At 71.5% G+C, this 57,671-nt stretch carries 45 protein-coding genes and 1 riboswitch (1 of these 46 running past the window's edge); of the genes, 14 read left to right on the forward strand and 31 right to left on the reverse strand.

Going from position 1 to position 57,671, the window contains the following annotated elements; genetic code table 11:
• Positions 1 to 622: sensor histidine kinase (locus FCH28_RS36280; RefSeq protein WP_136744687.1), on the reverse strand; the 622-nt coding region annotated here is incomplete at its 3' end.
• Between the two features lie 6 nt (positions 623 to 628).
• On the reverse strand, positions 629 to 1,282 hold the full coding sequence (locus FCH28_RS36285; protein WP_136744688.1) for a response regulator transcription factor: 654 nt from the start codon (positions 1,280 to 1,282) through the stop codon (positions 629 to 631).
• A gap of 317 nt (positions 1,283 to 1,599) precedes the next feature.
• Here FCH28_RS36285 and FCH28_RS38445 point away from each other — a divergent pair, with 317 nt between their 5' ends.
• On the forward strand, positions 1,600 to 1,773 hold the full coding sequence (locus tag FCH28_RS38445; protein WP_169314347.1) for a hypothetical protein: 174 nt from the start codon (positions 1,600 to 1,602) through the stop codon (positions 1,771 to 1,773).
• A gap of 82 nt (positions 1,774 to 1,855) precedes the next feature.
• On the opposite strand, the gene FCH28_RS36290 is transcribed toward FCH28_RS38445, so the two are convergent.
• Together FCH28_RS36290 and FCH28_RS36295 are read right to left on the reverse strand one after the other, a co-directional pair.
• A complete protein-coding gene (locus FCH28_RS36290; RefSeq protein WP_136744689.1) occupies positions 1,856 to 2,689 on the reverse strand; it encodes an inositol monophosphatase family protein in 834 nt (277 codons plus the stop codon).
• Between the two features lie 45 nt (positions 2,690 to 2,734).
• A complete protein-coding gene (locus tag FCH28_RS36295; protein ID WP_136744690.1) occupies positions 2,735 to 3,922 on the reverse strand; it encodes a ferrochelatase in 1,188 nt (395 codons plus the stop codon).
• A gap of 170 nt (positions 3,923 to 4,092) precedes the next feature.
• On the opposite strand from FCH28_RS36295, the gene FCH28_RS36300 reads away from it, so the two are divergent.
• On the forward strand, positions 4,093 to 5,349 hold the full coding sequence (locus FCH28_RS36300) for an MFS transporter (protein ID WP_136744691.1): 1,257 nt from the start codon (positions 4,093 to 4,095) through the stop codon (positions 5,347 to 5,349).
• Positions 5,350 to 5,549: 200 nt separating this feature from the next.
• Positions 5,550 to 6,911 carry a D-arabinono-1,4-lactone oxidase gene (locus tag FCH28_RS36305; RefSeq protein WP_136744692.1) on the forward strand — a complete coding sequence of 454 codons (1,362 nt, stop codon included), beginning with the start codon at positions 5,550 to 5,552 and terminating at the stop codon, positions 6,909 to 6,911.
• Positions 6,912 to 7,001: 90 nt separating this feature from the next.
• Here the strand turns inward: FCH28_RS36305 and FCH28_RS36310 are convergent, their stop codons facing one another.
• Positions 7,002 to 8,042 carry a hypothetical protein gene (locus FCH28_RS36310; RefSeq protein WP_136744693.1) on the reverse strand — a complete coding sequence of 347 codons (1,041 nt, stop codon included), beginning with the start codon at positions 8,040 to 8,042 and terminating at the stop codon, positions 7,002 to 7,004.
• Between the two features lie 496 nt (positions 8,043 to 8,538).
• Here FCH28_RS36310 and sepH point away from each other — a divergent pair, with 496 nt between their 5' ends.
• Positions 8,539 to 9,603, forward strand: coding sequence for a septation protein SepH (sepH, locus tag FCH28_RS36315; RefSeq protein WP_136744694.1), 1,065 nt, complete (start codon positions 8,539 to 8,541; stop codon positions 9,601 to 9,603).
• Between the two features lie 114 nt (positions 9,604 to 9,717).
• Here sepH and FCH28_RS36320 read toward each other — a convergent pair whose 3' ends face one another.
• Complete coding sequence (locus tag FCH28_RS36320; RefSeq protein WP_136744695.1) at positions 9,718 to 10,566, reverse strand: sulfurtransferase; 849 nt, start codon at positions 10,564 to 10,566, stop codon at positions 9,718 to 9,720.
• A gap of 250 nt (positions 10,567 to 10,816) precedes the next feature.
• Here FCH28_RS36320 and FCH28_RS36325 point away from each other — a divergent pair, with 250 nt between their 5' ends.
• Positions 10,817 to 11,599: a VOC family protein gene (locus FCH28_RS36325; RefSeq protein ID WP_136744696.1), complete on the forward strand. Its 783-nt coding sequence runs from the start codon at positions 10,817 to 10,819 to the stop codon at positions 11,597 to 11,599.
• 22 nt (positions 11,600 to 11,621) lie between these two features.
• Here the strand turns inward: FCH28_RS36325 and FCH28_RS36330 are convergent, their stop codons facing one another.
• The 4 genes from FCH28_RS36330 to FCH28_RS36345 form a co-directional block, all read right to left on the reverse strand.
• Positions 11,622 to 12,287 (reverse strand): thymidine kinase, encoded by a 666-nt coding sequence (locus tag FCH28_RS36330; protein WP_136744697.1) that lies wholly within the window; start codon positions 12,285 to 12,287, stop codon positions 11,622 to 11,624.
• A gap of 62 nt (positions 12,288 to 12,349) precedes the next feature.
• Positions 12,350 to 13,540, reverse strand: coding sequence for an alkaline phosphatase family protein (locus tag FCH28_RS36335; protein WP_136744698.1), 1,191 nt, complete (start codon positions 13,538 to 13,540; stop codon positions 12,350 to 12,352).
• Positions 13,540 to 14,133, reverse strand: a complete 594-nt coding sequence (locus tag FCH28_RS36340; protein ID WP_136744699.1) for a DUF5998 family protein — start codon at positions 14,131 to 14,133, stop codon at positions 13,540 to 13,542. The genes FCH28_RS36335 and FCH28_RS36340 overlap by 1 nt, the downstream gene beginning before the upstream one ends.
• Before the next feature lie 96 nt (positions 14,134 to 14,229).
• Positions 14,230 to 17,382: a bifunctional acetate--CoA ligase family protein/GNAT family N-acetyltransferase gene (locus tag FCH28_RS36345; protein ID WP_136744700.1), complete on the reverse strand. Its 3,153-nt coding sequence runs from the start codon at positions 17,380 to 17,382 to the stop codon at positions 14,230 to 14,232.
• Positions 17,383 to 17,551: 169 nt separating this feature from the next.
• Between FCH28_RS36345 and FCH28_RS36350 the strand changes: the two genes are divergently transcribed.
• Complete coding sequence (locus FCH28_RS36350; RefSeq protein WP_136744701.1) at positions 17,552 to 17,833, forward strand: HPr family phosphocarrier protein; 282 nt, start codon at positions 17,552 to 17,554, stop codon at positions 17,831 to 17,833.
• A 468-nt stretch (positions 17,834 to 18,301) separates the two neighbouring features.
• Here the strand turns inward: FCH28_RS36350 and FCH28_RS36355 are convergent, their stop codons facing one another.
• The 4 genes from FCH28_RS36355 to FCH28_RS36370 all read right to left on the reverse strand — a co-directional run bounded on the left by FCH28_RS36355 (position 18,302) and on the right by FCH28_RS36370 (position 23,193).
• A complete protein-coding gene (locus FCH28_RS36355) occupies positions 18,302 to 18,991 on the reverse strand; it encodes a GntR family transcriptional regulator (RefSeq protein ID WP_169314348.1) in 690 nt (229 codons plus the stop codon).
• Positions 18,992 to 19,249: 258 nt separating this feature from the next.
• Positions 19,250 to 20,050 (reverse strand): M23 family metallopeptidase, encoded by an 801-nt coding sequence (locus tag FCH28_RS36360; RefSeq protein WP_136744702.1) that lies wholly within the window; start codon positions 20,048 to 20,050, stop codon positions 19,250 to 19,252.
• Positions 20,051 to 20,062: 12 nt separating this feature from the next.
• Positions 20,063 to 20,220: riboswitch (cyclic di-AMP (ydaO/yuaA leader) on the reverse strand.
• Between the two features lie 214 nt (positions 20,221 to 20,434).
• The gene (locus tag FCH28_RS36365; protein WP_425472071.1) at positions 20,435 to 21,844 is read right to left on the reverse strand and encodes a M16 family metallopeptidase; all 1,410 of its coding nucleotides are present in this window, start codon (positions 21,842 to 21,844) and stop codon (positions 20,435 to 20,437) included.
• On the reverse strand, positions 21,841 to 23,193 hold the full coding sequence (locus FCH28_RS36370) for a M16 family metallopeptidase (protein WP_136744788.1): 1,353 nt from the start codon (positions 23,191 to 23,193) through the stop codon (positions 21,841 to 21,843). Before FCH28_RS36370 ends, FCH28_RS36365 begins: the two co-directional genes overlap by 4 nt.
• Before the next feature lie 281 nt (positions 23,194 to 23,474).
• Here FCH28_RS36370 and FCH28_RS36375 point away from each other — a divergent pair, with 281 nt between their 5' ends.
• Positions 23,475 to 25,922 (forward strand): DNA gyrase/topoisomerase IV subunit A, encoded by a 2,448-nt coding sequence (locus FCH28_RS36375; protein ID WP_136744703.1) that lies wholly within the window; start codon positions 23,475 to 23,477, stop codon positions 25,920 to 25,922.
• A 203-nt stretch (positions 25,923 to 26,125) separates the two neighbouring features.
• On the opposite strand, the gene FCH28_RS36380 is transcribed toward FCH28_RS36375, so the two are convergent.
• Both FCH28_RS36380 and FCH28_RS36385 read right to left on the reverse strand, forming a co-directional pair.
• Positions 26,126 to 27,286 (reverse strand): CobW family GTP-binding protein, encoded by a 1,161-nt coding sequence (locus FCH28_RS36380; protein WP_136744704.1) that lies wholly within the window; start codon positions 27,284 to 27,286, stop codon positions 26,126 to 26,128.
• Positions 27,287 to 27,401: 115 nt separating this feature from the next.
• Positions 27,402 to 28,571, reverse strand: a complete 1,170-nt coding sequence (locus tag FCH28_RS36385; RefSeq protein ID WP_136744705.1) for a citrate synthase/methylcitrate synthase — start codon at positions 28,569 to 28,571, stop codon at positions 27,402 to 27,404.
• 111 nt (positions 28,572 to 28,682) lie between these two features.
• Here FCH28_RS36385 and FCH28_RS36390 point away from each other — a divergent pair, with 111 nt between their 5' ends.
• From FCH28_RS36390 to FCH28_RS36405, 4 genes are all read left to right on the forward strand, one after another.
• Entirely contained in the window at positions 28,683 to 29,939 is a 1,257-nt protein-coding gene (locus FCH28_RS36390; protein WP_136744706.1) for a citrate synthase, read from the forward strand.
• A gap of 295 nt (positions 29,940 to 30,234) precedes the next feature.
• Complete coding sequence (locus FCH28_RS36395) at positions 30,235 to 31,245, forward strand: ferredoxin family protein (RefSeq protein WP_136744707.1); 1,011 nt, start codon at positions 30,235 to 30,237, stop codon at positions 31,243 to 31,245.
• Between the two features lie 849 nt (positions 31,246 to 32,094).
• Positions 32,095 to 33,756 (forward strand): ATP-binding protein, encoded by a 1,662-nt coding sequence (locus tag FCH28_RS36400; RefSeq protein ID WP_136744708.1) that lies wholly within the window; start codon positions 32,095 to 32,097, stop codon positions 33,754 to 33,756.
• On the forward strand, positions 33,753 to 34,427 hold the full coding sequence (locus FCH28_RS36405) for a DUF7342 family protein (protein ID WP_136744709.1): 675 nt from the start codon (positions 33,753 to 33,755) through the stop codon (positions 34,425 to 34,427). The genes FCH28_RS36400 and FCH28_RS36405 overlap by 4 nt, the downstream gene beginning before the upstream one ends.
• 41 nt (positions 34,428 to 34,468) lie before the next feature.
• Here FCH28_RS36405 and FCH28_RS36410 read toward each other — a convergent pair whose 3' ends face one another.
• The 6 genes from FCH28_RS36410 to FCH28_RS36435 form a co-directional block, all read right to left on the reverse strand.
• Positions 34,469 to 36,085, reverse strand: coding sequence for a solute symporter family protein (locus FCH28_RS36410; RefSeq protein WP_136744710.1), 1,617 nt, complete (start codon positions 36,083 to 36,085; stop codon positions 34,469 to 34,471).
• A complete protein-coding gene (locus tag FCH28_RS36415; RefSeq protein ID WP_136744711.1) occupies positions 36,082 to 36,588 on the reverse strand; it encodes a DUF485 domain-containing protein in 507 nt (168 codons plus the stop codon). Before FCH28_RS36415 ends, FCH28_RS36410 begins: the two co-directional genes overlap by 4 nt.
• A gap of 116 nt (positions 36,589 to 36,704) precedes the next feature.
• Positions 36,705 to 37,379 (reverse strand): response regulator transcription factor, encoded by a 675-nt coding sequence (locus tag FCH28_RS36420; RefSeq protein ID WP_136744712.1) that lies wholly within the window; start codon positions 37,377 to 37,379, stop codon positions 36,705 to 36,707.
• Positions 37,376 to 38,542 carry a sensor histidine kinase gene (locus tag FCH28_RS36425; protein ID WP_136744713.1) on the reverse strand — a complete coding sequence of 389 codons (1,167 nt, stop codon included), beginning with the start codon at positions 38,540 to 38,542 and terminating at the stop codon, positions 37,376 to 37,378. Before FCH28_RS36425 ends, FCH28_RS36420 begins: the two co-directional genes overlap by 4 nt.
• A 32-nt stretch (positions 38,543 to 38,574) precedes the next feature.
• A complete protein-coding gene (locus FCH28_RS36430; RefSeq protein WP_136744714.1) occupies positions 38,575 to 39,063 on the reverse strand; it encodes a DUF1453 family protein in 489 nt (162 codons plus the stop codon).
• Between the two features lie 153 nt (positions 39,064 to 39,216).
• Positions 39,217 to 41,337: a DNA gyrase/topoisomerase IV subunit B gene (locus tag FCH28_RS36435; RefSeq protein WP_136744715.1), complete on the reverse strand. Its 2,121-nt coding sequence runs from the start codon at positions 41,335 to 41,337 to the stop codon at positions 39,217 to 39,219.
• Positions 41,338 to 41,781: 444 nt separating this feature from the next.
• On the opposite strand from FCH28_RS36435, the gene FCH28_RS36440 reads away from it, so the two are divergent.
• A complete protein-coding gene (locus tag FCH28_RS36440) occupies positions 41,782 to 42,012 on the forward strand; it encodes a DUF7455 domain-containing protein (protein ID WP_136744716.1) in 231 nt (76 codons plus the stop codon).
• A gap of 140 nt (positions 42,013 to 42,152) precedes the next feature.
• Here the strand turns inward: FCH28_RS36440 and FCH28_RS36445 are convergent, their stop codons facing one another.
• The 7 genes from FCH28_RS36445 to FCH28_RS36475 form a co-directional block, all read right to left on the reverse strand.
• Positions 42,153 to 42,962, reverse strand: coding sequence for a S1 family peptidase (locus tag FCH28_RS36445; RefSeq protein WP_136744717.1), 810 nt, complete (start codon positions 42,960 to 42,962; stop codon positions 42,153 to 42,155).
• Between the two features lie 135 nt (positions 42,963 to 43,097).
• Positions 43,098 to 44,645: an RNA polymerase sigma factor gene (locus FCH28_RS36450; protein ID WP_281289785.1), complete on the reverse strand. Its 1,548-nt coding sequence runs from the start codon at positions 44,643 to 44,645 to the stop codon at positions 43,098 to 43,100.
• Positions 44,646 to 45,049: 404 nt separating this feature from the next.
• Positions 45,050 to 46,042 carry a FadR/GntR family transcriptional regulator gene (locus FCH28_RS36455; RefSeq protein WP_136744719.1) on the reverse strand — a complete coding sequence of 331 codons (993 nt, stop codon included), beginning with the start codon at positions 46,040 to 46,042 and terminating at the stop codon, positions 45,050 to 45,052.
• A 121-nt stretch (positions 46,043 to 46,163) separates the two neighbouring features.
• Complete coding sequence (locus tag FCH28_RS36460; protein WP_136744720.1) at positions 46,164 to 48,107, reverse strand: ATP-binding cassette domain-containing protein; 1,944 nt, start codon at positions 48,105 to 48,107, stop codon at positions 46,164 to 46,166.
• Between the two features lie 177 nt (positions 48,108 to 48,284).
• Positions 48,285 to 49,049, reverse strand: a complete 765-nt coding sequence (locus FCH28_RS36465; protein WP_136744721.1) for an NUDIX hydrolase — start codon at positions 49,047 to 49,049, stop codon at positions 48,285 to 48,287.
• 48 nt (positions 49,050 to 49,097) lie between these two features.
• Complete coding sequence (locus FCH28_RS36470) at positions 49,098 to 51,101, reverse strand: glycogen debranching N-terminal domain-containing protein (protein WP_136744789.1); 2,004 nt, start codon at positions 51,099 to 51,101, stop codon at positions 49,098 to 49,100.
• Positions 51,102 to 51,316: 215 nt separating this feature from the next.
• Positions 51,317 to 52,894 (reverse strand): DUF4192 domain-containing protein, encoded by a 1,578-nt coding sequence (locus FCH28_RS36475; protein ID WP_136744722.1) that lies wholly within the window; start codon positions 52,892 to 52,894, stop codon positions 51,317 to 51,319.
• Positions 52,895 to 53,019: 125 nt separating this feature from the next.
• Between FCH28_RS36475 and FCH28_RS36480 the strand changes: the two genes are divergently transcribed.
• Both FCH28_RS36480 and FCH28_RS36485 read left to right on the forward strand, forming a co-directional pair.
• Complete coding sequence (locus FCH28_RS36480) at positions 53,020 to 55,182, forward strand: RecQ family ATP-dependent DNA helicase (RefSeq protein ID WP_136744723.1); 2,163 nt, start codon at positions 53,020 to 53,022, stop codon at positions 55,180 to 55,182.
• 250 nt (positions 55,183 to 55,432) lie between these two features.
• Positions 55,433 to 56,155: a hypothetical protein gene (locus tag FCH28_RS36485; RefSeq protein WP_136744724.1), complete on the forward strand. Its 723-nt coding sequence runs from the start codon at positions 55,433 to 55,435 to the stop codon at positions 56,153 to 56,155.
• A gap of 154 nt (positions 56,156 to 56,309) precedes the next feature.
• On the opposite strand, the gene FCH28_RS36490 is transcribed toward FCH28_RS36485, so the two are convergent.
• Both FCH28_RS36490 and FCH28_RS36495 read right to left on the reverse strand, forming a co-directional pair.
• Positions 56,310 to 56,960 carry a hypothetical protein gene (locus FCH28_RS36490; protein WP_136744725.1) on the reverse strand — a complete coding sequence of 217 codons (651 nt, stop codon included), beginning with the start codon at positions 56,958 to 56,960 and terminating at the stop codon, positions 56,310 to 56,312.
• Positions 56,961 to 57,026: 66 nt separating this feature from the next.
• Positions 57,027 to 57,671: the 3' portion of a ribonuclease HII gene (locus tag FCH28_RS36495; RefSeq protein ID WP_136744726.1), read on the reverse strand. It continues 57 nt past the right edge of the window; only the last 645 of its 702 coding nucleotides appear in the window; its start codon lies beyond the right edge, outside the window; its stop codon occupies positions 57,027 to 57,029.

Consider the following 57,671-nt stretch of genomic DNA (forward strand, 5'->3'; position numbering starts at 1 on the left):
AGCGACGTTGTGACTCGAAGGCCCGGTCGAGACGGTCCAGCATCTCGTCGAAGGTGTCCGCGAGCTCCTTGAGCTCGTCGTCCGGGCCGCCCAGCTCGATCCGCCGGTGCAGATCCGAGCCGGCCACCCGCTGCGCGGTCCGGGTGATCCGCCCCAGCGGCGACAGCACCCGCCCCGCCATCGCGTACCCGAAGGCGAACGCCACGATCGTCAGACCCATCAACGCCATCAGGGAGCGCTGGAGCAGGATGTCGAGCGCGTCCGCCCGCTGGTGCAGCAGACACTGGCTGACTTCGCTGTTCAGCTGGGGGACGTTGGACACCGAGGACAGCCCCGGGCAGGTGCTGCTGAAGATCTTCAGCTGGTCCGCCTCGATGATCCTGAAGGGCAGCTGGCTGCCGGAGCTCAGGGCGTTCGCGGCCAGCATGTAGATGATCGTGAGCAGCACGATGCCCGCCATCAGGAACATCCCGCCGTACAGCAGGGTGAGCCGTATCCGGATGGTGGGGCGCAGCCAGGGGAAGGGCCGGACGCTGACCGGCTTGGGGTCCCAGGTGGGCTTGGGCGGCGCGGGCGGAGGCTGGCCGGACGCCGCCTTCGAGAACGAGGGCAGGGAGGGCATCGCCGGTCAGATCCGGTATCCCGAGCCGGGGACGGTGACGATCACCGCGGGTTCGCCGAGTTTGCGGCGCAGCGTCATGACCGTGACCCGGACGACGTTGGTGAAGGGGTCGGTGTTCTCGTCCCAGGCCTTCTCCAGGAGCTGCTCGGCCGAGACGACCGTGCCCTCGCTGCGCATCAGGACCTCCAGGACCGCGAACTCCTTCGGCGCGAGCTGGACCTCCTTGCCGTCGCGGAACACCTCGCGGCGGTTGGGGTCGAGCTTGATGCCGGCCCGCTCCAGGACGGGCGGCAGCGCGACCGTCGTACGCCGCCCCAGGGCGCGCACCCGGGCGGTCAGCTCGGTGAAGGCGAACGGCTTGGGCAGGTAGTCGTCCGCGCCGATCTCCAGGCCCTCCACCCGGTCGCTGACGTCGCCGGAGGCGGTGAGCATCAGGACGCGGGTCGGCATCCCCAACTCGACGATCTTGCGGCAGACGTCGTCACCGTGGACGAGCGGGAGGTCGCGGTCGAGGACGATGACGTCGTAGTCATTGACCTCGATCCGCTCCAGGGCGGCCGCGCCGTCGTAGACCACGTCGACGGCCATGGCCTCCCGGCGCAGTCCGGTGGCCACCGCATCGGCGAGCAGCTGCTCGTCCTCGACGACGAGAACACGCACGTCGCTAGTCCTTCCTCAGGGCCCTTTCGGGCAGGCACAACAATCTTGCAGAGCCCTTCCATCCTGCCCCGTTGCGCCATAAACCGGCGGTAAGAGGGGGTGCGGAGGGGTGGAGCCCGATTCGGGCGGCCCGATTGGCGGGATTCCTCCACAGGTTGAGGTTTCCCTGAGGTTACGGGTGGGGAGGACGACTGCACACCCGCGATCACGCCCTGTATGGCGCTACGTCACGACCTGATCCACCGCAGGGACAACGCCGTGATCACCCACCCGTCGGCACACCCCCGTGCCACCGACCCACGACGAGGGGGCGCACCATGGACGCGTTCACCGCAGGCATTCTGCAGCGCATAAAGAGCACCGAAGCCGATCTGGACCGGGCCCGCGCGACGGGCGACGAATTCCTCGCCGAGGTCGAGCAGGGAGAGCTGGACGACCTGCGACGCCTCGCCGACGAGCATGGCGTGAAGGTCGGAGCCAGCACCCGCTGACCTCCCGGCCGCACCCGTCTCGACTGCGCCCCGGCACCGTCCACACGGTGCCGGGGCGCTGTCGTGTCCGCTTCCGGGACGGTCAGTCGTGCCAGGCGCCGAGCTCGTCCAGGAGCGGCTGGAGCTCCTCGAAGACGGCCGGGGAGGCGGCGACGGTCAGCTCGTGGGAGGCCACCTCGCCGGGCCGGCCACCGGTGAGCGCCCCGGCCTCGCGGGCGATCAGCACGCCGGCCGCCAGGTCCCACGGGTTCAGACCGCGCTCGTAGTAGGCGTCGAGCCGGCCGCAGGCCACGTCGCACAGGTCGATCGCGGCCGACCCGGAGCGCCGGATGTCGCGCACCTGGGGGATGAGCGCGCGCACCACGTCGGCCTGGGCAGCGCGGCGGTCGGCGAGGTAGCCGAAGCCGGTACCGACCAGCGCCTGGGAGAGCGGCGGCGCGGGCCGATGGTGGACGCGCTCGCCGTTGTTGAACGCGCCGCGCCCCAGGACGGCCTGGTACGTCTCGCCGCGCATCGGGGCGGCGACGACCCCGACGACCGTCTCGCCGTCCTTCTCCGCCGCGATGGACACGGCCCAGGACGGCAGTCCGTAGAGGTAGTTGACGGTGCCGTCGACCGGGTCGATGACCCAGCGCACGCCGCTGCTGCCCGCGACACTGGCGCCCTCCTCCCCCAGGAAGCCGTCGTCGGGCCGGTGCTCGGCGATGAAGCCGGTGATCAGCTTCTCGGAGGCGATGTCCATCTCGGTGACGACGTCGATGGGGCTGGTCTTGGTGGCGGCCACGCCCAGGTCGGCGGGCCGGCCGTCGCGCAGGAACGCGCCCGAGCGGCGGGCGGCTTCCAGGGCCAGTTCCAGGAGTTCGTCGTGCAGCGGGTTGTCGGGCTGCGGCGGGCCGGGGTTCAGCGGGTCGGGCACGATGCTCCTTGCTCGGGCGAGCGGTGGTCAGGGGGCTTGCGGGACCTACGGGGCGGGTGCCGGGGCCTCGGCGGGCCCCTGCCAGTCCGCGCCGGCGGCGGCCGGGCGCGGGGCGCGTGCGGGGCAGCAGCCGACCGGGCACAGGTCGTGGGAGGCGGCGAGGGCGCCCAGCGCGCAGCGCTCCGGGGAGCGGCCCCGTTCCGTCGCCGCGCGCTCCAGGAGGAGGTCGCGGACGGCCGCGGCGAACCGGGGGTCGGCGCCGACGGTGGCCGACCGGGCGACCGGCAGCCCCAGTTCGGCGGCCTTGGCGGTGGCCTCGGTGTCGAGGTCGTACTTGACCTCCATGTGGTCCGAGACGAAGCCGATGGGGGCCATGACGACGGCGGGGACGCCCGCGCCGTGCGCCTCCTCCAGGTGGTCGCAGATGTCCGGCTCCAGCCAGGGGATGTGCGGGGCGCCGCTGCGGGACTGGTAGACGAGCCGCCACGGGTGCGCCACGCCGGTCTCCGCGTGTACCGCGTCCGCGATCACCCGGGCCACATCCAGGTGCTGGGCGACGTACGCGCCGCCCTCGCCGTCCTGGGTGTGGTCGGCGGGCGCGCCGGAGGTGTCGGCGGCGGCCGTGGGGATCGAGTGGGTGGTGAACGCGATGTGGGCGTCGGCCCGTACGTCCTCGGGCAGTCCGGCGAGCGAGGCCAGCACGCCGTCGATCATCGGTCGGATGAAGCCCGGGTGGTTGAAGTAGTGCCGGAGCTTGTCGACCCGGGGCACCGGCAGGCCCTCGGCGTGGAGGACGGCGAGCGCGTCGGCGAGGTTCTCGCGGTACTGGCGGCAGCCCGAGTACGAGGCGTACGCGCTGGTGGCCAGGACCGCGATACGGCGGTGGCCGTCATTGACCATCGTGCGCAGCGTGTCGGTCAGATACGGCGCCCAGTTGCGGTTGCCCCAGTAGACCGGCAGATCCAGGCCGTGCTCGGCGAAGTCCTTGCGCAGCGCGTCCAGCAGTTCGCGGTTCTGCGCGTTGATCGGACTCACTCCGCCGAACAGGAAGTAGTGCCGGCCCACCTCCTTGAGTCGCTCTCTCGGGATGCCGCGGCCACGGGTGACGTTCTCCAGGAACGGGACGACGTCGTCGGGCCCTTCCGGGCCGCCGAAGGACAGCAGCAGCAGGGCGTCATAGGGGTCGATCCCCCCCGCGGAGTGGCTGAGGGAAGCTTCGCGCTGTTCGGGCATGTCGTCGATCCTGCCACCCTTCCTCCGGATACGGCGGGCAGGCCCCGGCACGCCTCGGCCGGCGAATCGGGCGACGAAATCCGGAGGCGTCCGGCGAGCCGCCACCCGTAAGCTGTATCGGCCCGATTCATTCCTTACCGATCTTCGGTCCTCACCGGCGGAGCACCTCGTTGCCCAGTCCCTACCGCGCCATATTCGGCCGCCCCGGCACCAAGTCGTTCTCCGCCGCCGGACTCCTGGGCCGTATGCCGCTGTCGATGATGAGCATCGGCGTGGTCACGATGGTCTCCCAGCTGACCGGTCGCTACGGCCTGGCGGGGGCGCTGTCCGCGGCGCTCGCGCTGTCCGCCGCGGTCCTCGGCCCGCAGATCTCCCGGCTGGTCGACCGGCACGGCCAGCGCCGGGTGCTGCGCCCCGCCGTGCTCATGTCGGTCACCGCGGTGGCCGGTCTGCTGCTGAGCGCGCAACAGCGCTGGCCGGACTGGACGCTGTTCGTGTTCGCGGCCTGCGCCGGCTGTGTGCCGAGCGTGGGCTCGATGATCCGGGCGCGCTGGGCGGAGCTCTACCGGGGCTCCCCGCGTGTCCTGCACGCCGCGTACTCATGGGAGTCGATCGTCGACGAGGTGTGCTTCATCGTCGGCCCCATCCTGTCCATCGGGCTGTCCACGGCGTGGTTCCCGGAGGCCGGGCCGCTGCTCGCCGCCGGCTTCCTGGCCGTCGGAGTCTTCTGGCTGACCGCGCAGCGCGCCACGGAGCCGGTGCCGCAGCCGCGTGAACAGCACTCCAAGGGCTCCGCGCTGCGCTCCCCCGGCCTCCAGGTGCTGGTCGTGACGTTCGTGGCCATCGGGGCGATCTTCGGGGCGATCGATGTCGTGACGGTCGCGGTCGCCGAGGAGGCGGGCCACAAGGCCGCCGCCAGTCTGGTGCTCGCGGTCTACGCGCTGGGCTCGTGTGTGGCCGGTGCCGTCTTCGGGCTGCTGCACCTCACGGGGCACGCCTCCCGCCGCTGGGTGATCGGTATCTGCGCGATGGCCGTGAGCATGGTGCCGCTCCAGCTGACCGGGTCGCTGCCGGTGCTGGCGGTGGCGCTGTTCGTCGCGGGGCTGTCCATCGCGCCGACGATGGTGACGACCATGGCACTGGTCGAGGAGCATGTGCCGCGGTCGAAGCTGACCGAGGGCATGACGTGGACGAGCACCGGGCTCGCGGTGGGCGTCGCGCTCGGTTCGTCGGCGGCCGGCTGGGTGGTCGATGCCGCGGGCGCCGCCCGTGGCTATCTCGTACCGTGTGCGGCAGGGGCGCTCGCCGCGCTGGTGGCGGCGGCGGGCCACGGCCGGCTGCGGCCGCGGCCCAGGACGGCGGCACCGGTCGCGGAAGGCGGCCCGGCCGCCCAGCAGCGGGACTCGCACACCGGGTCGCCCTGCTGACGGCCGTACCCGGCGCGGGTCTGACGGGCTTCCGTGTTACCGGCGGTACGACATGTCCCGGAGCCGGGCGATTCCGGCCGATTCCTTGATCATGTGATTCCCGTCACCCCACCTGGATGTCGCGTCGGTGACTGACATCATGCGCTCACACCAACGGCCGCCGAACCCGGCGGGCCCGCGCGGAGGGAGGGGACGTCACCATGGCAGCCAGCAACGCCGTCGACGGCTCGGGAGGGCGCAGCGCGACCACGTCACCGACACGGCCGTGGCGCAACTGGGCGGGCAATGTCACCGCCCGCCCCGCACGGACCGTGGCGCCCGCGAGCACCGAGGAGCTGGCGGCCGCCGTCCGCGCCGCCGCCGAGGACGGGCTGACGGTCAAGGCGGCCGGCACCGGGCACTCCTTCACCGCGGTGGCCGCCACCGACGGACTGCTGATCCGCCCCGAGCGGCTCACCGGCGTACGGAAGGTCGACCGCGAGGCGGGGACAGTGACGGTGGCCGCCGGCACCCCGCTCAAGCGCCTCAACGAGACGCTGAGCGCGCACGGACTGTCGCTGACCAACATGGGCGACATCATGGAGCAGACCGTCTCCGGGGCGACCAGCACCGGCACCCACGGCACCGGCCGCGACTCCGCCTCGCTCACCGCCCAGATCACCGGCCTCGAACTGGTCACCGCCGACGGCACGGTCCTCACCTGCTCGGCCGGGGGAAACGAGGAAAACGCTGCCGTCTTCGCGGCGGCACGGCTGGGCCTGGGCGCGCTGGGCGTGATCACCGAACTCACCTTCGCCGTGGAGCCGGAGTTCCTGCTGACGGCCCGCGAGGAGCCGATGACGTTCGACGAGGTGACCGACCGGTTCGACGAACTGGCCGCCGAGAACGAGCACTTCGAGTTCTACTGGTTCCCGCACACCGGCAACTGCAACACCAAGCGCAACAACCGCAGCCAGGGCCCGGCGGCACCGCCGGGAAAGGTCAGCGGCTGGGTCGACGACGAGCTGCTGTCCAACGGCGTCTTCCGGGCGGCCTGCGCCGTGGGCCGGGCCTTCCCGGCCGCGATACCGGGCATCGCCAAGGTCTCCAGCCGCGCGCTGTCGCCCCGTACCTACACCGACATCCCGTACAAGGTCTTCACCTCGCCGCGCCGGGTGCGCTTCCTGGAGATGGAGTACGCGGTGCCCCGTGAGGCCGCCGTCGCGGTGCTGGCCGAGCTGAAGGCGCTGGTCGAACGCTCCGACTTCAAGATCAGTTTCCCGGTGGAGGTGCGCACCGCGCCGGCCGACGACATCCCGCTGTCCACCGCCTCGGGCCGCGACACCGCCTATGTCGCCGTGCACATGTACCGGGGGACGCCGCACCACGCGTACTTCGCGGCCACCGAGCGGATCATGACGGCGCACGGCGGGCGCCCGCACTGGGGGAAGCTGCACACCCGCGACGCCGGCCACCTGGCCGACGCCTATCCGCGGTTCACCGAGTTCACCGCCCTGCGTGACCGGCTGGACCCCGAGCGGCGGTTCGCCAACGACTATCTGCGGCGGGTCCTGGGCGACTGACCGGCGGCCCCCGGCAGTCGCGGCCCGGCGCCCCACCTCCGGGGCACCGGGCCGCTGCCGTCACCGGTCCTCACCGCTCGCCTCCCCGTGTCACGACCCGTTCGGGTCCTGGCTCTGCTGGGAACCGGTGTCCTTCTGTTCCTGCTGAGCACCGGCGCCCTGGCCGTCGTCGGAGTCGTCGCCCGCGCCGGAGCGGCTCGGGGACGGACTGACGGACGGGGACTTCCCCGGGTCCGGCGAGGTCCTGCCGCCGTCGGACGGTGTGGGCGTCGGTGACGGCGTCCCGCGACCGGGATCCGTGGACGGCTCGCGGCTGCCGTCACCCGTGCCGTTGCCGGTGGAGCGGTCGGGGTCGGGCGACTGCGGGGTGCTGGGCCGGTGCCGGCCGGAGTCGCCACCGGTGGTGAGGTGGCCCAGCGTGGTGCCCTTGTCGCCGCTCGGTGTCTCGCCGGTGATCAGCTCGGTGGCGGTGACCGCGCCCATGGCGAGGACGAAGACCGCGAGCGCGGCGAGCGCCGGCCGCTTCCAGCCGCGCAGCCGGGTGCCGTACACCGTGGAGCTGACCTCCGCGGCGTCCGCGGCCCCGTGTGCCACCGCCGTCGCGCCGCCCGGCCGGTGAGCCGCCCGGCCCGCGAACATGGCCGACTCGTCGAGGCGGGGAACCAGCTGCGCTCTGTCGTTGGGCCGACCGCCGCCGGGGTGCTCGCCGCGCGGGATCAGCTGTGTACGGTCCGTGCCGGGACCGGGAGTGCGGGCCGCGACGGACGTCATCTCGTCCGGCGCGCCCTGTTTGTCGAAGGTGGGCAGCACCATCGTGGGGTCGGCGCGTCGCGCGCCCCGTGTTGTGGATCGGGAGTGGGAATCGGAGGAGCGGCGCGGTCTCGGCCGCGTGTTCACGGTGGCTTCCTTGAGCTGCTCGCCGGTGCGCCGGAACAGATGCTGGAAAATCGAACCGCCGGTCGTGGCCACGACACTGACCACACCCGCGCCGATGATGGTTCCGTAGACGCCCAGCCGGCCCGCGAGGAACGCGGCGACGGCCGCCGCGAGCGCACTGCCCGCGACCTGAGCCACGCTCAGGTCGATCCGCTTCTCCTTCTTCTTCGTATCGGTTTCGGTTTCTTCGTCCATCTCCAACCTTTGATTGCCCCTTCGATCCATCTTGCACACAGAAGGGACCATTTGGCGGAGTGAGTAGTTCCGAATCTGGGGCATCTGTGAACCTCGCCACCCGAGCCGCAGGTAGAGAGGTCGACAAGGCGACCCAACTCCACTGGTCCAGCAGAAGTTCAGCGGCGCGGCGGTCCACCTCGGTGGCCCGAATGGAGTACTGTGGCGAGCCCTGGCCCCGGTTCCCGTCGGGCTGCCCGGACCCGGGGGAGGGGCCCTGAAGGCGGCACTCACCCCGCGGCGCCGCCGCTCTGTACGGGTGATCGGTGACAGGGCAAGCGGCATGGTCACTGAGCGTTGCGAACTGGTAACCGTGTCATAACGGCGTTTCTGGGCCAAGCCACGACACGCCGGGTAACTCGGCAATGTTGTGGCAGGCTGCACCCGGGCAGGCCACACTCGACTAGCGGAAGCAGCGACGCACGTGACGTCGGCAGGCACCACCCGGGAGGTCCCCATGCCCGAACTGCGTGTCGTGGCCGTCTCCAACGACGGCACACGGCTGGTGCTCAAAGCTGCGGACAGCACCGAGTACACGCTTCCCATCGACGAACGGCTGCGCGCCGCCGTCCGCAATGACCGCGCGCGGCTGGGCCAGATCGAGATCGAGGTCGAGAGCCACCTCCGACCACGGGACATCCAGGCGCGGATACGAGCCGGTGCCTCCGCTGAGGAGGTCGCACAGCTCGCCGGCATCCCCGTCGACCGGGTACGCCGCTTCGAGGGCCCGGTGCTCGCGGAGCGCGCGTTCATGGCCGAGCGAGCCCGGAAGACGCCCGTGCGACGGCCCGGTGAGAACACCGGCCCGCAGCTCGGAGAGACGGTCGCGGAGCGGCTGCTGCTGCGCGGCGCCGACAAGGAGAGCGTCCAGTGGGACTCCTGGCGCCGCGACGACGGCACCTGGGAGGTCCTGCTGGTCTACCGCGTCGCGACCGAACCGCACTCGGCGAGCTGGACGTACGACCCGCCCCGGCGGCTCGTGCAGGCCGTCGACGACGAGGCGCGGGCGCTCATCGGCGAGAGCGACGACACGCCCGAGCCGAGCTTCCCGTTCGTACCGCGGATCGCGCGGCTGCCGCGTGACCGGCCGCTGGACCGTGCCCTGGACCGGCAGAGCTCGGACCGCGCCGAGCGCACGCCACCGGCCGGCGACGAGAGCGAGCAGCGGGGCGCCGAGGAGGCCACCGGTGAGCGGGAACGCGAGCGGGATTCGCTGACCAGCCTGCTGGAGGCGGTGCCGAGCTTCCGCGGCGACATGGTCGTGCCGGAGAGCACGAAGACGCCGCAGAGCGAGGAGCCGGCCGCCGAGGCCGAGGTCGAGGAGCCGCCCGCGGCGAGCGCCGGGGCCGGTTCCGCGTACGCCGATGTGCTGATGCCCAGGGCCGTGGCCGGCCACCGCGACCGGCTGACCGGGACGACGGACCGGCAGGCCGAGGCGGACGGCGTCCGTCCCGGGCGCCGGGCCGCGGTACCGAGCTGGGACGAGATCGTCTTCGGCACCCGGCGCAAGAAGCCGGAGTAGCGAGCCGGTCGTCCGCCCGGCGGTTCTCTTGGATCGACGTCGTCCGCCCGCCTCCTGCTTTCCAGGGGGCGGGCGGACGTCGTCGTGCGGGCCTTCCGTGGGCCCTGGCGGGGCTCAGCCCGGCTGCGGGCCGGTGGCCACCGGACGGGACGGGTCGCCGGACCATTCGCTCCAGGAGCCGACGTACAGCGCCGCGGGGATGCCCGCCACCGCGAGGGCGAGCACCTGGTGGGCGGCGGAGACCCCGGAGCCGCAGTAGACGCCGACCTCGGCGTCCGGCGTGGCACCGAAGGCCGCGAAGCGCTCGGCCAGCGCGGCCGCGTCGCGGAAGACCGTGCCGCCCTCGGCGACGTTCTCGGTCGTCGGCGCGGACACGGCGCCGGGGATGTGACCGGCGACCCGGTCGATGGGTTCGACCTCGCCGCGGTAGCGCTCGGCGGCCCGTGCGTCCAGGAGGACACCACGGCGGGCCAGCGCGGCCGCGTCGTCCGCCGTCAGCAACGGCAGCGAGCCGGGCACCGGTGTGAAGTCACCCGCTCGCGGAGTCTCTTTGTCGACACTCATGGTTCCACCGGACGCCTGCCAGGCGGCGAGGCCACCGTCGAGGACCCGGACGTCACGGTGACCCGCCCAGCGCAGCAGCCACCAGGCGCGCGCGGCGGCCCAGCCCTGGCCGCCGTCGTAGACGACCACGGGGCGGTCGGCACTGACGCCGGCAGCCCGCATGGCCGCCGTGAAGACGGTGAGGTCGGGGAGCGGATGCCGGCCGGCCTTGCCGGGCGTCCCGGCCAGCTCGGAATCGAGGTCCACGTAGACAGCGCCGGGCAGATGGCCGGCCTCGTACTGGGGGCGGCCGGGCGGACCGCCGAGCTGGTAGCGGACGTCCAGAAGCACCGGGGCTGCTTTTTCCGCGGGACTCGCCAACTCGCTCGCGAGTTCGGTAGCGGTGATGATGGCATTCATGGGACTCATCCTTGCGTAGCGATGGCTACGCACAGAAGGTGGGTGCCCACCCTCCGTATGACGGAGTTGCGAGAGCAGGCAACGCCGCCGAAACGGAAGTGAAACAGCAAAACGGGCATTCTCCCTCGCGAACGTGCCAAAGACGGCGCGGCCGGGGCGCACAGCAGATCAGAGGGTGCGAGCATCTGCTCGGGACCCGCGCCCGTACCCCCCAACATGGCCACCACCCCTGGTCCGAGGAGAACTGACGATGACGACCGAGGCAGCGACTCGGCGGATGCCCGGCGCGCCCTGCTGGGTGAGCCTCCTTGCCCACAGCCTGTCCGCGACGCAGGAGTTCTACGGCGCGCTCTTCGGCTGGGAGTTCCGTCCGGGCCCGCAGCATCTCGGTCCGTACTGCCGCGCCTACCTCGACGGCAGAGAGGTGGCCGGCGTCGGCGAACTGGCCCCGGACCGTCAGCTACCGGTCGCCTGGACCACCTATCTGGCGAGTGACGACGCGGATGTGACCGCCGAGCAGATCCGTTCCTGCGGCGGGACCGTAGGGGTCGGGCCACTCGACGCGGACGACGCGGGGCGGATGGCGATCGCCTCCGACCCGCAGGGTGCGATCTTCGGCGTCTGGCAGGGCAAGTCGATGACCGGCGTGGCGCTCAGCGGCGAGCCGGGCACCCCGGTGTGGAACGAACTGGTCACCCAGGAAACCGAAACCGTCGGGCCGTTCTACGAGCATGTCTTCGGCTTCGAGGCGGAAAACCTGGCCGCGGCCGGCTCAGCCGACGTCGACTATCTGACGTTGCACCTCAAGGGGCGGGCGGTGGCGGGCATCCACGGCGTGGGGAACGACCTGCCGCGCGACCGTGGGCCGCACTGGATGACGTATTTCGGCGTCTCGGACACCGATGCCGCGACCCGCCGGGTCGGTGAACTGGGCGGGCATGTGCTGCGGGCCCCACAGGACTCCGCGCACGGACGGCTGGCGACGGTCGCCGACGGCGACGGCGCCGTCTTCACCATCATCCAGCAGCGATAGGCCCACAGCGGGCCGGCCGGGGCTACTTGGGCGCGTCGACCGGCAGGACGTCCGGCGAGAGCGCGGCGGCGCGGGCGGTCGCGGAGGTCTGCCTGCGGCGGTGGTGGCGCCGGCACAGCACCTCGTAACCCACCTCGGCCGGCGGACCGTCCGCCTCGCCGACGACATCGCCGACCACGACCTGCGCGCCCTCGACGACCATCCGGCCATCGACCGTACGGGCGTTGTGCGTGGCCCGGGCGCCGCACCAGCACAGCGCCTCCACCTGCAGGACCTCTATTCGGTCGGCCAGTTCCACCAGACGCTGGGAGCCGGGGAAGAGCTTGCTGCGGAAGTCGGTGGTGATGCCGAAGGCGAAGACGTCCAGTTCGAGGTCGTCGACGACGCGGGCGAGCTGGTCGATCTGTTCGGGGGCGAGGAACTGCGCCTCGTCGACGATGACGTAGTCGACCCGGCCGCCGGAGGTGAGTTGGCCGACGACATGGGCGTAGAAGTCCATGCCGTCCGCCGCCTCGACGGCTTCGGTGACCAGACCGAGGCGGGAGGAGAGCCTGCCGCTCCCGGCCCGGTCGTTACGGCTGTAGATCACGCCCTGCAGACCGCGGGCCGACCGGTTGTGCTCGATCTGCAGAGCGAGGGTGCTCTTTCCGCAGTCCATCGTTCCGGAGAAGAACACCAGCTCGGGCATGGGAAGTTGCGGGCCTTTCGGGCTCGTGAGGACGGGACGGTGCGGGCGCGGGGCGGAGCGGGTCAGGTGCGGACTTCCAGGAGCGGCACCAGCTGCTCCACCGGGGTCATCGAGCCGTGCATCCCGACCATCTCCGATTCACGGGGCTCCCGTTCGGTCGCGATGATCACCATGTCGGCGTGTGCGGCCGCCACCACATCGCCGATCCGGCCGCGGACCCGGTCATCGACGCGCGGGCCGAACCACCCGGCGGCGATGGCCTCTTCGCGGCTGGCCACCCACATCTGCTCGCCGACCACCTCACGCCATACGGCGAGCACATCGGCGGCCGCCCCCGGATGCGCGTACACATGCCGGGCCCGGCCTTCGCCGCCCAACAGGCGTACGCCGGCGCGCAGTTCCCAGTCCTCGTCGAAGTCGATCCGGGAGTCGGGGTCGAAGGGGATGTCGATCATGCCGTGGTCGGCGGTGATGTAGAGGGCCGAGCGCGGCGGGAGTTGCTCGGCCAGCCGCTGCGCGAGCCGGTCGACGTACATCAACTGGCCGCGCCAGGCGTCGGAGTCGACGCCGTAGCGGTGCCCCTTGCCGTCGACCTCGGCGTAGTACGTGTAGACCAGGGAGCGGTCGCCGGCGGCGAGTTGCTCGGCGGCGAGGTCCATCCGCTCCTCGCCGGAGAGCCGGCCGTGGAAGGTGCCGCCGCTCAGCGCGATCTTGGTGAGCGGGGTCTGCTGGAAGTGCGGTGCGGAGACCTGGCAGGTGTGGATGCCCGCGGCGTCCGCCAGCTGGAACACCGTCGGATAGGGCTGCCACACATGCGGATCGGTCCACGGCTGCCAGCGCAGCTGGTTCATCAGCGCGCCGGTGTCCGGGTCCTGGCAGGTGTATCCGGGCAGACCGTGCGCGCCCGGCGGCAGGCCGGTACCGACCGACGCGAGCGACGTGGCGGTGGTGGAGGGGAAGCCGGCGGTCAGCGGGCGGCCGGTGCCGTTGAACGAGGTGCCCAGGAGTGAGGTGAGAAACGGCGCCTCGTCGGGGTGGGCGCGCAGCAGATCCCAGCCGAGGCCGTCGATCAGGAAGACGCAGGCGCGGTCGGCCGGTGCCAGCTCCATCCCCGTGGCCAGGTCCGTCAGTCCCTGTCCCGCGACGATGGTGGGCAGCAGGTCGGCGAGCGAGCCGGTGCCGTAGCGGGGTACGGGTGCGGTGAGCGGGTCGAGCGGTTCCGGCTCCGGCCAGGCGGGGGCGGCGTGGACCATCAGCGGGTGCTGGTGGTGGCGGCGGTGGCCTCGGAGAGCGCCTGGGCGAAGGCGAGCGTCTCGCGGACCGAGTCCGGTCCGTCGCCGGCCTCGCTGACCCGCAGCGAGAGGTCGTCGGCGGTGGAGGAGCCCGTGTAGCCGTGGTCCGCCTCGCAGTTGGGGTCTCCGCAGCTGGCGGGCTCCAGGTCCAGACGGGCGACGGCGCCCCAGCCGATGGTGAGGACGACCTCGCGGGGCAGCTGCCCCGGCGTGTACGACTCGGGGTTGGCGACCACCCGGCTGAGCACCACGGAGGAGATCCGGCCGAGCTTCACGGACTCGGTCGAGGTGGTGGCGTACGGCGACGGTGAGGTGGCGTCCGCGGCCTGCTCGTCGGTGTGGCTGACGATGAAGCGGGTGCCGGTCAGGACCAGGACCGTGACATGGCGGCGGACCTCGTTGGCGTCGAAGGTCGTCTCCTGGTGCACGAGGTACGACACGACCGGCTCGCCGCCGACGGCGGCCTGCACCGCCTCGGATACGAGGGTCGGGTAATAGCCACTGCGCTCGATCGCCGCGCGCAGCCCCTGGGTCGTCGTACCGGTCTTAGCCATGGAGTCCATCTTACGGGGCGTGCTGGGCCTCAGAGACGCGTGAGTCATCAGTCCCTTCGGGCGGGACAGGCGGACCGGGCGCGGTCTCCTCGTCCCTCAGTAGGCGGGCAGGCGGCGGGGGCCGAGGTCGGTGGTGGCGGGTGGGCGGGCCAGGCGTACGGCGGCCCCCAGGACGGAGAGGCCCTGCGGGGCCACGACGACCGGTTCGAGGTCGACGCCGACGATCTCGGGGTGGTCGTCGACGAGCCGGGAGACACGCAGCAGCAGCTCGGCGAGCGAGGCGGTGTCGACGGGCTGGGAGCCACGCCAGCCGAAGAGGAGCGGCGCCGCCCGGATGGAGCGGATCTGGTCGGCGACCTCGCGGTCGGTGGCCGGGATCAGACGGTGCTCGATGTCGCCGAGCAGTTGGGAGGGGGCGCCGGCCAGGCCGAAGGAGAGGACGGCGCCGGCGGCCGGGTCGATGGCGGCACGGATGACGGTGTCGACGCCGCGCGGCACCATCGACTGGACCACCGGGCACAGCTCTTCGGGGGAGCCGAGGAAATCGGTCAATTCAGCGTATGTGCGACGGAGTTCGGTTTTGTTGGCGATGTCCAGGCGGACACCGCCGAGGTCGGCGCGGTGCCGCAGATGGGGAGCGGTGGTCTTGAGGGCGACCGGATAGCCGAGGCGGGCGGCGGCGCGCACCGCGGAGTCCGTGTCGGGGGCGGGGAGGGTGGGGCGGGTGTGGATGCCGTAGCGGGCGAGCAGGGCCTCGGCGTCACCCTGCGGCAGCGGTACGGAGCGGCCTGCGGCGATGTCGGGGGTGAGGCGGTCGAGCAGCCGCTCGATGTCGGCGCCGGCCGCGGCCTCCTGGATGTCGTCGTACTCGGGGACCCGGCCCGGGGTGGCGGCCTCCCGGCGCCAGGCGGCGTAACGGACGGCCTCGGCGAGCGCGCGCACGGCCCGCTCGGCGGCGGGGTAGGCGGGAATGCGGATGGGCGCGGAGCGGGGGCGGGGAGGGGCGGCGGGCACCGCTTCGGGCCCCTGGACCGGCGTCGGTGCGGAGAGGGCGGGCGGGGGGCCTGGCGGGTACGCCGGTGCCGGGGGGCGCGGTGGTGTCGGCGGGGAGGGCGGCATGGGGGGCCAGGTGGGCGCGGGGGGCCGGGACGGCGGTGCGTCGTCCCGCTTCCCGGGCCGGGCCTCGGTCCCCGCCGCCTCCGGTCGTGCGGGCGCCGTCACCGGCTCCATCGGCTCTACCGGCTCACCCGCCTCCCCCGGTCCTCCGGGCTTCTGCGCCGCTTCCGGCTCCTCCGGCGCGCCCGCCGCCCCCGGCGGCCCCGGCGGCCCCGGTGCTCCCGGTGCTCCCGGTGCTCCCGGTGCTCCCGGTGCCGCGAGTGTCTCGGCCAGGTCGTCCATCGCGAGGTGGACGACGGTCACCGGCTTCGCCGGATTCGCCGCGGCCGCCGTGCGCAGGGCGGCGGCGAGGGCCACTCCCTCGCTCTCCCCCCGCGTCGCCGTCTCCTCCTCCCCCACCCAGGGGATGGCCGTGACGACGACGGCGTCGCAGCCGTCGCCGGCCAGCGTCTCGGCGAGCGCCGCCTGGAAGTCGTCCGGCGTCGCCGCGGATGCAAGCACACGGGGGCGCAGCGGGCGCAGCCCTTCCGTCAGGCACGCGTCGTAGGTGAGCAGCGCGAGCGATTCGGAGTTGCCGAGTATGGCGATGCGGGGGCCGGCCGGCAGCGGCTGGGAGGCCAGCAGCAGCCCGGCGTCGATCAGCTCCGTGATCGTGTCGACGCGGATCACGCCGGCCTGGCGCATCAGAGCGGCGACGGTGCTGTCGGGGATCCGGACGGTGGGCACGGTGTGGCCGGGCGGAGCCGTCCCGGTGTGCCGGGCGCCCTTGGCGACGACGACCGGTTTGGCGGCGGCGGTGCGGCGGGCCAGCCGGGCGAACTTGCGGGGATTGCCGATGGACTCCAGGTAGAGGATCACGACATCGGTGTCCGGGTCCTCGTACCAGTACTGGAGGAGGTCGTTACCGGAGACGTCGGCGCGGTTGCCGGCCGAGACGAAGGCGGAGATGCCGGCGATGCCGCCGTCGCCGGGACCGCGCGCGTGCAGCCCGCTGAGCAGGGCGATTCCGATCGCGCCGGACTGGGTGAACAGGCCGATCCGGCCGGCGCCGGGCATCCGGGGCGCGAGCGAGGCGTTCAGCCTTACGGCCGGGGCGGTGTTGATCAGGCCGAACGCGTTGGGCCCGATGAGCCGCATGCCGTACGAGCGGGCCTGGCGGAGCAGGGCGCGCTGCCGCTCGCGGCCTTCGGGGCCCGACTCCGCGTAACCGGAGGAGAGGATCAGGACGCCCTGGACGCCGTGTTCACCGCAGTCGCGGACCACGTCGGGGACATGGGCGGCGGGCACCGCGATGACCGCGAGATCGACCGGGTCGGGGATCTCGCGCAGCGACCGGACGGCCGGCACGCCTTCGGGCTCCAGCCGGTCCGTGTCCTGGGGGAAGGCGTGGTTGACGGCGTAGGCGCGGCCCGTGAAGCCGGAGTCCAGGATGTTGCGCAGGGTGGTGCGGCCGATGCCGCCGGGCGCGCGGCCCGTTCCGATGACGGCGACCGAGCCCGGGGCGAGCAGCCGCTGGACGGAGCGGGCCTCGGCGCGCTGCTCGCGGCCGCGCATCACGGCCATCGACTGCTCGGTCGGTTCGAGGTCGAATTCCAGCCGGACGACGCCGTCCTCGAAGGTGCGCTTGTGGGTGTAGCCGGCGTCCGTGAACACCTTGATCATCTTGGAGTTGGCGGGCAGCACCTCGGCGGCGAACCGGCGGATGCCGCGCTCGCGGGCCACGGCGGCGATGTGCTCCAGGAGGGCGGAGGCGACGCCGCGGCCCTGGTGGGCGTCCTGCACCAGGAAGGCGACCTCGGCCTGGTCGTCCTCGGGGCTCTTGGCGGGCAGGCCCTGGTCGTTGATCCGGTCGTAGCGGACGGTGGCGATGAACTCGCCACCGACGGTGGCGGCGAGGCCGACGCGGTCGACGTAGTCATGGTGGGTGAAGCGGTGGACGTCGCGGTCGGACAGGCGCGGGTAGGGCGCGAAGAAGCGGTAGTACTTCGACTCGTCCGAGACCTGCTCGTAGAAGGACACCAGCCGTTCGGCGTCGTCGGGGGTGATGGGGCGGATGCGTGCCGTACCTCCGTCGCGCAGCACCACGTCGGCTTCCCAGTGACTCGGGTACGCGTGATCCGGCGGTGTCAGCATGCGGACAGAGTACGACCGGGCACTGACAATCGGCTGGGTTTGCGTACGCTCGGGACAGGCCAGGCCCTGGACGCGGCGCTCCCGGAGCAATCCCGGCAGTGCCCCCCGGAGCACTCTCGACAGCGTGCGAGAATGGTCTAGACAACAGTCGCGACTGAAGGGCAACACCATGGCTGAGCGCCGCGTCAATGTCGGTTGGAACGAGGGTCTGCACGCCCGCCCCGCCTCGATCTTCGTCCGTGCGGCCACCGCGGCCGGCGTCCCCATGACGATCGCCAAGGCCGATGGCAACCCGGTCAACGCGGCCTCCATGCTCGCGGTCCTGGGCCTCGGCGCCCAGGGTGGCGAGGAGATCGTGCTGGCCTCCGACGCCGAGGGCGCCGAGGCCGCACTCGACCGTCTGGCGAAGCTCGTCGCCGAGGGCCTCGAGGAGCTCCCCGAGACCGTCTGAGTCCGCCAGGGCTTCAGTGTCAGCGGCCCCGTCGCGGCGACCGGAAACGGCCGCCGCGACGGGGCCGTTTCGCTGCGCCGGCCGCCACGCACGGCAGCCCCGCAGCCGGCCCCTCCCCACCCCGCGCCCAGCAGCCCCCACCACCAAGGGCATGTGCACCGGACCCGGCGAATTCGGCTTTTCCACCCAGGCCACCGGGCACGCCGGAATCGAATTACCGGCACGAGCACATTGGTGCGCACACATAGGCAGGCATACATGGCCACGCGGGCATAGGCACGCGCGCATCGACTCGGTTACCTCGCGACCCGAATTACCGCCACGAGCGCGACGAATATCCGGGTTCCCGAATACCGGCCTGGGAAATACGAAAAGGGCGCACCGAACAGCCTGGTGCAGCAGAACCGGCAGCCGCCATTAAGTGCCGGCCGAAAAAGATTCCGCGCCTCTTTGTATACGGGGCGATTGTTAACTTCGAGCGCGCGCCGTGTTGACGGGCCGTTTCGAACCGCTCACCTCGGGCGCGGCAGGGCGCCGCAACCGGTGCACCGGGAGGGAGCGTTCGATATGAGCCGCCATCAGGGCGCGGGCCCGTTCGGCGTCCCCCCGGGCCACCGCGTCCAGCACCGCGCCGTGTTCGTCCCACGACTCGGCGGCGCGGGCCGGGAGTTCCACGGTGTACATCCACTCGATCTTGCGCCGCAGCTGGGTCAGCAGCGCCGTCAGGCTGGGGCTGCCGGCCGCCTGGGCCAGCGTTTCGTGGAACCAGCCGTCCAGTTGGCGCAGATCCGAGGGGTGGCCGTGCCGGGCCCGCTCGCGGCCGAGGCGTACCAGGCCGCGCAGCACCTTCACATGCGCCGGGCTGCGGCGGGCGGCGGCGCGGGCGGCACCCAGCGGCTCCAACAGGGCGCGGATGTCCAGGAGATCGGCCGCCTCCTGCTCGGTGGGCTCGGCGACGCAGGCGCCCGCGTGGTGGCGGGTGGTGACGAAGCCCTCGGACTGCAAGGTGCGCAGCGCCTCGCGCACCGGGACCCGGGAGACGCCGTACCGCGCCGCCAGGATGTCCTCGATGAGCCGGCTCCCCGGCGCGAGCGCGCCGGAGACGATGTCATCGCGAATTGCCGTGCACACCGCATGCGCGGAAATATGGCCTCGCATCGTCCGTGCCTCCGCCGTAATCCCCTGGAAACATCGCCGATCGGCGACATTTCCGTAACCCTAGCCGCCGATCGGCGACTTTTCCGCGACTCTATTCGACTGGGTCGGCTTTTCCGACGGACGCCGGGTATTCATGGATATTTTTTGGCCATCGGCACGCATGTGGCGCCGATGGCAGCCGGATACGCCGAAGCCCCGGTCGGGACCGGGGCTTCTCAAAGGCGCTGCGACGCGAAGGCGCCGCGACGGTGCGGGGCGTCAGACGTTGACGTCGTGCGAGCGCAGGTAGGCGATCGGATCGATGTCCGAGCCGTAGTCCGGGCCGGTGCGGGCCTCGAAGTGCAGGTGCGGTCCGGTGGTGTTGCCGGTGGAGCCGGACAGGCCGATCTGCTGGCCGGGGGTGACGGTCTGGCCGACCGAGACCCCGAGGGACGAGAGATGTCCGTACTGGGTGTACGTACCGTCGTTCATCTTGATCACGACGTTGTTGCCGTACGCGCCGCCCCAGCCGGCCTCGACGACGGTGCCCCGGCCGACGGCGTGCACCGAGCTGCCGGAGGCGGCGTGGAAGTCTATGCCGGTGTGGCTCCCGGAGGACCACAGGCCGCTGGAGGCCTTGTACGGGGTGGACACGTACGAGCCGGCGATGGGGGCGACGTAGGCGTTGAGGCGCCTGCGCTCCGCCTCGCGGGCCGCACGCTCCTTTGCCCTGCGCTCCGCCTCGGCCTTCTTCTTGGCCTCCTCGGCGCGCCGCTTGGCCTCTTCGGCCCGCTTCTTGGCCTCGGCCTCGGCCTTCGCCTTCGCGGCGGCGGCCTCGGCGGCGGCCTGTTGGGCGTCGGCCTGGGCCTCGATGCGGTCGGCGAGTTCGCTGCCCAGCACGACGGCCCGGCTCAGACCGGTGTCGTGGGTGGTCGCCTCGTCCGTGGCGGCCAGCGCCGGCGACGCCATGGAGGCGACGACTCCGGTGGCCGCGAGGGTGGCTATGCCGGCGATGTTGCGGGTCGTACGGGCGGTGCGGCTCGTACGACGGTGTTTCCCGGTGGCACGGGTGAACGCCATCTGGTGGCTTGTCCTTTCCTTCCTTCTCGCCTACCGGGTTAGCTGACGGGTTCGGAGCAGGAAGGTCTCCTACGGACTCCTCCGGAGAGAGGTCCGATTCACCCCAGGGGGACATGTGGGTCCCCGGCTCCCCTGGCTCGCGCCGTACGGGGACTCGGCGATGACTGCCCGGCGCCACTGTTGTGGCGGTCTTGTGACGAACAGCCGGACCGACGCTAAACGGGACATCTTTCAATCGGCAAACGGAACCGCCTCTTTGTGCCCTTCGCCACACGGGCATGAAGCAACCAGTCATAACAATCCGGACATACAAGGGATCCCGCGGCGAACTCACGCCACGGGATCCCTTTTGGGTGGAAATGTCCGGAGATCATCCGGCCGGTGCTAGCCGCTGACGACCGTCACCTCACCGATGCCCAGCTCCCGGACGGGCCCGGCGATCTGCGCCGCGTCGCCCACCAGGACCGTCACCAGCCGGTCCACGGGGAACGCGTTCACCGCCGCGGCGGTCGCCTCGACGGTGCCGGTCTCGGCCAGCCGGGCGTACAACTGCGCCTGGAAGTCGTCCGGGAGATGCTGCTCCACCTGGTCGGCGAGGGTGCCCGCGACGGCGGCCGCGGTCTCGTACTTCAGCGGCGCGACCCCGACGAGGTTCTGCACCGCGACATCCCGCTCGGCGTCCGTGAGCCCCTCGTCCGCGAGGGTGCGCAGCACCTTCCACAGGTCCTCCAGCGCCGGCCCGGTGGAGGCGGTGTCCACCGAGCCGCTGATCGCCAGCATCGCGGCGCCACTGCCGTCGGCGGAGGAACGCAGCACCTGGCCGAAGGCGCGCACCCCGTAGGTGTAGCCCTTCTCCTCGCGCAGCACCCGGTCCAGCCGGGAGGTGAGGGTGCCACCGAGGCAGTACGTGCCGAGGACCTGCGCGGGCCAGACCCGGTCGTGCCGGTCGGCACCGATACGGCCGATGAGCAGCTGCGTCTGTACGGCGCCGGGGCGGTCCACGATCACCACGCGGCCGGCGTCGTCCGCGATGATCGGCGACGCCTTCACCGGCTCGGCGGTGGAGCCGGTCCAGGCGCCGAGCGTGTCGGCGAGCGCCGCGTCCAGGTCGACACCGGCGAAGTCACCGACGACGACGGCGGTGGCCGTGGCGGGCCGCACATGGGCGTCGTAGAAGGCCCGGACGGCCGCCGCGTCGATCCGCTCGACGGTCTCCTCGGTGCCCTGGCGGGGCCGCGACATCCGGGACGTGCCCGGGAACAGCTCCTTGGACAGGGCCATCGCGGCGCGCCGTGCCGGGTTGGCCAGCTCGTGCGGGATCTCGTCGAGGCGGTTGCGGACCAGCCGCTCGACCTCGCTGACCGGGAAGGCGGGGGCGCGCAGCGCATCGGCGAGCAGGCCGAGCGCGCGGGCCAGCCGGGACGCCGGCACTTCGAGGGAGACCCGCAGCCCGGGGTGGTCGGCGTGCGCGTCCAGGGTGGCGCCGCAGCGCTCCAGCTCGGCGGCGAACTCCTCCGCCGTGTGCTTGTCGGTGCCCTCGGACAGGGCCCGCGCCATGATCGTGGCGACGCCGTCCAGACCCTCGGGCTCGGCCTCCAGAGGAGCGACCAGGTTGATCTCGACGGCGACGACCTGCTGACCGGGGCGGTGACTGGTCAGGAGGGTCAGCCCGTTGGGCAGTTGGCTGCGCTCCGGCGCCGGGAAGGCCCACGGCTTGGGCGCGCCGCCCCGGGGCTGCGGGTGGAAGTCCATGGTGCTGGCGATGGAACCTGCGCTGGTAACGGCGTCGCTCACAGGGCCGCCTCCTCTTCCTCGGTGCCGGCAGCCGCGTCGGTGGGCTCATTGGGCTCGGTGGGCTCGTACACGAGCACCGCTCGGTTGTCGGGGCGCAGCCGGGCCTGGGCGACCGCCTGCACCTCCTGCGGGGTGATCTCCAGAACGCGCCGGACGGCGGTCAGCGCGAGCTGCGGGTCGCCGAACAGGACGGCGAACCGGCAGAGTTCGTCGGCGCGGCCGCTGACCGTCGCGAGACGGTCCAGCCACTCGCGCTCCAACTGGGCCTGCGCGCGCTCCATCTCCTCCGGGGTCGGCCCCTCGGCGGCGAACCGGGCCAGCTCCTCGTCGACCGCGCTCTCGATGGCGGGAACCTCCACGCCGCCGGACGTCTTCACGTCGAGCCAGCCGAGCGACGGCGCGCCGGCCAGCCGCAGCAGGCCGAAGCCGGCGGCGACGGCGCTGCGGTCACGGCGCACCAGGCGGTTGTACAGACGGGAGGACTCGCCGCCCCCCAGGACGGTGAGCGCCAGATCCGCCGCGTCCGCCTCACGGGTGCCGTCGTGCGGCAGCCGGTAGGCCGCCATCAGGGCGCGGGAGGGGACCTCCTCCTCGACGACCTCGCGCAGCTCGCCGCCCATGATGTCGGGCAGGGTGCCGTCCCGGGGCGGCTGCTTGCCGTCGTGCGCCGGGATCGAGCCGAAGTACTTCTCCACCCAGGCCAGCGTCTGCTCCGGGTCGATGTCACCGACGATCGACAGGACCGCGTTGTTGGGCGCGTAGTACGTACGGAAGAACGCCCGCGCGTCCTCCAGGGAGGCGGCGTCCAGGTCGGCCATCGACCCGATGGGCGTGTGGTGGTACGGGTGGCCCTCCGGGTACGCCATGGCCGTCAGCTTCTCGAAGGCCGTGCCGTACGGGACGTTGTCGTAACGCTGGCGGCGCTCGTTCTTGACGACGTCGCGCTGGTTCTCCAGGGACTCGTCGTCGAGCGCGGTCAGCAGCGAGCCCATACGGTCCGCCTCCAGCCAGAGCGCGAGCTCCAGCTCATGGGCCGGCATGGTCTCGAAGTAGTTGGTGCGCTCGAAGCTCGTGGTGCCGTTCAGCGAACCGCCGGCGCCCTGGACGAGCTCGAAGTGGCCGTTGCCCTTCACCTGCGCGGACCCCTGGAACATCAGGTGCTCGAAGAGGTGAGCCAGGCCCGTACGGCCCTTGACCTCGTGGCGTGAGCCGACGTCGTACCACAGGCACACCGCTGCGACCGGGGTCAGGTGGTCTTCGGAGAGCACCACGCGCAGGCCGTTGGCCAGCCGGTGCTCGGTCGCTGTCAGGCCGCCGGAACCGGCTTGTTCTGTGGCCGTGTGACCCATGGGCATGTACGTCCCTTCGATCCGCTTGCGAGGAAGTTCTGTCACCCTATGCAAGCGCGTCGGCATCTGGCGAAGTTACGGACCGAGGAGCCCCGTACGGGGGGCTTGGTACCGCCCGCCGGAGAGCCGAAAGGGGAGTCGCGGTCGGCGTTGTCAGTGGGGCGGTCCACAATGGTCCGCGTCAGACTCAGGCAGACTCAGCTGTCGATCCGACAGCTGACCGCCCCGACAGCATTGATCCAACATCGGCAGTAGACGCAGCAGAAGGAGCCGCAGCCGCGATGGCCCGCCGCAGCACGAAGACCCCGCCGCCGGACGACTTCGAGGAGAGGATCCTCGACATCGACGTCGTCGACGAGATGCAGGGTTCCTTCCTCGAGTACGCGTATTCGGTCATCTACTCCCGCGCCCTGCCGGACGCCCGCGACGGGCTCAAGCCCGTGCACCGCCGCATCCTGTACCAGATGAACGAGATGGGCCTGCGCCCCGATCGCGGCTATGTGAAGTGCGCCCGCGTCGTCGGCGAGGTCATGGGCAAGCTCCACCCGCACGGCGACGCGTCCATCTACGACGCCCTGGTGCGCATGGCGCAGCCGTTCTCGATGCGGCTGCCGCTGGTCGACGGACACGGCAACTTCGGCTCGCTGGGCAATGACGACCCGCCCGCCGCGATGCGTTACACCGAGTGCCGGATGGCGTCGGCGACGTCCCTGATGACGGAGTCCATCGACGAGGACACCGTCGACTTCGCACCGAACTACGACGGCCAGGAACAGGAACCGGCCGCGCTCCCCGCGGCCTACCCGAATCTCCTCGTCAACGGCACATCCGGCATCGCGGTCGGAATGGCGACGAACATGCCGCCGCACAACCTCGGTGAGGTCATCGCCGCGGCCCGCCACCTGATCCGGTACCCGAACGCCGACCTCGACGCCCTGATGCGCTTCGTGCCCGGCCCCGACCTGCCGACCGGCGGCCGGATCGTCGGCCTGAGCGGCGTACGGGACGCGTACGAGAAGGGCCGCGGCACGTTCAAGATCCGCGCGACGGTCACGGTCGAGAGCGTCACCGCCCGCCGCAAGGGCCTCGTCGTCACCGAACTCCCCTTCACCGTCGGCCCCGAGAAGGTCATCTCCAAGATCAAGGACCTGGTGGGCTCCAAGAAGCTCCAGGGCATCGCCGACGTCAAGGACCTCACCGACCGCGAACACGGCCTGCGGCTGGTGATCGAGGTCAAGAACGGCTTCAACCCCGAGGCCGTGCTGGAGCAGCTCTACAAGCTCACGCCGATGGAGGAGTCCTTCGGCATCAACAACGTCGCGCTGGTGGACGGCCAGCCGCTGACGCTCGGCCTCAAGGAGCTGCTGGAGGTCTACGTCGACCACCGCTTCGAGGTGGTGCGCCGGCGCAGCGAGTTCCGGCGCGGCAAGCGGCGCGACCGGCTCCACCTGGTCGAGGGCCTGCTGACCGCCCTGGTCGACATCGACGAGGTCATCCGGCTGATCCGCTCCAGCGACAACAGCGCGCAGGCCAAGGAGCGGCTCATCGAGCGCTTCGGACTGAGCGACATCCAGACGCAGTACATCCTCGACACCCCGCTGCGCCGGCTGACCAAGTTCGACCGTATCGAGCTGGAGTCGGAGCGCGACCGGCTGCGGTCCGAGATCGAGGACCTGACCCGGATCCTGGAGTCCGACGCGGAGCTGCGCAAGCTGGTCTCCGGCGAGCTGGCCGCGGTCGCCAAGAAGTACGCCACGGACCGCCGGACGGTCCTCCTGGAGTCGGCGGGCGCCCCGCCCACGGCGATGCCGCTGGAGGTCTCCGACGACCCCTGCCGGGTGCTGCTGTCCTCCACCGGCCTGCTGGCCCGTACGGCGAGCGGCGAGGTGTCCTTCGATGCCGACGCCAAACGCGTCAAGCACGACGCGATCGTCTCGGCCGTGCCGGCGACGACCCGCGGCGAGGTGGGCGCGGTGACTTCGACGGGCCGGCTGCTGCGGCTCTCGGTGATCGATCTGCCGCAGCTCCCGGACACCGTGGCGGCCCCCAGCCTCTCCGGGGGCGCGCAGATCTCCGAGTTCCTGACGCTCCAGGACGACGAGCGGCTGATCTGCCTGACGACGCTGGACGAGTCCTCGCCGGGCCTGGCGCTCGGCACGGAACAGGGCGTCGTCAAGCGGGTGGTGCCCGACTATCCGGCCAACAAGGAGGAGTTGGAGGTCATCACCCTCAAGGAGGGCGACCGCATCGTGGGCGCGGCCGAGCTGCGCACCGGTGAGGAGGACCTGGTCTTCATCACCAACGAGGCGCAGCTGTTGCGCTACCAGGCGTCGCAGGTGCGGCCGCAGGGCCGGCCCGCGGGCGGCATGGCCGGCATCAAGCTGGGCCAGGGCGCGAAGGTGATCGCGTTCGCGGCGGTCGATCCGGCCTCCGACGCCATGGTGTTCACGGTCGCCGGCTCGCACGGCACGCTCGACGACTCGGAGGCGACGGCCAAGCTCACACCGTTCGACCAGTACCCGCGCAAGGGCCGGGCGACCGGCGGGGTGCGCTGCCAGCGGTTCCTGAAGGGCGAGGACTGTCTGACGATGGCCTGGGCCGGGGCCGCTCCGGTGCGGGCGGCGGACGCCAAGGGCGCGCCGGTGGCGCTGCCGGAGGTCGATCCGCGGCGGGACGGCTCGGGGGTGCCGCTGCTGAAGCAGGTCGCGGCGCTGGCGGGGCCGGTTTAGTGCCGGGGTGGGCCCGGTGTAGTGCCGAGGTCGTCCCAGCACAGTGCCGAGGTCGTCTCGGTGTAGCGGGTTCGTAGCCTGTGTGAGTCGACGAGGGCGGGCCGGTCGGTGTGATGCCGACCGGCCCGCCCTCGTTGCTACCGCCTCGTTGCTACTGCCTCGTCGCCACTTCCCCGTGGCTCCCCCGGGGCGGCGCCCCGGCGCTACTCCTCCCGGGAAGCCACGTACCTCAGGACGCCCCACATGCTGTTCGCGTCGGCGGTCGCCGGGACGGTCTCCCGGCAGTTCTCCAGCTCCTTGCGGAGAGCCGCCGCGTCGATGCCGCTGCCGATCATGACGAGTTGAGTGCAGCGTTCCTCGTCCTTCGGCCACGGCGAAGGGTAGAAGCGGAGGAAGTCGCCGACGGCGTGCACCGTGAACTTCTGCCGGCTGTCCGGGACGTCGAAGTGGACAAAGCCCTTGATGCGGTAGAGGCCGGCGGGGCGGCTGTCGAGAAAGTCCATGAGACGGCGCGGATGCATCGGCTCATCGGAGGTGAACTCCACGCTCTCGTACGCGGCGTGGAGGTGATCCGCGTGGTCGCACGGCCCCGTGTGGTGCGGGTGATCCGGGTGGCCCGCGCCGGCTGCCTGACCTGAGTGGTCGCAGTCGTCGGCCGGGACGTGAGGGCCGCCGGGACCTCCGGCCGCCACGTCACGGTTCGCCGCGGCCTCCCTCAACAGATCCTCGAACGACAACTGCCGCACCGCCGCATCCTGGTCCTCACCCGGTCCACGGTCGAAGAACAGCTCCGGGTCGATCCGCCCGTACGCCGTGCAGACCACCGGCCTGCCCGGAGCCAGGTCCGCGAGAGTGTCCATGAGCCGCCGCCGCGCCGCGTCCTCGATCCGGTCGGCCTTGTTGAGCACGACGAGATCCGCGATGCCGACGTGCCGGTCCAGTTCGGGGTGCCGCTCACGGGTGGCGCCGAACTCGGCGGCGTCGACGACCTCGATCAGCCCGCCGTAGACGATGCGGTCATTGTCGCTGGCGAGGATCATCCTGATGAGTTCCTGGGGCTCGGCCAGCCCGCTGGCCTCGATGACGATCACATCGATACGGGCCGCGGGGCGGGCCAGCCGCTCCAGGTAGTCGTCCAGCTCACTGGTGTCGACCGCGCAGCACAGACAGCCGTTGCCGAGCGAGACCATCGAGTCCACCTGCCCGGCGACGGTCATCGCATCGATCTCGATGCTGCCGAAGTCATTGACGATCGCGCCGATACGGGTGCCGTCGCCGGCCGCGAGCAGATGGTTGAGGAGGGTGGTCTTGCCCGACCCGAGGAAGCCCGCGAGCACGACGACCGGGATCTGTTGCGGGGCCAAGGGGGCGCCTCCATGGTGCGGGTGGCGGGGCCGCACGAACCGGCGGCGGACGAGCTGTCGATCGTAACGGACCGCCTACGACAGGGGCTCGGCTCGCCTCCTGGGCATACGACGGTCAGCTTGGCGCGACGGCGGGCAGCGGCTGCGGAGCGGGCGGGCCGACGTAACGGGCCGCCGGGCGGATGATCTTCGAGTCCTCGGCCTGCTCCACGATGTTGGCGCTCCAGCCGACCACACGGGCCGCGCAGAACGTGGGCGTGAACATCTCACGCGGCAGACCGCACAGCTCCATCACGACACCTGCGTAGAACTCCACGTTGGTGTGCAACTCACGGCCCGGCTTGAGTTCGGCGAGCAGCGCCTCCACCCTCGCCTCCACCTGGACGGCGAATTCCACCAGCGGTCCACCGAAGCCCTCGGCGATACCACGCAGCATCCGGGAGCGCGGGTCCTCGGTGCGGTAGACGGGGTGACCGAAACCCATGATCCGGTCACCGCGCAGCACCCGATCCCGGATCCAGTCGTCGATACGGTCCGGCGTACCGATCGCGTCGAGCGTGTCCAGGGCGCGGCTGGGTGCGCCGCCGTGCAGCGGCCCGGAGAGCGCGCCGACCGCGCCGACGAGGCAGGCCGCGAGGTCGGCGCCGGTGGAGGTGATGACACGGGCGGTGAACGTCGAGGCGTTGAAGCCATGGTCGATGGTCGAGATCAGATACGCCTCGATCGCCCGGACACGCTCCGGCTCCGGCTCGTGACCGGTCAGCATGTAGAGGTAGTTGGCGGCATAGGACAGATCGGCGCGCGGCTCCACGGGCTGCTCCCCCTGGCCGAGCCGGTGCAGCGCGGTGAGCAGGGTCGGTACGGCCGCACAAGCGGCGAGCGCGTCCGCGCGGCGGCGGTCGGCATCGATGTCGTACAGCGGCCGGAAGCCGGCGGACGCGCCGAGCAACGAGAGTGCGGTACGCAGCCCGGCGAGCGGACCGGAGAGCGCGCCCGCCCGTGCGATGCCGGGCAGTGCGTCACGTACCGCGGCAGGCAGCACACGCAGGGCGGCGGTCTCGGCCTTGAACGCCACCGACTGCTCCCCGTCCGGCAACTCACCGTGGAACATCAGGTACCAGACGTCCTCGAAACCGCGGGCCGTGGCCAACTCCACGGCGGAGTACTGCCGGTAGTGGTAGAAGCCTTCGCGGCCCCGGACATCACCCAGCTCGGTCTCGGTGACGATCACGCCCGCGAGCCCGCGAGGCGCTTCGATGGGCGCGTTCACCTCGGCGATCGGCATAACAAACTCCTTCTTCTGTTCCTCCCCGGCATTGATCCAACTGTCTATGCTTGATTCCGTCTCGTCAATATTGATTGAATCAATACACATGCAGGCGGATACGGTGGCTCCATGGCGGATCAAGACACGACTCATGTCACGGACGACGCGTCGGGGCGACGGCTGAGCACCCGCGAAGCGGCCGACCGGCTCGGCGTGAAGCCGGAGACGGTGTACGCCTACGTCAGCCGCGGCCAGCTGACCAGCCGCCGCGAGCCCGGCGGCCGCGGCAGCACCTTCGACGCGAAAGAAGTCGACGCACTCGCCCGGCGCGGCGGCCGCCGCGAACCCTCCGGCTCCAGCGGCGAGTTGGCGGTTCGTACGGGCATCACCCTCATCGACCGCGACCACTGCTACTTCCGTGGCGTCGACGCCACGGAACTCGCCGCCCACTACAGCTACGAGGAGGTCGCCGAGTGGCTGTGGACCGGCGAACTACGCCGTGGCATCCGCTTCACGGGACCGCCCGACGCCCTGTCCGCAGCCCGCCGCGCCGTACAGGCAATGCCTGCGCACAGCGGACCGATGGACCGACTGCGGGTCGCCGTGATCGCCGCGGCGGCCGCTGATCCACTGCGCTTCGACCTGTCCGAAGACGCCGTCCTCGACACCGCCCGCAGCCTCATCCCGACTCTCGTCGACGCGCTACCGCCGCAGGCTCCCCAGCAGCCCGAGGCGGCATCACTCGCACCGCGACTGTGGTCACGACTGACCTCCGAACCAGCCGACGCCGCGTCGCTGCGCGTCCTGGACGCGGCGCTGGTCCTGCTGATCGATCACGACCTCGCTGCCTCGACGCTCGCGGTCCGGGTCGCCGCCTCTGCGCGCGCCCACCCGTACGCGATTGTTTCTGCCGGGTTCGGGGCACTGGACGGCACCCTGCATGGCGCGGCGAGCGGGCTGGCCCACCGCATGCTGCTCGAGGTGCTGGAGCGCGGTAGCGCAGCAGCGGTCGTCGCCGATCACCTGCGGGCGGGGCGCCGGGTCCCGGGACTCGGCCACCCCCTCTATCCGGGCGAGGACCCGCGAGCCCGCGCCCTGTTCGGGCTGTTGGAGGACGTGGCGCAGGCGCAGCCGGCTTTGCAGGCCGCACGGCAGGTGATCACCACCGCGGCCCGGCACACCGAGTTGCACGCCAACGTCGACCTTGCGCTGGCCGTACTCACGGTGTCGGCGGGGATGCCGGCCGAGGCCGGCGAGACGGTCTTCGCCATAGCCCGTACCGCCGGCTGGATCGCGCACGCGTTGGAGGAGTACGCAGAGCGTCCACTGCGGATGCGCCCCAGCGGCCAGTATCAGGGCCCCCGCCCGCCACAGCCGCTGCCATAGAGCCAGCAGGGACCATTTCGCTGGAGATCAACCTGCGGCGAGCGACCTCTCACTCCGAAGGCGCCCGGCTCGCAGGTGTCTGGCGCATCGACTGCCGACGTTCCCGGTCACGCCGCCGACGGCGGCCAGGTCGCCCATTACGACCAGGCACTCCCCCAGCCGGACCCGCCGCTCCCTTCCGTGGCGGAGGAGGAGGCGCCGCTGCCTTTCCGGCAGACCCCGCTGCCAGGGGCCTGGAGTCCCTCAGCCCCCTCCCGGCATTCGCCGTCCGGCGACTCAGGTTAGGCTCACCTTTGTGAGCACCTGCGCTACCGCTTCCCGCGAATCGGCCGAGCCCCTGGCCGGAACCGCGGCCACTGCCCCGACCTGGCTGCTCATCGAGCAGACCGGGCCCTGGGGAGCCCAGGCGCTGACGGACAGCCACCTCGACCCTGACATCGGCCGGGCCCTGGAGGCCGCGACCGAGGGGACAGACGTACGTGTCGCCCTGATCCGTCGGCCCGGACGCCACGCCGACTGCCACGGCGTCTCCCGACGCCGTCTGTTCGTCGCACACACCGCGCCCGGCCGCTCCTGGATCCGCACGACCACCGTCACCGACCCGCGAGCGGCCCTCGGGCTGGACTTCGCCGCGCTTGGCACCGGCGAACATGGCGGCCTCTGGGAGCCGTACACCGGGGAGCCATTGGTCCTCGTCTGCACCAACGGCAAGCGGGACCGCTGCTGTGCGCTTCTCGGCCGTCCGCTGGCCGCGGAGGTGGCCGCCAGCGGTCTCGAAGCCTGGGAGGTCACGCATATCGGCGGCCACCGCTTCTCGCCCACCCTCTTTGTCCTCCCCTACGGCTACGCCTACGGACGAGCCTCCGCCCACTTGGTCAAGGACGCCGTGGAGGCGGCGCGCAGGGGACGGATCACGTTCGCCGACTGCCGCGGGCGCTCGGCCTGGGACCGGCCGGCTCAGGCCGCTGACCTCGCCGTTCGCGAGCTGATCGGGGAGGCGCGGGCGGACGCACTCGACGTCGTAAGGACCGACGCGGTGCGGCCCGAACCGGTGCGGGCCGATGGCTCGTCGTCCGTTGGCGGGCCGGTTGCGGGAAGCTCCCCCACTTGGGCCGTTTCCGTCGCGCACACCGATGGCCGCACCTGGCGGGTCACGGTCGAGCAGGGGGCCAATGGTGCTCCGGCGCCCGCCAGCTGTGGTGCGCCGCTCGGTCCACCGGCGCGTATGACGGTCACCTCCATCACGGCCATCGCGGGTGTCACTGCTGCGACGTGGCCCACCGCGCCCCTCGCTCCGCTCTCCTGACGCCGCAGCCCGGTCCGATTCCCTGGCTTCCCCAGGGCGTCGGCAGCGGCATTCCTCGCCGCGCAGCCCGGCGCGGTCACCTCGCGCTTGGGTGAGCACCATCCCTATGGTCAACCCCAAGGTCACGGCCAGCCCCAGGCCCAGCACCACCCCCGCGACCCGCCGCGTTGAGATCAGCCGCGCACGGCCCCGCCGTGTCGACACACGTCCCCCGTCGCCCGAATGCGAGCACATGGCCGTCCCCTCCTCTGTTTTCTCGCCCTCCTCGCACCGCCAGGTTCAGTCGCACCGGAGTTTCGCCGAATGCGCCACGAACGCTCTTGTTCGTGCCGAGCAGGCCGCGAAACAGCCGATGCCCCAATCGCCCGCAACCGCCCTGGCCACGCCAGAGCCGTCGTGAGCGCCCCCAACCCGACGTTCACCCTGCGAGACTAAGCGCGCACAATCCGCAGCCGAAAGCCCTGTGGATAACTCCGCAGGGCCCACCGTTCGCGGGGCACAAGTCGCTGCGCGCCTCCGTCCGACCACCCTCCGGAATCAGGCTGGCGCGAATTACCGACTGCGCTACCACCGCGCTTACTGTTCATTCATATGGGCGAGAAGGACGAATCGGCTCCGCGCCCGAGCGCCGCGAGGTTCTCGGGTTCCGCGCCGTTTCCCGGCGGCTCGCCAGGCGCTGAGGCCACTGCGGACGAGACGAGCCGGGCAGACGGTGCGGACCAGCCCGGTCGCACCAAGCGCGCGGCCGGCAGTCCGCCTCCGCCCGGCAGTAGCCGGCGGACTGCCCCGGGGCTGCGCCTGACACGCCCCCGCCTGGGCTGGCCCCGCCGGGTCTTTTCCCAGGTGCTGATGGTGCAGCTGGCCATCGCCACCGGGGTCACCGCGCTCGCGACCGGCCTGTTCCTCGCCCCGCTCAGCTCCGAGCTCGACGATCAGGCCATGCACCGAGCCCTCGCCATAGCCCAGACCACCGCCGCCGAACCACGCCTCGACGACGCCCTGGAGGCATCCCGCCCCACACGTAACGGCCCCGTCCAGAACGAGGCCGAGCGGATACGCGCCGCGACCGGAGCCGAGTACGTGGTGATCATGGACAAGCGGGGTGTGCGCTGGTCGCACACCGACCCGGACGAGATCGGACATCACGTCTCCACCGACCCCAGCGTCGCGCTCTCGGGCCGGGAGGTCATGCAGATCGACGAGGGCACCCTCGGGCGCTCGGCACGCGGCAAAGTCCCCCTGCGCGACGAGACCGGAAAAGTCGTCGGAGCCGTATCCGTCGGCATCGCGTACGAGAGTGTGCAGCAACGGCTGCTCTCCACCGTCCCCGAGCTGCTCGCCTACGCGGGCGGAGCGCTCGCTGTGGGTGCCCTGGCCGCGTACCTCGTCTCCCGCCGCCTCCAGCGCCGCACCCACGACCTGGCCTTCTCCGATATCTCCGCATTGCTCACGGAGCGCGAGGCGATGCTGCACGGCATCCGTGAGGGGTTCCTCGCGCTCGACGGACACGGCCGGATCCGCCTCATGAACGATGAGGCGCAACGGCTCCTCGACCTGCGCGCCAAGGACGCCGGCCGTCCTCTGGCCGACGCGCTGCCGCCGGGACGTACCACCGACGTGCTCGCCGGCCGGGTGTCCGGTTCAGATCTGCTGGCCGTCAGCGGTCAGCGTGTCCTGGTGGCCAATCGGATGCCGACCGACGACGGCGGTGCCGTGGTCACCTTGCGCGACCGCACCGAGCTGGAGCGGCTGGGCCGGGAACTGGATGGCACCCGGGGCCTGATCGACGCGCTCCGTGCCCAGGATCACGAGCATGCCAACCGGCTGCACACACTCCTCGGGCTGCTCGAACTCGGGCTGCACGAAGAGGCCGTGGAGTTCGTGACCCAGGCCGTGGGAGTCCACCGGGCGACGGCCGAACAGGTCACCGAACGCATCCACGATCCGCTGCTGGCTGCTCTCCTGGTCGGCAAGGCGACCGTCGCCACGGAGCGCGGCGCCTCGTTGAGCATCTCGCCCGATACGCACCTTCCGGACCGTCTGATCGACCCGCACAGCCTTGTCACCGTTCTCGGCAATCTCGTCGACAACGCCTTGGACGCCACTACAGGCAAGCGGGACGCCCGGCTGGAAGTGACGGTCCGTGTCGAGGGTCGCACCGCGGTCGTTCGCGTCTGTGACAACGGGCCGGGTGTGCCCGAGTGCCGTCGCGCGGAAATCTTCACTGAGGGCTGGACGACCAAGGAACCGCCCGCTCACGGGCAACGCGGGATCGGTCTGGCCCTCGTCCGCCGACTCGCCGAGCGCTACGGGGGAGGTGCCGAGGTCGGTGAACGGGCCGGTGGAGGCGCGGTGTTCACCGTCACGCTCCCCGATGCGCTGACCGACGAGCTTCCCGCGCCGCGTGAAGAACCCGGCCACGACGCGCTCACAGGAACCCACTCGACCGCCAGTCCTCGTGACACCGAAGGCGGTCGCCACTCCGAAGACGTGACGGGAGCCGGCCGATGATCGATGTGCTGGTCGTGGACGACGATGTGCGGGTCTCGGAGATCAACGCAGCCTATGTCGCCAAGGTCGCGGGATTCCGGGTCAGTTGCCTTGCGCACACCGCCGCCGAGGCTCTGGCCGCGCTCGACAGGCACCCTGTCGATCTGATCCTTCTGGACCACTACCTGCCGGACAGGACGGGGATCCAGCTGGTGGGTGACTTGCGGCGGCGAGGCCTGGTCACCGATGTGATCATGGTGACCGCGGCGCGCGATGTCGCGACCGTCCAGGCAGCCATGCGCCATGGTGCGCTGCAGTACCTGGTCAAGCCGTTCACCTTCGCGGGCCTGCGTTCCAAGCTGGAGGGCTATGCGGCGCTGCACCGCACTTTCGAGGGTGGTGGCCAGGCGGAACAGTCCGAAGTCGACCGGATCTTCGGTGCGTTGGGGGCCGCCAACGCCGGCCCTGCCGAGCTGCCCAAGGGGCACTCCACCGCCACCGCCGATCGTGTGCGCTCGGTGCTGCGTTCCGCGGACGCCCCGCTGTCGGCACAGGACGTCGCCCTCCAGGCGGGCGTGAGCCGGCAGACCGCCCAGCGCTACCTCAAGCTTCTCGAACGCACCGGCCGGATCAGCCTCACCCTCAGGTACGGCGAGACCGGCCGCCCCGAGCACCGATACGAGTGGGTCTAGGCGTCGAGGCCGGCCCGGTCCAGCGCCTGCGGCACGGCTCCCTACGCCGCCCCTGCCCCCGTAAGCGCCCGTACTTCCGTTTCCGCATGTCTGGTTTCATCGGCGGCCTTCGGGGAGAGCACCGATCCCAGCCAGCCCATGAGGAAGCCCAGCGGGATCGACACACCACCGGGGTTCTCGAGTGGGAAGTACGCGAAATCCAGTCCCGGGAGGAGTGACTCGGGGCCGCCGGAAACCACCGGCGAGAGCACGACGAGCACGATCGCCGGGATGAGGCCGCCGTAGACCGACCAGACCGCGCCGCGGGTCGTGAAGCGCCGCCAGAAGAGGGTGTACAGCAGCACCGGCAGGTTGGCCGAGGCGGCGACCGCGAACGCGAGACCCACGAGGGAAGCGACATTCAGGTCCTGGGCGAGCAGCGCCAGGCCGGTGGTCGCCACGCCGATGCCCACCGCCGCGACCCGCGCCACGGTTACCTCTCTCAGCGCGCTGCGCTGCCCGTCCTTCGTTGTGGCACGGGGCCGCCGCCGCAGCGAGGCGTACAGGTCGTGTGCCACGGAAGTTGAGGACGCCAGCGTGACGCCGGCGACCACGGCCAGGATCGTGGCGAAGGCGACTGCGGCCACCACAGCGAACAGAACCGTTCCTCCCGTTGAGCCCGCGCCGCCTCCCAGGTCGCGGGCGAGTAGCGGGACCGCGGTGTTCCCGGCGGCGTTGGACACGCGGACGGTGTCGCTGCCGATCACCGCGGCGGCGCCGAAGCCCAGCACGATGGTCATGAGATAGAAGCCGCCGATCAGGCCGATGGCCCAGACGGCGGATCGGCGGGCGGCGCGCGCCGTGGGGACGGTGTAGAAGCGCGACAGGATGTGCGGCAGCCCGGCCGTCCCCAGGACGAGCGCGATTCCGAGGCTGATGAAGTCCAGTCGCGATGTCCAGTCGCCGCCGTATTTGAGGCCCGGTGCGAGGAAGTCGCTTCCGTGGCCGCTGTGTTCGGCGGCGGTGTTCAGCAATGTATTGATGTCGCCGTGAAAGCGAGCCACCACCAGGACAGTCAGTGCGATCGCGCCACCCATGAGGAGCACCGCTTTGACGATCTGGATCCAGGTCGTGGCCCGCATGCCGCCGAAGGCGACGTAGACCACCATCAGTGCGCCGACCCCGATCACCGTCCATGTACGGGCTTGTGCACCCGCCCCGCCCAGGAAGAGCGCGACGAGGCTGCCGGCCCCGACCAACTGGGCCACCAGGTAGAGCACGGAGACAGTGACGGAGGCGGCACCGACCGCGAGGCGAACACGGCGTTGGCGCATCCGGGCGCCGACGACATCGGCGAGGGTGAACCTCCCGCAGTTGCGGACCAGTTCGGCGACGAGGAACAGCACGATGAGCCAAGCGACGAGAAAGCCGACCGAGTACAGCAGGCCGTCGTAGCCGAAGAGGGCGATCAAACCGGCGATGCCGAGGAAGGAAGCGGCGGACATGTGGTCGCCCGCGATGGCGAAACCATTCTCCAGAGGGGAGAAGAGCCGCCCGCCCACGTAGAAGTCCTCGGCCGATCCGCGCCTGCGGCGGGCCGCCCAGGTGGTGATCCCGAGCGTGACGGCTACGAACGCGCTGAAGAGAACCAGCGCCAGAGTGTGCTGGTCGACGCTCAACGGTCGGTCCTCCCAGTCAGCTCCTGGGTCTCCCAGCGGATGTCGAGCGCCGCGCGATCCCGACGCAGCCGTGCGTGCCGCGCGTACGCCCAGGTGAACAGGAAGGTCGTGACGAACTGGCCGAGTCCGGCGAGCATCGCGACGTTGAGTGCGCCGGCGACGCGGTGCGCCATGACGTCCGGTGCCATGGTCGCCGCGATCACATAGGCGAGGTACCAGGCCAGGAAGGCCGCCGTGGCGGGCACGACGAATCGCCGGTACCGGCGGCGCACTTCCTGGAAGGCGGCGCTTTTCTGCACCACCCGGTAGACGTCGTCATGCGACGCGGACCGCGGGTCCGGTACGGGCGTCTCCTGGGGCGACTGACGGTCGTCCCGTTGCCGCGCCTCGTCCCCTGCTTCGTTCGACTCGCCCCACCCTGAAGCGAGGGCGTCGTACCACGGGTCGTCGAGCCGTACGGCCGCCCCTGGCTCATCGGCCGCACGGCCGTCCTTCTTGTCCACCGAACACTCCTTGTTGCACAGGCCTGTTCACCGTGCGCCCAAGAATGGGACAGAAGGGAAGATCAAGAAAGACAAGGATTCTTCATTCCGAATGCTTCACCCCATCAGGTGAGGGACTATCCGGGCGGCTGTGCGAGTCCGTGGCGGTACGCGTAATGGATCGCCTGAGCCCGGTCTCGCAACCCCGCTTTGGCGAACAGGTTGTTGATGTGGGTCTTCACCGTTGCCGTGGAGACATGCAGGGTGCGCGCGATCTCCGGATTCGCCTGCCCCTCCGCGATGAGCCGCAGCACCTCGACCTCGCGGGCGGTCAGCCCGTCGGGGGCTTCGTCCGGCGGTTCCGGCAGGTTTCGTACCGGCTCCGCGAAGCGCTCCAGCAGCCTGCGCTGGATCTTCGGCGACAGTCCGGCCTCACCCGAGAGCACGCCATCGATGGCGCGGACGATCTCGTCGCCGTCCGCGTCCTTGGTGAGGTAGCCGCGGGCGCCGGCCTGCAGGGCGGGGAAGAGCGAGTCGTCTTCGGCGTAGGTCGTGAGCACGACGACCTGGGTGCCGGGGTGCTCGGCACGAATACGGCGGGTCGCCTCGACGCCGTCGCAGCGTGGCATGCGCAGGTCCATGAGGACGACGTCGGGGGCGAGCTCGGCGACCCTACGGATGGCTTCCTCACCATCCGCGGCCGAACCGACGACCTCAATGCCCGGCAGCAGTCCCAGCAGCATCACGATTCCCTCGCGGACCACGGTCTGGTCATCGGCGACCACGACGCGTGCCGCCCTGCGCGTCGTCATACGGGCACCCTCAACCGCACCACGAAACCCTCCTCGTCAGGACCGGACTCCAGCGTTCCGCCGAGGAGTTCGGCGCGCTCCCGCATCCCGAGCAGACCGTATCCGGCACCGCTCTTCGCGAGCTCGCCGGGCGTGCCCCGGCCGCCCGAGTCGCGCACCACAAGTCCAACATCGCCATCCGCGTACTCCAGCCGCACGCTCACCCGGGCGCCCGGCGCATGCTTGCGCACGTTCGTCAGCGCCTCCTGTGCCACCCTGCGGACCGCGAGGCCCGCTTCCGCCGGCAGCGCGCGGCGCTCGCCCGACACGTCAAGCCGCGCGCCCTCAGCCGCGGTCAGGCGGCGCAGGAAGTCCTCGACCGGGGCCATCTCCCCGCGCAGCGCGGAAAGCGCCTCACGCGTGCCGTCCAGCCCTTCACGGGCCATTCCCCGGCACGCCACCACCCGTTCCAGGAGCTGGTCCCGGTCCGCTTCGAGGTCTTCGCTGCGCAGGATCAGCAGCCGCGCCGCCTCCAGGTGCACCAACTGGGCGCTCAGACTGTGCGCGAGGACGTCGTGGATCTCGCGTGCGATCCGCCCTCGTTCGGCGAGTGCCGCCGTTTCGGCCTCGGCCTTACGGGCGGCCCGCTCCTGGGCCAGCAGTCGCTGCGCGTTGCCGCGTGCCTCGGCGTCGAGCCGCAGTACGTACCCGGCCAGGCCCAGCCCCACAGTGGTCGCCGCGGTCATCACCCAGTTGTCGTTGGTCACCGCGGCGTACGCCCCCAAAGCGACGGCGGAACACGGCAGGGCGACACAGAGCGGCAGCCGTTCCATGGAGGTGATGGCGCAGCCGCACCACAGGACGACCGCGGGAACCCGCGCTCCCGAGGCGTGGAAGGCGAACGCCGCGGCTTCCAGGAGCACGAACAGCCCGATGGAGGGCCACAGGCGGTGCTGCCGTGTGGCCTGGAAGAACTTCACGTAGACGACCCCGGTCAGCACGAGCCCCGCGGATCCGGCGAGCAGTCCCCAACCGCGGAACGCCGGCTCGGCCAGCGCGCTCCACAGCATTCCGGCCAACAACAGCACACGGACGGCCCGGCCGATCCACAACCGGGAATCGCTGATGCCCTCACGGGAGAGCGCCTCACGTAGCGGCCAGCGCGTCCACGAGGTCTGCGTCACGAACGGTCCTTCCCGAAGGCCGGTGACGTGGTTCAGCCGGCAACTGGGACACGGTACGTGGCTCGCAGAGACTGAGCCCGCCATGTGGTGACGCCGGTGCGGGTCAGCAGCATGGCGGCGACGGCGAGCATGGTGGCCGGGGTGCCCTGGTGGATGCCCAGGGCCGCCGCGATGCCGACGAGGCCGAGGCGCAGCGCCATCCCGCCGAACCAGACGCCGGCGGTCGCCCAGCCGCCCTTGGTCCAGACGCCGCCGTCGTCGTCCGTCCACATGCGGCTGGTCCAGGCCCAGGCGGCGCCACTGGCGAGTCCGATGGCGACTCCCGCGGCGAGCAGCACGACGGACAGTGTGTGGTGCGCGGAGTCCAGGAGCCCCGGTTTCCGGAGCGCCATGACGGCGAGGACGGCGGGAATCAGCCACCCGTTCTTGCTCTCGGCTGTGACGCGCTGCGCCTGGAACTGCCGGATGAACACCATCGCGACAACGACGACGGTCACGAGAGTGTTCAGCGAGCCGCTCATATCCGGGGCCTCCGTGGGGGTTTGACGACGCTTCCGACGCTACGGAGTGGGCCCCACCGGGCGGATCGGAGCCTGGGTGGGGCCGGGGTGGAAACGCGACGGGCGCCTGTCCACCCGTGGGTGGAGAGGCGCCCGTGGGGACCTGCGGCCGGCTCAGGTGTCGATGCGCGAACGGTCCAGAGTGGAGGCGGAGTTGGTGATGAACTCCTTACGGGGGGCGACTTCGTTGCCCATCAGGAGGTCGAAGGCCTTCTCCGCCGATTCGAGGTCGCTGATGTTGATCCGCCGCAGGGTGCGGTGACGCGGGTCCATGGTGGTTTCGGCGAGCTGGTCGGCGTCCATCTCACCGAGGCCCTTGTAGCGCTGGATGCTGTCCTTGTAGCGGACCTTCTTGCGTTCGAGTTCGAGCAGCGTCTGGCGCAGTTCGCTGTCCGAGTAGGTGTAGATGTACTTTTCCTGGCCCTTTTTGGGATTGACCAGTTCGATGCGGTGCAGCGGCGGAACGGCGGAAAAGACCCGGCCCTGCTCGATCATCGGGCGCATGTAGCGCTGGAAGAGGGTCAGCAGCAGGGTGCGGATGTGCGCGCCGTCGACGTCCGCGTCGGCGAGGAAGATGACCTTGCCGTAGCGGGCGGCGTCGATGTCGAAGGTCCGACCGGACCCGGCCCCTATGACCTGGATGATGGCGCCGCACTCGGCGTTCTTGAGCATGTCCGAAACCGAGGACTTCTGGACGTTGAGGATCTTGCCGCGGATCGGCAGCAGCGCCTGGAATTCGGAGTTCCGCGCGAGTTTCGCGGTGCCGAGCGCCGAGTCTCCCTCGACGATGAACAGTTCGCTGCGGTCGACGTTGTCGCTGCGGCAGTCCGCGAGCTTGGCCGGCAGTGAGGAGGACTCCAGAGCCGTCTTCCGGCGCTGGGCCTCCTTGTGCTGGCGGGCGGCGATGCGCGTACGGGCCGCGGCCACGACCTTCTCCAGGATGGAGCGCGCCTGCTGCTTGGCGTCCCGCTTCGTGGACGTCAGGAACGCCTTGAGTTCCTTGCTCAGCACCTGGGCGACGATCCGCGAGGCGGCGGAGGTGCCGAGGACCTCCTTGGTCTGGCCCTCGAACTGCGGCTCCGCGAGCCGCACCGTCACGACGGCGGTGAGGCCCTCCATGGCGTCGTCCTTGACGACGTCGTCCTCGGCGACCCGCAGCAGCTTGCTGGACCGCAGCACTTCGTTGACGGTCTTGGTGACCGAGCGCTCGAAGCCGGAGACGTGGGTGCCGCCCTTGGGCGTCGCGATGATGTTGACGAACGATCTCACCGTCGAGTCGTAGCCGGTCCCCCACCGGAGGGCGATGTCGACGCCCAGTTCGCGGGTGACTTCGGTCGGTGTCATGTGGCCACGGTCGTCCAGGACGGGCACGGTCTCCTTGAACGTGCCGTGACCGGTCAGCCGCAGCACGTCACAGACGGCCTTGTCCTGCGCGAGGTACTCGCAGAACTCGCTGATGCCGCCGTCGTAGCGGAAGGTCTCCTCCGACTTGCCGGCGCCGTCGATGCCGCGCTCGTCGCGAACGATGAGAGTCAGACCCGGTACGAGGAAGGCCGTCTGGCGGGCGCGGGCGTACAGCGTCTCCAGGGAGAGCTTGGCGTCCTTGAGGAAGATCTGCCGGTCGGCCCAGTAACGCACCCGGGTGCCGGTCTTCGTCTTGGGCACCCGCTTGCCCTTGAGCAGGCCGTTGCCGGGGTCGAACGGGGCGTCGGGGCCGGATTCGGTGAAGATGCCGGGGACGCCGCGGCGGAAGCTGATCGAGTGGGTCTTGCTGTTGCGGTCCACCTCGACGTCGAGCCGCGCGGAGAGCGCGTTGACGACCGAGGCGCCGACGCCGTGCAGACCGCCGGAGGCGGCATAGGAGCCGCCGCCGAACTTTCCGCCGGCGTGCAGCTTGGTCATGACAACCTCGACGCCGCTGAGCCCGGTCTTGGGCTCGACGTCGACGGGGATGCCGCGGCCGTTGTCGCGGACCTCCACCGATCCGTCGTCGTGGAGGATCACCTCGATGTGGTCGCAGTAGCCGCCCAGCGCCTCATCGACCGAGTTGTCGATGATCTCCCACAGGCAGTGCATCAGGCCACGACTGTCCGTCGAGCCGATGTACATGCCAGGTCGCTTGCGGACGGCCTCCAGCCCCTCGAGGACGAGCAGATGCCGCGCGGTGTAGTTGGAACCGTCCCGGTCTGCCCCGGTCAGCACTGCGGTGGACGGCACGGACATCTCGGCGGTCACGCGGTTCGCTCCTCGCTGAATTTCTGGCAGTCCGCATTCCGCGGACTCGGTTGTGGCGGTGTCGCCGGTCAGAGGGTACCGAGGCCTGGTAGAGCCGATGTGACGCCACCCGTAACCGTGACCATGGTAGTAGATTTTCGATCGCGTGTTCGATCCCTCGTAGGGGTGACGTGTGGATGACGTGCACATCACGTTCCCTTCGAGGCATGAACCATTTAGGCTCCGGGCACGTCCTCATCAACAACCGGCAAGCCAGCCGGGAGGGCAGACCCCAGCAACAACGTGAATCTGACCACCACGCAATACGGCTCATTCGCCGCCACCCGGCAGCACCCGGCCCCCTCGGAGAAATTTTTTCGAGGAAAAGGCACAAGCGGGAACGTTTTCGGCCTGGTTGGATGTTGACCCTGGTACGACAGCTCGTCGAGCTAGAGAAGAGGCGACGTGACTACTGTTCTGACACCCGCGAGCCCGCTGACGGCCGCTGACCGCTGCGACCGCTGCGGCGCCCAGGCATACCTGCGCGTCGTCCTGATGTCCGGCGGAGAACTGCTCTTCTGCGCCCACCACGGTCGCAAGTTCGAGCCAGAACTCAAGAAGATCGCCGCGGAAATACAGGACGAGACGGAGCGGCTCACCGCCTCTCCGGCGTCTGCGCCCCAAGAGGAACGCTGACACATCGCATCCACGACGAGCGAGTAGCGGCCTAGGGCCGTGCGGCGGGCGGTCTCCCCGGCACAATCGGGGAGACCGCCCGCACTCGTACGCTCTCCCGTGCCTGTCAGCCGGCGTGCCTGGCAGCTCCCCCCAACCTCTCAGTCGGCCCCATGTTGGGAGACGGCCGGGAGGAGGGCTGAGGCGCGCGTATACACCCCGGGATGGCCGGCCTGGCCGCAGCCGGTGCCCCATGACACCAGCCCCACCAGGCGCCCGCCCACGACCAACGGCCCGCCGCTGTCCCCCTGGCAGGCATCGCGCCCACCGCGCGGCTCCCCAGCACACAGCATCGACGCGGGCTTGTACGTGCCGTCCGCGCTGCCCGGGTACGCCCCCGCGCAGACCGAGTCCTCCAGTACGTTCACGCCGGCCGACCGCAGCGCCGTCGCATAGCTGCCCTCGCCCGTCGTGTCACCCCAGCCGTAGACCGTCGCCCCGGTGCCCGGACGGTAGGCGGCATCGCCCCGGCCGGCTATCTGGATCGCGGGGCGGCCAGCCGGCTTCTCCAGTCTGAGGACGGCCATGTCGCCCTCGTTCGTCCAGCTGTCGTACCGCGGGTTGACCCACACATTCGCGGCCTTGAGTTCCTGGCCGCCACGGCCCGCCAGGTTGTCGCGTCCGATGACGATCCGCAGATCCCTGACCTGCTGCCACGGCACGCCCAGGACCTCCTTGCTCAAGCAGTGCGCTGCCGTGACGACCGTGGAGCGCCCGACGAGCACACCGCCGCAGAACTGCCCCGAGCGCTCGGTGCCGAAGCGGTCGTGGGAGGCGAGGGCCACCACCCAGGGGCTCTCCGATACGCGTACAGGGTTACCGCCTATCACCGATCCGTCCGCGGCCGCCGAGGTGGGTACGGCCAGGACCAGCACAAAGGCTCCGAGAGTTGCATAGGAGGTCGAACGCATACGGACTCCTGACTCTGGGACAGTGCACGCCCACCCAGAGTGACCCAAACGGCCGCGCCCCGCACCCGGACGGCCGCGAGCCCGGCCCCTCCACCTGGGAGGTCCGGGCTCGCGGCGTCGTCCGTACGCGTTCGACTAGTCGAGGTAGTCGCGCAGCACCTGGGAGCGCGACGGGTGCCGCAGCTTCGACATGGTCTTGGACTCGATCTGACGGATCCGCTCACGCGTGACGCCGTAGACCTTGCCGATCTCGTCCAGCGTCTTGGGCTGGCCGTCGGTGAGACCGAAGCGCATGGAGACCACGCCGGCCTCGCGCTCGGAGAGGGTGTCCAGGACCGAGTGCAGCTGCTCCTGCAGAAGCGTGAAGCTGACCGCGTCGGCCGGGACGACCGCCTCGGAGTCCTCGATCAGGTCACCGAACTCGCTGTCGCCGTCCTCGCCCAGCGGGGTGTGCAGCGAGATCGGCTCACGACCGTACTTCTGGACCTCGATGACTTTCTCGGGGGTCATGTCGAGTTCCTTGGCCAGCTCCTCCGGGGTGGGCTCGCGGCCCAGGTCCTGGAGCATCTGGCGCTGGACGCGCGCGAGCTTGTTGATGACCTCGACCATGTGGACGGGGATACGGATGGTGCGGGCCTGGTCGGCCATGGCGCGGGTGATGGCCTGGCGGATCCACCACGTCGCGTAGGTCGAGAACTTGTAGCCCTTGGTGTAGTCGAACTTCTCGACCGCGCGGATCAGACCGAGGTTGCCCTCCTGGATCAGGTCCAGGAAGAGCATGCCGCGGCCCGTGTAGCGCTTGGCCAGGGAGACGACCAGCCGGAGGTTGGCCTCCAGGAGGTGGTTCTTGGCCCGGCGGCCGTCCTCGGCGATGATCTCCAGCTCACGCTTGAGCTTCGGCGCGAGCTTGTCGGAGTTCGCCAGCTTGTCCTCGGCGAACAGACCCGCCTCGATGCGCTTGGCGAGCTCGACCTCCTGCTCGGCGTTGAGGAGCGGGACCTTGCCGATCTGCTTGAGGTAGTCCTTGACCGGGTCGGCGGTGGCGCCGGCCGCGGCGACCTGCTGCGCGGGGGCGTCGTCCTCGTCGTCGTCGGACAGGACGAAGCCGGCGTTCTCGGTGCCCTCGGCGGCGTCGGGCGCGTCGCCCTTGCCGGGCGCCGGGGTCTCCTCGGTCGCCTCGTCGTCGAGCAGCTCGTCGACGTCCTTCTTGGACGCGGTCTTCTTTGCGGTGGCCTTCTTGGCGGTGGTCTTCTTCGCCGCCGTCTTCTTGGCCGTGGTCTTCTTCGCCGCGGCCTTCTTCGCAGGCGCGGTCTCGGACTCACCGGCGGGGTCCGCCATGGGGGCGGCGGCCGCGGCGGTGGCCTTCTTCACCGTGGCGGTCTTGGCCGCGACGGTCTTGGTGGCGGTGCGCTTTGCCGGACTCTTCGCTGCGACGCTCTTGCGGGTGCGCTTGGGCGCCTCTGCGGCACTGACCATCAGCGTCACACCCTCCTCGTCGAGGATCTGGTTGAGGCTGCGCAGAACATTCTTCCACTGGGTTGGCGGAATCTGGTCAGCCTCGAAGGCCCGACGCACGTCATCGCCGGCGATCTGCCCATCAGCCTTTCCCCGCTCGATGAGCGCCATCACAGACTCGGACTCGGCGATCTCCGGCGGGAGCGTACGGGATGTGCTGGCCGACACGAACAACCTCTCGGAACGATGGAAACGGCTTCCGACCCCGTCCACTGTGGATCGGAGCCGACGACCGCCGGTGGGGATGGACCGGCGGCGCGGGGGGCAGCCGGGGAGTTGAACAGCGTCACGAACGCCGTTCGTATTCCCTCCTCGGCTATCACCTCTTAAGTCATCGCGCTTCCCCGGAGAGCGTTACGCCCAATCCACGTGGCCCGAGTCACACCACATATCGACCTATTCCCAGTCATATGGCACGCAATCCTCTCAAGACCCGGCGCCGGATCCGGGCGACGCCCCGGATCCGGCGATCTCGTGCGCCTTCGATGCGTACGGCGCGCCCCGTCCAGGGAGGCGCGCGGGGCACTCGGCCGCTGGGTGCCTACGGTCCGTACGCGCTCGGGTACGGGCCTTCAGTGTTCGCGGGGCGCGGGGACGACATGATCCCCGGGCGCCCCCGAGCCGGGGGTGCCTGCCTCGCCATGGGCGGCGAGGAGCTGGCGCATGGCGGATTCGGCGGCGGTGGCGTCACCGGAACCAATGGCGTCGACGATCCGCATGTGCTGGCCGACGGACGTCTCGACGGGGCGCTCACAGCCGCCGGACGGACCGCCGGAGACATGCAGGGCGGCGGTGACGATGCCCGAGAGGTGCTCGAGCATGCGGTTGCCGGCGAGCTGCAGCAGCAGGGAGTGGAACTCGGCGTCGGCGCGGGCGAAGGTGAGGGTGTCGCCCTGGGCTGCGGAGTGGCCCATGATCTCGACCATGTCGGCGAGCCGCTGCTGGACGTCCTCACGGGCGTGGCCCGCGGCGAGCCGGGCGGCCAGCGGCTCGATCGTCCAGCGCAGCTCGCACAGCTCACGGCGCTGGTCGTCGCGCTGCGGCCCGTAGGCCCGCCACTCGATGATGTCGGGGTCGAGGAGGTTCCAGTCGCTGACCGGGCGCACCCGGGTGCCGACGTTGGGGCGGGCGCTGACCAGGCCCTTGGCCTCGAGGACGCGCAGCGACTCACGGACGACGGTGCGGGAGACCTCGAAGCGCTGGCCGATCTCCTCGGGGACGAGTGGGCGGTCGGCGCCGAGATCGCCGGAGACGATCATCTGGCCCAGCTGTTGGACGAGTTGGCCGTGGAGGCCGCGGCCGCGGCTGCCGGCCGCCCGGCGGCCGGCCCGGCCCATATCTGCTTCGGAGCCTTCCCACGCCGGCGCGACGCGCTCGGCGCGGTCCGCGCCGGCCGTTGTGGCGGCGTTCGCCGCGTTGCCATAGGGGTAGCGGTCAAGCTCGCCCGGGCCTGCGAGGCCGGTGTCGCCGGGGCGAGCCGCGGTCATCATGGTGTGCGCAAGGGTACTCACGCATCCTTTGTCGGCGACACCCTGAACACCCTTGAGGTCTTTGGTGAAAAGCACACGAAAGGGTGATCGGCCGCCATCTCGCAATTGACGCTTTATCGGAAAGAAATGCGCCTTCTGTAGCGAGTTGCAGACAGCGGGCGCAACTTCGGTGCCGTGAAACGTGCGCCAAGCGCTGTCAATGCGTTCGCCCGCGGCGCACCGTGAGGACATAAGCGCAGACCAGGGCGGTCAGCGACAACGCCATTGCGCTGCCTACGGGTTGTGTCGCGAGGCGCATCGCGACCGATACGCCGTGGTCGATTCCGGAAGGCCACCGCACGGGAGCCAACGACCTCAGTCGCTCGGGGAGCCCGGCCAGGGAACGGGCCGCGGACTCGGCCAGTACGCGTTGCACGAGCGGCACCACCAGGACGGGTACGGCGAGCACCGCCGCCAATCCCATTGCGGTGGACCGGAATACACCGGCGGCCAGGACGCCGGCCCAGGCACAGCCGACCAGCAGCCCGGCCCAACCAGCGACGAGAACAGGCCACTCGGCGATGCCGGTGACCGATTCCGGTCCGAACAGGAAGCGGGCAGCCGCTCCGTTCGCGGCGAGCACGCAGGCGCCGAGAGCGAGCGCACAGGCGCCACTGACCAGAAGCTTCGCGACGAGCAGCCCGAGGCGGCGGGGGACGGTGCCGCGTTCGGGGGCGAGCGCCGGGTAGCTGAACTCCTGGCCGAAGGCGAGCGCCCCGAGCAGGCCGGCGCCAAGTGCGGCCGGGGGGAAGGGAAGTTGACGGGGCCAGCCGGCCAGCACCCGTGACATCGGCGCGTCTCCGTGGCGGGCCAGCAGCAGCGCGAGGACCAGTGAGACGAGGACGGATGCGACGATCGCGAACAGGCCGGTGCGGTCGCTGACCGTACGGCGCAGTTCGTAGCGCAGCGGCCAGGCCGGGCCAGGGGCGGGAAGCCGGGGGATGGTGAGACGTTCGGCGAGCGGTGTCGGCGCGGATCGCGCCGGGCGGGGCACGGATGTCGCGGTCCGGACGACCGGGAGGGTGATGGTGTCGGAGGTCGCGTCGCCGTCGAGGAGGGTGATGTCACGGTCGACGCGGGTGACGACACCGGCGTGCGCGGCGACGTCACCGCCGGGTGTCGGTGACGTACGCGCGGGACCGAGCGGGATGGCGGTGGCACGGGTCGGGGGGCGGCCGTCGGCGCGGTGGAGCGGGATGACCGGGTTGGTGTCGCCGATCTCGTCCGCGAGCCGGTGCACGAGGATGCCGTGCCGGAAGGCGGTCTCCCCGACGGCGGCGCAGCTGGTCCCGTAGACGGCGATGCGGCTGCCGCTCTCCCGTACGACCTCGATGGCGCGGCCGACGGCGGGGTCCTCGGCGGGGTGGGCGCGTTGGGACTCGTCGATGAGCAGTGACGCGAGGCGGTCGGCCTGCGGGGATTGGACGGCCACCCGGGGGCGCAGCCTGGTGCGGGCGAAGTCGGTTCCTTCCTGGTCGGCGACGAGCCGGCCGTCGCCGATGGTGATCACGCGGTTGCCGATGCGGGCGGCTTCCTTGTCGTTGCGGCAGGTGACGAGGACCGTGCCGCCCTGGGCGGCATAGCCGCGGAGCAGGCCGTGCAGCCATGCCGTTTCGCGCGGTGCGAGTCCCTCGGTCGGTTCGTCGAGGACGAGGGTGTGCGGGTCGCCGAGGAGGGCTGCGGCCAGGCCGAGCCGGCGGTCCATTCCGCGGGAGAGGCCGCCCAGGGGCTGGTCGGCGAGTCCGCTGAGACCGACGAGGTCGAGTACGTCGTCGGCGCGGCCGACCGGGACGCCGGCCGCGGCGCTGAGCATGCGCAAGTGACCGCGGGCCGTACGGGCGGGGTGTCCGGGGACGTCGCCGAGGACGACACCGAGTTCACGGGCGGGGTTGGGGACGTGGTGCAGCGGGCGGCCGCGGAAGAGGGCGACGCCGCGGCCGGATTCGAGCTGCAGCATGAGGCGAAGGGCGGTGGTCTTGCCGGCGTCGTCGTCGCCGAGGAGCACGGTGACGCGGCCCGGCCGTGCCTCGAAGCTGAGGTCGTCGACGGCGGGCGGTTGTTCGCCACGGGGTTCGCTGGTCAGTCCGATGGCCTGGATCATCGCGTCCCTCGCGGGGCGTGGGACGGCGCGGAGGCAGCCGGGGGTTCGAGAGGACTCACCGGACCAAGGTAGCGCGATATGTCCTATTTTCCGGGAATTGACGTGCCGTCATGCCCCGGCGGCGCGCACCTGGCCAGGTGCGGTCGTGAGGTGTGCCGCCTGTCCGGCCGCCCCGGCTCAGACCTCCGGGCGCAGCATCGGCGGGTTGAGCAGCGTCGCGCCGCCGGCCGTGAACAGCTGGGCGGGACGGCCGCCCTGACGCGTCGTCGTGCCGCCGGTGGGCACCAGGAATCCGGGGGTGCCGGTCACCTTGCGGTGGAAGTTGCGGGGGTCCAGGGCGACGCCCCAGACCGCCTCGTACACCCGTCGCAGCTCGCCGACGGTGAACTCCTGGGGGCAGAAGGCCGTGGCGAGCGAGGAGTATTCGATCTTCGAGCGGGCGCGCTCCACGCCGTCGGCGAGGATCCGGGCGTGGTCGAAGGCCAGCGGGGGCGCCAGGTCTTCGTCGCGGGCGTGTGTGCCCTCCTGGTCCAGGAGGGTCTCCACCGGCGCCCAGCGCGCGCTGTGGGCGTCGCCGCCGGCCCGCGGGGCGGGCAGGTCGGGGGCGAGCACGAGGTGTGCGACGCTGACGACCCGCATACGGGGGTCGCGCTTGGGGTCGCCGTAGGTGGCGAGCTGTTCGAGGTGCGCGCCGTAGGCGGGCGGCGGGCCGGCCTCCGGGTGGGCGTGCAGACCGGTCTCCTCGGCGAGCTCCCGGGCGGCCGCGTCCTCAAGATCCTCGTCGGGCCGGACGAATCCGCCGGGCAGCGCCCAACGGCTCTGGAACGGCGGCTCACCGCGGCGTACGGCCAGCGCGCACAGGGCATGCCGGCGCACGGTGAGCACGACCAGGTCGACGGTGACAGCGAAGGGCGGATAGGCCGACGGGTCGTAGGGAGGCATGTCGTGATCATAGTCGTCCGCCTGACGATAAACAGGCCCCGCCGAGCTTCACGACCCCAGTTGCAGACCGTCGGCGGCCGCCTCCACCATGCCCATGCCGAGCCTGCTGATCCGTACGGCGAACGGCTGCTCGGCGACGCTCAGGCCGGTGAACTGCATCGCGCCGAGCGGGGCGCTGCCGAGCGGGCGTATGGCGACCGTCCCGGCGGGGACGTCGGGTCGCAACCCGGCGAGCTCGATCAGTATCCGTACCGCGCCGGCCGCCGCCACCGCGGCGGGTCGGCAGGCGGCCGGGTGCGGTACCGGGACGTCGTGCGCGGTGCGCTGTTCCCCCGCGTACATCTCCGGCAGGCGATGACCGAAGCTCTCCGCCGCGTCGAGGACACCTCTGGTGAGGGCGCCGGCCGCTTTCTCGTGACCGGCCGCGGCAAGTCCGGCGGCCGCGATGGCCGTCTCGTGGACGCGGACCGCTCCGCTGCGGTGGCCGAAGGGGTTGTAGCCGCTCTCCTTCGCGCCGAGTCCCCGCAGGCCCCAGCCGGAGTCGAGGGCGGGGCCGGCCAGCAGCCTGGCCAGCTGGCCGGTCTGTGCCGCGTCCAGCAGCCCGGGGGCGAGGGCGCCGCCGCCGAGCAGGCCGGTGTCGAGGAGATGGGCGGCGGCGGAGCCGAGGTGCGGCAGCGGGCGGCCGTCAGCGGTACGGAGGGCGGCGGGGCGGCCCCCCGCGCGGTCCTCCAGCCAGAAGTCCGTACGGAATCGGTCGCGCAGGTCCGCGGCCCACTCGCGCAGCTCCGCCGCGTCACGGGAGCCGATGGCATCGAGGAGGTCGGCGCCCAGGAGCGCGGCGCGGTGGGCGTGGGCCTGCGTCTCGCAGCGGTACGGTCCGTCGGGCCCGGGGTCGGGGACATAGCCGCCATGGCGCGCGCCCGGAGAGCCGGCGGCGATGCGCAGCCATCGCAGACAGCGCTCCGCGGCGGGCAGCAGCCGCTCGGTCTCCTGATCGGGCAGGCCCCAGCGGCGCGCCTCGGCGAGGACGGTGGGAAACAGCAGCGTGGCCTCGATCCCCGTGCAGCTCGGTGGGGCGTGGGGTCCCGCGTCCCGGAGGGCGCCGGGAATTCGACCGAAATCCGCCCCTGGCGTGGCGTGTTGGGTACGGGCGAGTGCGCGCAGGGTGCCCGCGGCAAGCCGGGTGCCCAGTGGCAGCAGCATCCGGGCCGCCCACAGCGCCTCGGCGGGTGCGAGGCCGCAACGCCAAGGGAAACCGCCGGCGACGTAGACATCCCCGGGCGCGGCGGGATCGCGCAACAGCAGGCCGTGCAGATCGTCCAGGCTGCCCGCCAAGAGCGCGTCCGCCCGGTGATCGTCGCACTCCAGCTGCGCGGCGGCCCAGGGGCGCGGCGGTCCCTCTCCGCGTGTCCGGGGGACGGCGCGCCCGGTGCGGGGCCCGGGGATCCGGGGACGCCGGCGGCCACCGAAAAGCCCGTGATCGCCGGGGCGGTCGTCGGTGTCCTGCTCCAGCCGGATGCGCAGCTCGATGGTGCAGTGCCCGCCTGGTGGCAGTTCCAACTCCCAGCGCAGCAGGCCCGCCGAGGCCAGGGCATCCTGGGGCGGGGGCGACGCGGAGAGCACCGCGTGCGCCCCGGGTCCGGACCAGCGCAGCCCCGATCCATGGACCGCGGCCCGCAGTTCGGGCCCGGGGAGGCCGACAGCCACGGCGCCGAGCTCGGCGAGGTCGGTGCCCAGCCGGATCTCGACCGGGAGACGGGCCGGCCGTGCGGAACTGCTGCGGAAGGTGATCCGCTCGGTGCCGTCGGCGCATCGCAGCCGCTCCATCCGGATCTCCGGATCCGGGCCGCGCTCGCCGGTCCTGCGGATCGTCCCGATGAACCGGGCGCGGTCCGCGCCGGTCAACCGCCCCTGGACGACGAGTGGTTCACCGCCGGCCGCGCGCAGTTCGCATCGGGAGAGGATTCGTCGGCCGTCGCGGTAGTAGCCGTCCAGGCCCTGCCCGGTCAGCTGGCCCGAGGCGGGCGAGACGGCGACGGCCGGCAGGGCCACGCAGATCAGCGCGGTGTGGACGGGTTGCGGCTGGGGGGTCCTGGGCGGCGCGAGGCGCCGCTCGTCGTACGGCCGGCGGGCCGGCTGGCTAGTGGGGACGATGCCTGGCACGTTCTGCGCTCCCTGGTGGGGTCGGGGCTCCGTACGGCCTGCGCCACAGATCTGAACGGTTGGGCCGGCGCCCAGGTCACGCCGGCCACACACCGAGGGCACGGTCACCGCCTGCTCCGGTCGCCGTCCCGGCCGGCCCGGCGGCGGCCGCGTCCGTCGGTCGAACGGGCGCCGGGTGCGGTGGCGCCCCGGGGCTTCCGGGGGCGGCCGGCGGCGCCGGAGCGGCCCTGCCCGGGCCGGGTGGCGGGCTGCGCCGCCTCCTTGGCGGCCGCGGCCAGCGCGCTGTCGGCGGCCAAGGCCTCTTCCCGCTGGCCGCGCAGGGAACGGCGCAGCGGCTCCGGGTCGAGGCCGTCGTTGACGGCGCGGTGCAGCAGCTGGGCGAAGAGGTAGTCGGGGTCGACGCTCAGGGCGCGGCCCAAGGCGACCCGTGCCGAAGGCCCGTCCTCGGTGGACCAGCAGACCCAGCCGGCCAGGGTGAGCGGTGCCGCCGCGTGCTCGGCGTAGCCGCCGGCGCAGCGGCGGGCGAGGGCACGCCAGAGCCGGAGGGCCGGCGCGGCCTCGGGGCCGTCCATCCACTCCGCCGCCCGGTCGCGGGTGGCCCGGTCCTGGAGTCCGAGGATGAGGTCGGCGGCCTCGCCGTCGGTGATCAGCGCGTCGTCGCAGGCGTCCCTGGCCCGGTTGCTGCCGGAGGGCGTGTCCTGACGGAACCGGCGGATCATCGCACCGGCCAGGTCGAGGGTGTCGCGGCGGACGACCGCGGCACCGTCGCGCCGGAGCATGCGCGGGACGAGGGCGGCGGCCGCGGCGTCCAGCGCCTTGACCTGGTCGGCGGCCCGTGGCCCGGTGCGGGGCGTCAGCCGGGCCTCCATCTCCTTGAGCGAGCCGCGCACCTGCATTCCCGCGTACGCGGCGGCCGCGGCCATCACGGAGGTGCCGGGCATGACCAGCGGCGTTCCGTCTGGGGGGCAGCATCGGAAATCGGGGCAACAGTAGGACCAGTAACGGCCGTTGGAGAGGCACAGGGCCTCGAGGACGGGGACGTCGAGGGCGCCGCAGGCGGTGCGCAGCCGCTGGGCCAGGGGGCGGAGCCGGTCCTTGACGTCCTTGCCGGTCTCGCCCGCCGCGGGCTCCTGGCAGAGGAAGACGAGGATGCCCGCGGGGCGGGCGGCGCGGTCCTTGCCGGCCGACACCAGGCAGTCTGCGAGCTGGTCGGAGACATCCGGCCACTGTGTGGTGTCGGTCGGAATGCCGAGCCGGACCCGGCCGCCGAAGCGTCCGTGTTCGCCGTGCAGCGCCACCAGCACGATGCTGTCATCCGGATAGAAGCCCAGGAGATACGGCAGGGCGTCGGCAAGCTCGGCCGCGCTGCGCAGGGTGACGCGGGGTTCGGTCGGCGGGCTGCTCTGAGGGGCACCGGCGGGAAGGGTGGGAGGTGTGGGAGGTGTGGGAGCAGCAGGGTTGCTGGGATCGGTGGGACCGGCGGGGCGGTCGGAGGAGTTGGCGGGGTTGACGGGGTCATCGGGAGCGGCCGGGCCGGGCGGGCCAGGCGGACCGGAGCGTGCAGTTGGTTCAGCGGAACCGAAGGAGTCGAAGTCGGAGGGGTCGGAGGGGTCGGAGAAGCTGGCCGAATCGGAGGAGTTGTCGTTGGTGCCGGGCTTGGGCGGTTCGCTGTGCGGATTCATGGCTCGAAGATCCCGCGATCGTCCGCTCCGCCGCGACCCCTGTGGATAACTTGGGGGTGACGCGGTTATCCACAGGTTCGGGCGGGGGTTCGCGCATTGTCAGTGGCATCGGGTTGCATGGGGGCATGAGCAACGAAGACCTGCGTGCCTCGGCCGATGCCGTCCTGACCCGACTCGTCGGCGATCCCGGCGGCGAGGCCCGGCTGCGCGAGGATCAGTGGCGGGCGATCGAGGCGCTGGTCGCCGACCACCGCCGCGCACTGGTCGTGCAGCGCACGGGGTGGGGAAAGTCCGCGGTCTATTTCGTCGCCACGGCGCTGCTGCGCGAGCGCGGCAGCGGGCCCACCGTGATCATCTCGCCGCTGCTCGCGCTGATGCGGAACCAGGTCGAGGCGGCCGCGCGGGCCGGGATCCACGCGCGCACGATCAATTCGTCCAACACCGAGGAGTGGGAAACCGTCCAGGCCGAGGTGGCGGCCGGCGAGGTGGACGTCCTGCTGGTGAGCCCGGAGCGGCTCAACAACCCCGATTTCCGCGATCAGGTGCTGCCCAAGCTGGCGGCGGCCACCGGCCTGCTGGTGGTCGACGAGGCGCACTGCATCTCCGACTGGGGCCACGATTTCCGGCCGGACTACCGACGCCTGCGCACGGTGCTCGCCGACCTCCCGCCCGGTGTGCCGGTGCTCGCCACGACGGCCACGGCCAATGCCCGGGTGACGGCCGATGTCGCCGAGCAGCTGGGGACGGGCGACGCCGCCGAGGCCCTGGTCCTGCGCGGCCCGCTGGACCGGGAGAGCCTGAGTCTGGGTGTGCTGCCGCTGCCGGACGCCGCGCACCGGCTCGCCTGGCTCGCGGACCATCTGCACGAGCTGCCGGGCTCGGGGATCATCTATACGCTCACGGTCGCCGCCGCCGAGGAGGTCACGGCTTTCCTGCGGCACCGGGGGCACACGGTCTCCTCGTACACCGGCAAGACGGAGAACGCCGACCGCCAGCAGGCCGAGGACGATCTGCTCGCCAACCGTGTGAAGGCGCTGGTGGCGACGTCCGCGCTGGGTATGGGCTTCGACAAGCCCGACCTGGGGTTCGTGGTGCACCTGGGATCGCCGTCCTCGCCCATCGCCTACTACCAGCAGGTGGGGCGTGCGGGGCGTGGCGTGCAGCATGCCGAGGTGCTGCTGCTGCCGGGCCGGGAGGACGAGGCGATCTGGAAGTACTTCGCGTCGCTGGCGTTCCCTCCCGAGGACCAGGTGCGTCAGACGCTCGACGTTCTGGCGGCAGCGGGCCGGCCGGTGTCGTTGCCGGCCCTGGAGCCGCGGGTCGAACTGCGCCGTTCGCGCCTGGAGATCATGCTCAAGGTGCTCGATGTGGACGGCGCGGTGCAGCGCGTCAAGGGCGGCTGGACCGCCACCGGCCGCCCGTGGTCGTACGACGCGGAGCGCTATGCGTGGGTGACCCGTCAGCGCGAGACCGAGCAGCAGGCGATGCGGGAGTACGCCGCGACGACCGGCTGCCGGATGGAGTTTCTGCGGCGGCAGTTGGACGACGAAGCGGCGGCGCCGTGCGGCCGCTGCGACAACTGCGCGGGGGCCAGGTTCGGCGCCGAGGTGTCCGCCGCTTCGCTGGACGCGGCGCGCGGCGAGCTGGGGCGCCCCGGGGTGGAGGTGGAGCCGCGGCGGATGTGGCCGACGGGGCTGCCGGCCATCGGCCTGGACCTCAAGGGGCGTATTCCGGCGGATGAGTTGGCCGCGACGGGCCGCGCCCTGGGCCGGCTGTCCGACATCGGGTGGGGCAACCGCCTTCGGCCGATGCTCGCTCCCCAGGCACCGGACGGCCCGGTTCCTGATGATGTGTCGGCCGCGGTGGTCACGGTCCTCGCCGACTGGGCCAAGGGGCCGGGCGGTTGGGCATCGGGCGCGGCGGATGCGCCGCCCCGCCCGGTGGGCGTCGTCTGCCTGGCGTCGCGCACCCGCCCGCAGCTGATCCGTTCGCTCGCCGAGCGGATCGCGTCGGTCGGCAGGATGCCGTTCCTGGGGACGGTGTCCTCGGTGGACGAAGGGGCGGAGGGCAGGATCCCGCGCAGCAACAGCGCCCAGCGGCTGCGGGCCCTGCACGGTTCGCTGAGCGTGCCCCAGGAGTTGGCGCGGGCCCTGGAGTCGGCGGGCGGCCCGGTGCTCCTGGTGGACGACTACGCCGACACCGGCTGGACACTGGCGGTGGCCGCACGGCTGCTGCGCAGGGCTGGAGCCGAGGGGGTGTTTCCGCTGGTCCTCGCCGTGCAGGGGTAGCCCGACGCGGGAGAGAGGCAAGGTGAGCGGCCGGGCTTCGGAGGCGGGTGCGGCGGGCAGGAATATTGCCGACGCAACGGGCGATTCCGGGTCGTCGGCAGGATTTGCTCGTTGCCGCATGCCTGTACGACAGGAAGAATTGACATCGCTTCCCCGTACCGACCGTCCGCGGTCAGGCAGGGCCATGCCGTGGTGCGCCTTCGCGCCCGGCCGCCGCCCGACGCGTGGACGCGTAGACGAAGGGAGGACCGTGGCCTTCGGCTTCGCCCCGCCATCGAATGTGTCCCCGCCCGCGCCCGCCGATTCCAGTGCCCGGCTGAGCCGGATGCTGGAGCCCGCCGAGTGGGCCTCGGCCGGAATTCCGCTGCTGCGCAATCCCCGTGAGGTCGTCGCCGGGCTGCACCACCGTCATCGTCCGGGACCGTCGACGGCCATCGTGGCGGTGCTGGATCCGGAGGAGCGGGTGGCCGCCAGTGCGTCCTTCGCCGAGCCCGCGACCGCTCCGGACGGCTGGCAGTTCCGCAATGCGCTGCTGGTGCATCTGCGCCGGGTGATCCCGCACGACCTGCGGCTGCGCGTCCCGGTCCGTACGGCCGTGCTGCTCTACTGCCGTGAGGGCGAGCCCCGTTGGACGGAGGCGGACGGGGCGTGGATGTGGGGGCTGCGCGATGCCTGCACCCTGCACGGGCTGCGCTGCGGGGCGTACATCACGCTGACCGGCGACCGCTGGCAGGTGCTGGGCGAGGGCAGGGGCGGGCGGCGCCCCAGGTCGCCGGAGACCGCACCGGGTGCGGAGTCGCCTCGTCAGGCGGCGGGTCACACGGAGGCGGCGATCCCGTCGCCCGCGTCTGCGGAGCGGCTCCCTGCGGGCCGGCCGCTGCCGTCCGAGCCGCCGCGGAACGGCGCACGGGCGGCGTCCCGGCGCTCCGGTGGCGGCGCGGCGGAGGCGCTGCGGCACACGGCGGCCCGCTGACCGGGGCCGCTGACCGGGGCGGGCGGCGTGCCCGGCCCCGGCCCGCCCTCGCGTCTGTCCCGGACGCGCTAACGAGCCCGCCCGGCCTGGATGGCCGACGGGCTGCGTCGAGCGGTGGCAGCCACCAGTGCGGTGGCTGCCGGGCGGGTCCGTCCTAGGCGTTGGCGCCGAGAACCGCGTTGATCCGCTGCGGGTCTCCGCAGACGATCAGCAGCACTCCGGCACGGGCCATCGCGGCGGGCAGCGCCCGTGCGGTGACCTCGTCCGAACCGCCGTTGACGGCGACGACCACAACGGGCCGACCGGCGGCCCGCCCGGCGGCGGCATCCGCGTAGAACACATCGTCCGCGGCGTCGTGCTGGGCCCAGTAGGACGCCTCGCCGAACGACAGCTCGTGTGCGGCCCACGGGTGGATTTCGCCGGTGGTCAGCACCAGGATCTCGCCCGGCGCGCGCCCGGAGTCCAGCAGCAGATCGACGGCCTCGTCGGCGGCGTCGACGGCGCCACCGGCGGGTGCCGGGATCAGCTGGAGCTGTGCTCCTGCGGCGGGGCCGGTGTCACCGGCGGCGGGCTGCTGGGAGCCGGTGCGCTGCGCCGGCGGAGCGGCGACAGGCCCACGCGGCGGGGCAGCGGGTCCGGGCTTGCCCGGACGGGCACTGGACGCGGGAGCGCCACGCGGCGGCGCGGGGCGGGGTCCGGGACCAGGAACGGGACGGGGGGTCGGCGCGGTGCGGCCGGCGGCCGGGGTAGCGCGGGGACCCGGGACACTCTCGTGAATCTGAGGCTCCTCGGGGATGAGAGGCATAAAGGGATGTCTATCAAACGTAGGTGCGGAACACGTCATCGGGTACCGAATTCCGGTCCGCACCGCTCAGAAGTCGAAGCCGAGTTGGCCACCGGCCTCCAGAGCGGCTGCTTCGGGGGTGACGCGCACCTTCTTCAGGTGCCGCCACCGGGGCAGAGCGTCCATGTAGGACCACGACACTCGGTGGTGCGGCGTAGGACCGTACTCCTCCAGGGCGATGCGATGGGTCGGCGAGGGGTAGCCGGCGTTGGCCGCGAAGTCGAAGTCGGCGTATTCCAGGCCGAGTTCGGCCATCAGCGCGTCGCGTCGCACCTTGGCGAGCACGGACGCGGCGGCGACCGCGATGCAGGACTGGTCGCCCTTGATGACCGTGCGGACCCGCCACGGCTCGCCCAGGTAGTCGTGCTTGCCGTCGAGGATCACCGCGTCCGGGCGGACCGGGAGCCCGTCCAGGGCGCGCACGGCCGCGAGCCGCAGTGCCGCGGTCATGCCCAGCTCGTCGATCTCCTCGGGCGAGGAGTGGCCCAGGCTGAAGGCCGTGACCCACTCGCCCAGTACGTCGCAGAGTTCGGTGCGGCGTTTGGGTGTCAGCAGCTTGGAATCGGTGAGTCCGTCGGGCGGCCTGCGGAGACCGGTGATGGCCGCGCAGACGCTCACCGGACCGGCCCAGGCTCCGCGCCCGACCTCGTCGATACCTGCGACGATCTTGGC

Origin of the sequence: Streptomyces piniterrae (genome assembly GCF_005048155.1) — a bacterium.
In the GTDB taxonomy this organism is placed as follows: domain Bacteria; phylum Actinomycetota; class Actinomycetes; order Streptomycetales; family Streptomycetaceae; genus Streptomyces; species Streptomyces piniterrae.

Excerpts from the sequence above, each read along its gene's own strand:
- FCH28_RS36385 (WP_136744705.1), bottom strand. The coding sequence starts at position 28,571 with ATGCCGATCGCCGAGGTGAACGCGCCCATCGAAGCGCCTCGCGGGCTC.
- FCH28_RS36480 (WP_136744723.1), top strand. The coding sequence starts at position 53,020 with ATGAGCAACGAAGACCTGCGTGCCTCGGCCGATGCCGTCCTGACCCGA.
- FCH28_RS36295 (WP_136744690.1), bottom strand. The coding sequence starts at position 3,922 with ATGCCCGAACAGCGCGAAGCTTCCCTCAGCCACTCCGCGGGGGGGATC.
- FCH28_RS36350 (WP_136744701.1), top strand. The coding sequence starts at position 17,552 with ATGGCTGAGCGCCGCGTCAATGTCGGTTGGAACGAGGGTCTGCACGCC.
- FCH28_RS36335 (WP_136744698.1), bottom strand. The coding sequence starts at position 13,540 with ATGGTCCACGCCGCCCCCGCCTGGCCGGAGCCGGAACCGCTCGACCCG.
- FCH28_RS36465 (WP_136744721.1), bottom strand. The coding sequence starts at position 49,049 with ATGCCTCCCTACGACCCGTCGGCCTATCCGCCCTTCGCTGTCACCGTC.
- FCH28_RS36320 (WP_136744695.1), bottom strand. The coding sequence starts at position 10,566 with ATGAATGCCATCATCACCGCTACCGAACTCGCGAGCGAGTTGGCGAGT.
- FCH28_RS36460 (WP_136744720.1), bottom strand. The coding sequence starts at position 48,107 with ATGATCCAGGCCATCGGACTGACCAGCGAACCCCGTGGCGAACAACCG.
- FCH28_RS36490 (WP_136744725.1), bottom strand. The coding sequence starts at position 56,960 with ATGCCTCTCATCCCCGAGGAGCCTCAGATTCACGAGAGTGTCCCGGGT.
- FCH28_RS36405 (WP_136744709.1), top strand. The coding sequence starts at position 33,753 with ATGATCGATGTGCTGGTCGTGGACGACGATGTGCGGGTCTCGGAGATC.
- FCH28_RS36445 (WP_136744717.1), bottom strand. The coding sequence starts at position 42,962 with ATGCGTTCGACCTCCTATGCAACTCTCGGAGCCTTTGTGCTGGTCCTG.
- FCH28_RS36330 (WP_136744697.1), bottom strand. The coding sequence starts at position 12,287 with ATGCCCGAGCTGGTGTTCTTCTCCGGAACGATGGACTGCGGAAAGAGC.
- FCH28_RS36345 (WP_136744700.1), bottom strand. The coding sequence starts at position 17,382 with ATGCTGACACCGCCGGATCACGCGTACCCGAGTCACTGGGAAGCCGAC.
- FCH28_RS36305 (WP_136744692.1), top strand. The coding sequence starts at position 5,550 with ATGGCAGCCAGCAACGCCGTCGACGGCTCGGGAGGGCGCAGCGCGACC.
- FCH28_RS38445 (WP_169314347.1), top strand. The coding sequence starts at position 1,600 with ATGGACGCGTTCACCGCAGGCATTCTGCAGCGCATAAAGAGCACCGAA.
- FCH28_RS36420 (WP_136744712.1), bottom strand. The coding sequence starts at position 37,379 with ATGACGACGCGCAGGGCGGCACGCGTCGTGGTCGCCGATGACCAGACC.
- FCH28_RS36375 (WP_136744703.1), top strand. The coding sequence starts at position 23,475 with ATGGCCCGCCGCAGCACGAAGACCCCGCCGCCGGACGACTTCGAGGAG.
- FCH28_RS36340 (WP_136744699.1), bottom strand. The coding sequence starts at position 14,133 with ATGGCTAAGACCGGTACGACGACCCAGGGGCTGCGCGCGGCGATCGAG.
- FCH28_RS36370 (WP_136744788.1), bottom strand. The coding sequence starts at position 23,193 with ATGGGTCACACGGCCACAGAACAAGCCGGTTCCGGCGGCCTGACAGCG.
- FCH28_RS36310 (WP_136744693.1), bottom strand. The coding sequence starts at position 8,042 with ATGGACGAAGAAACCGAAACCGATACGAAGAAGAAGGAGAAGCGGATC.
- FCH28_RS36400 (WP_136744708.1), top strand. The coding sequence starts at position 32,095 with ATGGTGCAGCTGGCCATCGCCACCGGGGTCACCGCGCTCGCGACCGGC.
- FCH28_RS36360 (WP_136744702.1), bottom strand. The coding sequence starts at position 20,050 with ATGGCGTTCACCCGTGCCACCGGGAAACACCGTCGTACGAGCCGCACC.
- FCH28_RS36355 (WP_169314348.1), bottom strand. The coding sequence starts at position 18,991 with ATGCGAGGCCATATTTCCGCGCATGCGGTGTGCACGGCAATTCGCGAT.
- FCH28_RS36325 (WP_136744696.1), top strand. The coding sequence starts at position 10,817 with ATGACGACCGAGGCAGCGACTCGGCGGATGCCCGGCGCGCCCTGCTGG.
- FCH28_RS36390 (WP_136744706.1), top strand. The coding sequence starts at position 28,683 with ATGGCGGATCAAGACACGACTCATGTCACGGACGACGCGTCGGGGCGA.
- FCH28_RS36475 (WP_136744722.1), bottom strand. The coding sequence starts at position 52,894 with ATGAATCCGCACAGCGAACCGCCCAAGCCCGGCACCAACGACAACTCC.
- sepH (WP_136744694.1), top strand. The coding sequence starts at position 8,539 with ATGCCCGAACTGCGTGTCGTGGCCGTCTCCAACGACGGCACACGGCTG.
- FCH28_RS36430 (WP_136744714.1), bottom strand. The coding sequence starts at position 39,063 with ATGAGCGGCTCGCTGAACACTCTCGTGACCGTCGTCGTTGTCGCGATG.